The organism is Micromonospora trifolii, assembly GCF_022229005.1.
Lineage (GTDB): Bacteria > Actinomycetota > Actinomycetes > Mycobacteriales > Micromonosporaceae > Micromonospora > Micromonospora trifolii.
In genome coordinates this window covers 1-52,873 of the sequence record NZ_JAKKFD010000012.1, presented here as the reverse complement: position 1 = coordinate 52,873, position 52,873 = coordinate 1, and the positions used below count along the sequence as shown (strand labels likewise).

Here is a 52,873-nt window from a genome sequence, read left to right as displayed (position 1 = left end):
ACGGTGCGTCTCGCCGGGACGATGCGTGTCCCCGGCGCGATGTGTCTCTGCCGGCCGGGAACCCTCGGAAGCGCGACCGGGCTCGCCTTCGGCGGCGGGCCCGGCCGGGCCCGGGGTGCGACCCGAGGTCGCCGCGTGCTCGGATGCGAGCGGGTCGCGCCAGTCGCGGGGCGCCGTCGGATTCTCGTCGGCGGCCAGCCGCTCGCCGGTCGGCGCGTGGAAGCCGGGCGGCACCTCGAAACCCGATGCCGCGGTGCCGACGGGCGGCACCTGGACGGCCGGCGGGGCGGAAGTCGGTAACCCGGGTTCGGCCCAGCGGGCACGGTGCGCGGCGGCCGGATCGACGGTGGAGAGTGGGGCGGGGCCCGGGTCGGGCTCCACGGCACCCTGCTCCGCCGGCGGTGCGGGACGTTGGGCGGGCACCACGAGCCGGTCGCTGGCCGCCCCGGGACGACCCTCCACGGGCAGCCCCGGCGGTGCGCTCACCGGCGTGGGGCGCCCCGCGGGCGGTTCGAGGCCGGAGTGGTGGACGCCGTTGACGTCGTCCGGGTGGTGCGCGCCGTTGACGTGATGACCGTTGGTGCGGGCCGGCGACTCCGGGTCGCTCGACTGCCCCACCAGCGGCGATGGCAGGTCGCCGTGCCGGGTCGAGGAGGTCCGCCAGCCCGACGCGGGGTCGGGCTGCCAGCGCGGCGCCTCGTCCCGGGCGTCGTCGCGGTCGGCGGCTCGGGGCCACCCACCCGCCGGAGGCGCCCACCCACTGACGGAACGGCTCGGGTCGTCGTGCTGACCCGCTCCGTCACCGTGCTCTCCCGGGGTGGCGGCTCCGGGTTGCCCTGTTTCACTCACCGCGCGCTCCTTGGTCGCCCCCGCTGAGGCTACCGTGTGCCGAGAGTGGCGATAAGTTACAGCGGCGGGCCATTTCCACGACCGAGGTCACGGGCCTCGCCCGGTCTGGGGGGAAAATGCCGGCTCGTACGGAGAACTCGGAGGATCCCATGACCGCTGCGGGGAACGGTGCACAGACCGCCGGCCGGCCCACCCGCCTGCCCCGCTCCGCGCGCCGTAAGCAGCTTCTCGCTGCGGCGCAGGAGGTGTTCGTCGCACAGGGCTACCACGCCGCCGCGATGGACGACATCGCCGAGCGGGCCGGGGTCTCGAAGCCGGTGCTCTACCAACACTTTCCCGGAAAGATGGATCTCTACCTGGCGCTGCTCGACACGCACTGTGACGCCATCGTCGCTCAGGTGCAGGATGCGATGCGCGGCACCAGCGACAACAAGGAGCGGGTCAGCGCGTCGGTACGGGCGTACTTCGACTTCGTCGACCACGAGAGCGAGGCGTTCCGGCTCGTCTTCGAGTCGGATCTGCGCAACGACCCGGCGGTGCGGCAGCGCGTGGAGCGCGTCGAGCAGGGCTGCATCGCGGCGATCACCGACACCATCATCTCCGACACCGGGGTGAGCCGGGCGCACGCTGAGCTGCTCGCCTCCGGGCTGGTCGGCGCGGCGGAGACGGCCGCGCAGTTCTGGCTGGCCGGCGGCCGGCAGGTGCCCAAGGCCGAGGCCGAGGCGTTGGTGGCCGCGCTGTCGTGGCGGGGCATCGCGAGCTTCCCGCTGCAAGGTGAGTCAGCCTGACCGCCGACCCCGTGATCGGATAGCCTTCGCAGGGCGGTTCTTTCGCCCCAGTTGAGGAGGCACAGTGGAGGTCAAGATCGGCGTGCAGTACGCGCCGCGCGAGCTGGTAGTGGACAGCGCGCAGTCGCCGGCCGAGATCGAGCAGATCGTGACCGACGCCTTCGCCGGTAACGGCGGCACGCTCTCCCTGACCGACGAGAAGGGCCGGCGGGTCATCGTTCCGGTCGAGAAGGTCGCCTACGTCGAGATCGCTGAGGCGTCGTCCCGGGCGGTCGGGTTCACCGTCCGCTGACCGGTCCGGCCATCGCGGCAGGTCGGCGCTCGGCCCGCCTGCCGCAGGCCGGCACCGGCCGGGTGCTCAGTTGTTCAGCCCGGCGGCGGCCATCCGCGCGGTGTGCGCGGTGGTGAGCCTGCCGAACAGCCCCGGCACGTCGACCCGGCCGTCGCGTGCGATCAGCGCGGTGAGGGTGGCCCGCTCGGCGGCGACGCGGCCGGCCTGGGACAACGCCTCGCCGACCAGCCGGCGGGCCCACATCGAGAGTCGGCCAGCCACCCTGGGGTCGTCGGCGACGGCGACCCGGATCTCCGCCGCGGCGAAGTCCGCGTACCGGGAGTCGTGCAGGACGTCCAGCACCAGCGCCCGGTCCGGTTCCTCCAGCGCATCGGCGATCTCGCGAACGAAGTCGTCGGTGATCGCGTCGCCCACGTACGCCTTGGTGACCACTTCCGCCCAGTCCCGTGGCTCGGTCGAGTCGTGGTACGCCTGCAACGGCTCGACATAGGGCGCCATCGCATCCTCCGGCGGTACGCCCAGCGCGGTGAGCCGGTCGGCGAGACGCCGGTAGTTGGCGATCTCGGCCGCGGCCATCTCGTTCAGTGCGGCCCGGCGGCGCAGGTCAGGAGCGAGCCGGGCGTCGCCCGCCATCCGCTCGAAGGCGAGCAGCTCGCCGAAGGCGACGAGACCCAACAGGTCGGCGACGGCGAAAGCAGACACGAGCGGCAGGCTACCGCGCGGCGACCATCGCGCGCGTCCCGCGCACTTCGCACCCGGTACGACACGGCGGACGCGCAATGAATGTGGCGTGAGTCACATTTGCTTGCCCCGCGTGGCGAGTGGCCGGATGGGAATCGGGACGGGGGCATGCCTGTTCAGGTAACATGGAGCAGTTGCCGTGGGCGCCGATCTGATCGAAGCTCAGCCCGCGGCGCGCGTGCGGCCCGGTCCGGCTCGGCAATCTGCCGCCGACCGTGTGGCCCGCGTCATACCGAACGCGCCCTGAGGACATGACGGGCGCACCCACGAGAGGGCACCCCCACATCCACATGAGCGACCTGACTCAAGATTTGCTGGACGGCCAGGAACTGGCCCCCACCGCCCCGGTTCGACCGGAGGCCCCCACGTTCGCCGCACTCGGCGCCCGCGCCGAGACCGTCGAGGCCCTGGCCTCGGCCGGCATCACCCGCGCATTCGCCATCCAGGAGTACGCGATCCCGATCGCGCTGCGCGGCGTCGACCTGATCGGTCAGGCGCCGACCGGCACCGGCAAGACCCTCGGCTTCGGCGTACCGCTGCTCGACCGGGTCTTCGCCCCGGGCGAGGGCAGCGACGGTGTCCCCCAGGCGCTGGTCGTCGTCCCCACCCGTGAGCTGGGCATCCAGGTCGCCAAGGACCTGGCCGCCGCCGGCCGGACGCGTGGCGTCCGGGTGCTGCCGATCTACGGTGGCGTGGCGTACGAGCCGCAGATCGACGCGCTGCGCAAGGGCGTCGAGATCCTGGTCGGCACGCCCGGCCGACTGATGGACCTGCAGAAGCAGAAGCACCTCCGTCTGGACCGGGTGCACGCCCTCGTCCTCGACGAGGCCGACCGGATGCTCGACCTGGGCTTCCTCGACGACGTCGAGAAGATCCTTGCGATGCTTCCGGAAGACCGGCAGACGATGCTCTTCTCGGCCACCATGCCGGACCCGATCGTCACCCTGTCGCGGCGCTTCCTGCGCCAGCCGATGACGATCCACGCCGGGCACACCGCCGAGACCGGCCCGTCGCCGCAGACCCAGCAGCTGGTCTACCGCACCCACTCGATGAACAAGGTCGAGGTGGTGGCGCGCATCCTCCAGGCGGAGGGGCGTGGGCTGACCATGATCTTCACGCGTACCAAGCGGGCCGCCGACCGGGTCGCCGAGGATCTCGACTTCCGCGGGTTCGCGGTCGCCGCGGTGCATGGTGACCTCGGCCAGGGTGCCCGTGAGCGGGCGCTGCGGGCCTTCCGGGCCGGCAAGATCGACATCCTGGTCGCCACCGACGTGGCGGCCCGTGGGCTGGACGTCACCGGCGTCACCCACGTCATCAACTACGACTGCCCGGAAGACCAGGACACCTACACCCACCGGATCGGTCGTACCGGCCGGGCCGGCGCGACGGGTGTCGCGGTGACCTTCGTCGACTGGGACGACATGCCGCGCTGGCGGATCATCGACAAGACCCTCGGTCTGGAGATGCCGGAGCCGCCGGAGACGTACCACACGTCGCCGCACCTCTACACCGACCTGCACATCTCCACCGAGGTCAGCGGCACGCTGCCCACGGCCGAGCGCACCCGGGCCGGGCTGTCCGCCGAGATCGAAGAGGATCTGGGTGGGACGACCCGCTCCCGTCGGGGCGACAGCGGAGGTCGGGGCCCCCGACGCGGCGAGAGCCGTGGTGAGGGTCGCGGCGAGGGTCGCGGCGAGCGCCGTGGTCGGGGCGATGGCCGCCGTGACCGCTCCGACGCCGGCACGCCGGCCGTCGCCGAGGCACCTGCGGCCGACGCCGCCGACGCCGCCGACGACGGCGCCCGTACCCCCCGCCGCCGGCGTCGCCGCCGCGCCGGCGAGGTGGTCGCGGGAGAGGCGACCGCAGTGATCTCCGCCGACGCCGGCCCCGCCGAGCCGGCCACCGCATCCGCCGACGGCGAGGCGTCCAAGCCACGCCGCCGACGCCGCCGCCGTGGTGGCGGTTCCGGTGCGGGTACGCCGGCCGAGGCGACAGCAGACTGACCACCAGCCACACCTGACATCCCCCGCACCGCCTCGCGCGGTGCGGGGGATGTTCCCTTCTCCCACCCCACCTGCCGAAGATGGAACGATGCCGCAACCACTGGACGCCGCCCTGACCGAGGTTCGGGCGCTGCTGCTCGACCCCGCGCTGACCCGGGCGGTCGCCGCCGGACGTCGACGCGGCCGCCGCCCCACCGTTGAACGGGCCGAACTGCGGCCGGTGCGGCTCAAGGCCGGGCCCCGGATGCAGATCACCACGTCCGACGGCGCTCGCCCGTACACCCGCAACCTCGCCTCCGGCCCCGAGGCCGCCGCGGCGATCGACGAACTGCTCGCCGAGCCGTTCGGCAACTGGCACGTCGAGACGGCCGACGCGACCCTCCAACTGCGGGTGACCAAGTCCGGCGAGGCACAGGTGCACCGGGCCGCGACGTCCCGTCCGGCGGCGACGCCCACCGGGAACGACCGGACGAAGGAATACCTGCTCGACCCCGGTGACCCGATCTTCGCGGAGATCGGCGGCTCGGCGGCCAAGCGCCGCCAGGTGGACGCGTTCCTGCGGGCCCTGGCCGCGACCCTGCCCGACGACCTGACCGGCGCGCTACGGGTGGTCGATCTGGGCTGCGGCAACGCCTACCTGACGTTCGCCGCGTACCGCTATCTGACGAGTCGTGGGCTCGACGTCCAGCTGGTCGGCGTGGACGTCCGGGAGGACCAGCGGCGGCGCAACACCGAGTTGGCGCAGCGGCTGGGCTGGGCCGACCAGGTCAGCTTCGTGGCCGGGACGATCGCCGACGCTGTCGTCGACCCCGCTCCCGACCTGGTGCTGGCGCTGCACGCCTGCGACACCGCCACCGACGAGGCGCTGGCCCGCGCGGTGCGCTGGGAGGCCAAGTGGGTGCTGGCCGCGCCGTGCTGCCACCACGATCTGGCGAAGCAGCTCCGCGCCCACCCCGCCCCGGCCCCGTACGAGCTGCTGACCCGGCAGGGCATTCTGCGCGAGCGCTTCGCCGACGTGCTCACCGACGCGCTGCGCGCCGGGCTGCTGCGGGTGCACGGGTACCGGACCGAGGTGGTGGAGTTCGTGGACTCGCAGCACACCCCGCGTAACCTGCTGATCCGCGCCCGTCGTACCGGTGTCGAGGCGACCGAGCCGCAGCGCGCGGAATACCGCGAGCTGGTGAACCAGTGGCAGGTCACCCCCCGGTTGGAGACCCTGCTGGCCACCGGAGAGACGCCCCAGCTCCTGGGCGGCTAGCGTCGGCGGTCCCGGCCACCGTTGCGCTCGCTGACACCACGGTCGAGGACCGACACCCGGTCGGCGGCGGGCCGCTGGGCTGCCCACTCACCGTCGCCCGGGGCGGTCGGGAATGGCACGACCTTGCCCTCGGTCCCGGCGTTGCCGGCTGCCGCGAAGGCGTTCCAGGAGATGTCGACCAGCAGCTTCTTCACCTCGGCGTGCCGGATGGCGGCGTTGTGTTGCAACGCCATCCGGGCACCGAGCAGCACCGCGACGAGCGTGGTGGTGATGGTGCCGGTGGCGGCCAGCACCTGGAGACCGGTCGCGGAGTCGGTGCGGAGCACCAGGACCAGCAACCAGATCCAGAACGCGGCGGCGAAGACGCCGGCCTTGGCGACGAAGAAGAGGCTCACCGCACCGGGCTGGTACGGCTGGGGGCGGCTCGATTCGGCCATGGTGCTCCTCGGCGGTGGTCCGGTCGGCGGCGGTAGGCGACAGACGCGATGTCGGGACGGGCACCGAGCTTAATGGAAGAACGATGAAGATCGCTCTATGCAATTTTCGTTCTGCACACACGCTTCCAGAGAAAAGTCTCGTCCACGGGACAGTTTGTGCGGTCAGTCAATTGTTTCCGGCTCCCGGCGTACTACCCTCGGAAGGCGCATCGTCCCGGTGCTCCGGCAGGAGGGGAAGACACACAGGGATGGGATCAGCCGACGTATCACCGCAGATGGCCTTCGCCCGCTTCGTCCGGCGCGCCATCGATGACGCTCGTGACGAACGTGGCTGGACCGTGACTGATCTTGCCTCGCACACGGGCGTGGGTCGTTCCACAGTGTTCCGTTGGCTGGCCGGTGACTGGCAGGACTATCCCGAGTTGGCCAAGGTGCGCGGCTTCTGCGCAGCACTGGATCTGCCGGTCGCCGCCGCGTTCCGCGCGCTCGGGCTGCCCGACGCCGGCCCCACTCCCCGCCGACGCCACGACGACGGCCCGGTCGAGGCCGACGTCCGGGCCATCCTGGACCGGCTGGCCGACCCCACGGTTCCCGCGGAGGAGAAGCACCACATCCGCGACCTGCTCCGCTACCTGGCCCGCCGCCCCATCCGCCGAGCCAGCTAACCCCGCCCCGGAGCGCGTTGATCATGGAGTTGGCGTCACGACACGCCGTGGCGGGAGGCGACAACCTCATGATCGACCGAAGACAGCGGAGGGGCCGGGCCTAGGGGACGGTGAGGGTGAACTCGGCGGTTCGGACTTCGGCGTTCACCTGGAAGTCGAGGTAGAGGCGGTAGCGGCCCGGGCCGGGAGTGGTCAACCAGAACTTGATCTGACCGTCCACCAGCTCGGTCTCCGGGTGCACGTGCAGATAGCCGAGGTCGCCCTCGCGCAACGCCACCAGGTGCCCGTACGCCCCGAGGTACCGCTCCAGCGGGGCTGCACCACCAGCACCGTCGACCCGGAAGGTCAGCGGCACTGTCACCCCCGCCTGCGGAGTGCCCTGGTAGCCGACGGTGAAGCCGTCCACGGTCGTCGAGGTGGCCGGCCCCGGCAGTGGACGAGGCCGGTAGTCGCCGGGCGCCACCAGATCCGTGCCGAGGGTCACAGCGGTCTGCGCGCCGTTGTCGGCGACCACCGTGAAGTCGGCGTACGCGCGCCAGAGGCCGGGCTGCGCGAGGGTCAACGGCACCGACCAGGTGCCGTCCGCCGCCATGGTCGGGTGCAGGTGCTGATAACCGGTCAGGTCCCGCCGAACGACGATGAGGTGCAGCGGCTTGTCGTGCACGATGGCGAACCGGGTCACCGGCCGGCGCTGCGCGTCCCGCACCTGGAAGCGGAGCTGACCGGGGCGACCCGCCGCGAACTCGGTGGCCAGGGGGGTCAGTGTGTAACCGGCCGAGCTGACCGCCAGACCGCCCGGCTCGGTGGCCGCGCCCTGATCGGTGGCCGTGGCGCTGCCATGGTTGTGCGGCGCGACGCCCGGTGGGTCGGTGTGCTCGGCGGCCAACGAGGGGCTGCCGGTGGCGGCACCGTTGGCGTTCAGCCGCCCGAGGCCGAAGCCGAGCAGCACCGCCAGCACCAGCCCGCCGACCACCAGCGCCAGCCGGAGAGTGCTCCGGTCCGGCCCGGCGGGACCATGGTCAGCCACGACGGCAGGGCCCTGATCAGCCACGGCCGACGCCCCGCGCCCGGCCGGCCTCGCCGCCAGCGGTCCCGCCCGCAACGGTGCGCGCACGGGTGACGGGCTGCTGGTCGGTCATGCCGCCCACGGTACCGCCGCGTCCGGCCGCGCCAGGCCGACGCCCGCACAGCGTGGCGACCGTCGCACTCGACGCCGGCCGGGAACCTTTTCCACAGGCCCGGCGCAGACCACGCCACAGCGCCGGGCAACGCCCCGACAGGGGCACGGCCGGCGCCGCAGACCCGAGCAGCGCCGAGGATCGGCGTGACGGCAGCGGGTCAACCGGCCACGGCGAGGGCGAGCGGGAGCACGTCGGTCGCGCCGGCCCGGCGCAGGGCCCGGGTCACCAGCGTCATCGTCCAGCCCGAGTCGATCAGGTCGTCGACGAGCAGCACCGGGCCGTCCAGCCCGGCCAGGGCGTCGGCCAGATCGGTCGGCACTGTGAAGGCGTCGTGCAGCGCGCGTACCCGTTGGGCGCTGTTGCCGCGCGGCCCGGCCGGGCCGTCGGGGCCGGCCGCGGTGACCTCGCCGAGCAGCGGCAGCCGGCCCACTGTGGCGATCCGCTCGGCGAGCGAGCCCAGCAGCCGGGGCCGCCGCCGGGAACCGACAGCCACCACCGCCACCGGTCGGCGGGGCCACGGGTTGTCGCCGTGCGCCCACGCCTTCAGCACCTCCACGACCGCGCCGGCGACGTCGTCGGGCACCGGCGCGTCCGGCGCTTCCGGGCCGACGAGAGCACGCAGCCGCCCACCCCAACCAAGGTCGGAGAGGCGCCCGACGGCCCGGCCTGGCAGCGCCTGCTCCGCGGGGGCGATCCGGCCCTTGAGGGGTACGCCCACCGCGTCGAGCCCGGTCGGCCAGAGCTTCTTGGGCGCGATCTCCACGCCGGGGCGACCCAGGAAGGTCTGCGCGGCGGCGAGCGCGGCCGTCGACACGTCCGCGGCGAAGAGTGGGTCGGCGCACCTGTCACATCGGCCGCAGTCAGCCGCCTCGGTGTCGTCCAGGCGTTCCCGTAGATACCGCATCCGGCAGTCGGACGTGGTCGCGTACTCCCGCATGGCCTGTTGCTCGACGGTGCGCGCCTCGGCGACGCGGCGCAACCGGGCCTCGTCGTAGACCCACGGCTCGCCGGTGGCGAGCCACCCACCGCGCACCCGGCGGACCGCGCCGTCCACGTCGAGCACCTTGAGCATCAGCTCCAACCGGGCCCGGCGCAGGTCGACGAGGGGTTCGAGCGCCTGGGTGGAGAGCGGGCGGTCGGTGTGCAGGGCGGCCAGCACGGCGCGGACCTGCTGCTCCGGTGGGAACGCCAGCGAGGCGAAGTAACGCCAGATCGCGGCGTCCTCGACGCCGGGCAGCAGCAGCACCTCGGCGTGCTCGACGGCGCGGCCGGCGCGGCCGACCTGCTGGTAGTACGCGATCGGTGAGGGTGGCGCGCCGAGGTGGACGACGAAGCCCAGGTCGGGTTTGTCGAAGCCCATGCCGAGGGCGCTGGTGGCGACCAACGCCTTGATCTTGTTGTCGAGCAGGTCCTGTTCGGCGGCCCGCCGGTCGGCGTCGTCGGACTGCCCGCTGTACGAGGCGACCGGGTAGCCCCGGGAGCGCAGGAACTCGGCAGTCTCCCCCGCTGCCGCCACTGTCAGCGTGTAGACGATGCCCGAGCCGGGCAGCTGGTCGAGGTGGTCGGCGAGCCAGGCCAGCCGGTGCGCCGGGCTGGGCAGGTCGAGCACCCCGAGGCGCAGCGACTCGCGGTCCAGGGTCCCGCGCAGGATGAGGGCGTCACCCAGTTGCTCGGCGACGTCCTGGGTGACCCGGGCGTTGGCGGTGGCGGTGGTCGCCAGCACCGGGGTGCGCTCGGGCAGCTCGGCGAGGAACGTCCGCAGCCGCCGGTAGTCCGGCCGGAAGTCGTGCCCCCAGTCGGAGACGCAGTGCGCCTCGTCGACCACCAGCAGGCCGGTCGTCGCGGCCAACTTCGGCAGGACGCCGTCGCGGAAGTCCGGGTTGTTGAGCCGTTCCGGGCTGATCAGCAGCACATCCACCGCGCCGGTCTGGATCTCGGCGGTGATCTCGTCCCACTCGTCGAGGTTCGCCGAGTTGATCGTGCGGGCCCGGATGCCGGCCCGAGCGGCCGCCTCGACCTGGTTGCGCATCAACGCCAGCAGCGGCGAGACGATGACTGTCGGCCCGGCCTGGTGGCCCTGCTCGCGGTCCCGGAGCAGGGCGGTGGCCACGAAGTAGACAGCCGACTTGCCCCAACCGGTGCGCTGGACGCACAGCACCCGCCGCCGGTCGACGACCAGCGCCTCGATGGCGCGCCACTGATCCTCGCGCAGCCGGGCATGGTCACCGGCCAGCCGGCGCAGCACCGCCTCGGCCCGCTCCCGTACCGCTGCCCGCTCTGCTGTCTCCACCCGGCATTTCTACCAGCGCCGTCCGTCATCCCCCTGTTGATCAAGAGGTTTGCGTCACCATTCGTACGGATTCTGACGCAAACCTCTTGATCAACGGGGTTATCGGCGGGGGCGGAGGGACCGGGTCAGGTGAGACAGGCGGGGGGCCAGGCTGGTCAGGCCTCCTGGGAAGAAGTAGACCGCCAGGATGAAGACCGTGCCCAGGACGAACAGCGGCTGGCTCAGCGGACGGCTCAGGACGGCCGGCAGGTTGTCCACCGCGTCGCTCGTGCCGAAGGCGGTGAGCCGGTGGTCCAGGTACATGTAGAGGACACCGCCGAGCACCGGACCCCACCGGGTGCCCGGCCCGCCGAGCACCACCATGACCAGCAGCGACAGGGTCAGCTCGGAGGACGTGATGTGCGGCGACGCGCCGCCGACGATCAGGACGTAGACCACCCCGCCCGCCGACGCCAAGCCACCGGCCAGGGTGAACGCCACCAGCTTGTAGCGGTACGGGTCCAACCCGAGCACACCGATCCGCCGCTCGTCGTCGCGCAGCCCGGCGAGCACCCGACCGGTCGGCGACCCGCTGACCCGGTGCACCACGAAGACCACCAGCGTCAGGTACGCCAGCGCCAACCAGTACAGGTTGACAGTGTTGGTGACCCCCACCAGCCCGGCGGGCAGCCCCGACACGTCCAGCGGCAGACCCTCCTCGCCGCCGGTGAGCCCGCCGAAGTCCCGGGCCACCAGGATCGCCCCGACCTGGGCGAAGGCCAACGTGACCATGGCGAACGCGATGCCCACCGTCCGCAGCGCCACCGCGCCGAGCAGCGCGGCGAGGATGGTGCCGCCGGTGATGGTCAGCAGCGCCGCCTGCCACAGCGGCAGACCGGCACGGGTGACCAGGATGTCGGTGCCGTAGACACCGGCGGCGAAGTACAGCGCGTGCCCGAAGGAGAGCATCCCGGTCCGGCCGAAGAGCAGGTCGTACCCGGCCGCCAACCCGCCGAAGATCAGGCAGATGGCGAGCAGTTGCAGGGTGCCGGGTGAGTTGACCGGCCCCTCGAAGATCCCCGGCAGGGGGATCGTCGAGTACGGCAGGATCGCCAGCACGACCAACGCGACCAGCGGGAGGAACGGGCGGAGCCGGTGCCACCGCCCCCGCTGCGGACTCAGTTCGTCGGGCACCTGCGCGCGAGGCGCGTCGATCACCGTCATGCCGTTGCCACCTTTCCGGCGATGCCCTGCGGGCGCAGCAGCAGCACCACTGCCAGCAGCCCGACCACGCAGATGTCGCCCAGCCCGGACGTGCCGTAGTAGTTGACGAACTGCTGCACCAGGCCGACCACCACCGCCGCGTACGCGGAGCCGACCACCGAGCCCATCCCGCCGATCACCACCACGATGAACGCGAAGATCAGCAGCGAGCCGCCCTGCCCAGGCGAGACGGTGCCGAAGTAGACCCCGCCGAGCGCTCCGGCGAGCGCGGCGGCCGCCCCACCGATCGCGAAGACCAGCGTGAACGCCTTGCGGACGTCGATGCCCAGCGCGGTCACCATCTCCCGGTTCTCCACCCCGGCCCGGATCACCAGGCCGTACCGGGTCCAGCGCAGGAACGCCAGGATCGCGCCGAGCACCAGCACCGCCGCGATGATCAGCAGCAGGCCACCGTTGGGCACCTGCGCGCCGAGGATCCCGGTCACCTGCCGGGTCCAGTCCGGACGCGGGAACGGCCGGGCGTCCGCACCCCAGGTGGCCTGGAGCAACGCCACACCGGCCAGGGAAAGGCCGACGGTGACCAGCACCTGCTCGATGGTGCGGGAGTACAGCGGGCGGATCAGCACCAGCTCGACCAGGATCGCGACCAGCGTGCCGGCGGCCACCCCGAAGGCGACAGCGAACACGAAGCCGAACCCGTCCGGGCCGGCACCCGGCAGGTTGCCCGCCGCCCACCAGGTGCCGTACGCGCCGACGCCGAGGAACAGCCCGTGCGCGAAGTTGAGCACGTCGGCCAGACCGAAGACCAGGGACAGACCGGAGGCGACCAGGAAGTACAGCGCCGCCAGACCGAGCCCGGTCAGCGCCAACAGGATCACGGTGCCCATCAGTGCTTCACCTCCGCGGAGCCGACACCAAGCAGCGACTTCGTCAACGCGGTCTCCAACAGCAACTCGTGGGCGTCGCCGGTCCAGGCCACCTTGCCGGCGGCCAACACGACAGCGTCGCGGGCCAGTCGGCGTACGACGGCGAGGTTCTGCTCGACCAGCAGCACCGGCACCGACTCCGCGACCCGTTCCAACACCTCGGCCACCTCGGTCACCACCTTCGGCGCCAACCCCTTGGTCGGCTCGTCGACGAGCAGCAGCCGGTTGTCGTTGAGCAGCACCCGACCGATGGCGAGCATCTGCTGCTGCCCGCCGGAGAGCGACCCGGCCCGTTGCCGTCCGCGCCGGTCCAGCTCCGGAAAGAGCGCGAAGACCTTGTCGTACGCCGGGGTGGCGCCGCGCCGCTCGGCGAGCCGCAGGTTCTCCGCGACGGTGAGCCCGGCGAACACGCAACGGTCCTCGGGCACGTAGCCGAGCCCGCCGCGGACCAGCCGGTGCGTCGGCCGGGCCAGCAGGCTCTGCGCGCCCATCCGGATGGTGCCCCGGACCTCCCCGGCGGGCGGGGTGAGGCCGACGATGGCGCGCAGCGTGGTGGTCTTGCCAACGCCGTTGCGACCGAGCAGGACTGTCACGCCGGTCGGGGCGACAGTGAAGGACACCCCCTGGAGGATGTGCAGCCCGGAGATCCGGACCGACAGGTCCTCCACACTGAGGATCGGTTCCATTAGAGCGACTCCCCCAGGTAGGCCTCTTGCACAGTGGGGTTGGCCATCACCGTCTCCGGGGTGTCGCAGGCCAGCAGCGCGCCGTGGTGCATGACGGCGATGCGGTCGGCCAGTTCCAGGATGACGTCCATGTGGTGTTCGACCATCAGGACCGCCCGGCCGCTGTCGCCGGTCAACGACTTGATGACGGCGACCAGCTCCGGCACGTCCTCGGCGCTGACCCCGGCCATCGGCTCGTCCAGCAGCATCACCCGCGGTTCACCGGCGAGCAGCAGGGCGATCTCCAGCTTGCGCTTCTCGCCGTGGGCCAGGGTGCCGGCGAGGGCCGTACCCCGGTGGGCGAGGCCGACCCGGTCGAGCGCCGCGTCGGCGGCGGCGGCGACCTCCCGGTCGGCCGCCGCCCGCCGCCACAGTGCCATCGAGCCCCCGCGGTGCGCCTGAACGGCGAGCCGGACGTTCTCCCGCACGCTCAGCGAGCCGAAGACCGAGGACGCCTGGAAGGTACGGCCCAGACCGAGGCGGGCCCGCCGGTGCGGCGGGAGCGCCCCGATGTCCTGTCCGTCCAGGACGACCCGGCCCTCGGTGGCCCGGCGCAGGCCGGTGATCAGGTTGAACAGTGAGGTCTTACCGGCGCCGTTCGGCCCGATGACGCCCAGGAACTCCCCGGGCGCGAGGTCGAGATAGACGCTGTCGACGATGGCGACCTCACCGATCCGCCAGGTCAGACCGCGGGTGGCGAGCATGGTCAGCCCTTCATGGCCACGGCCGGTGGCGCGGTCTCGTCACCGGTGAGGCTCTTCTGCGCGGTCGCGGTGAACGTGGTGCCGCTGCCGGTCAGCTTGGCCTGGAACATCGGCTGGAGCAGCGCGTGGTCGGCGGCCCGGATGGTCATCTTGCCCTTGACCCCGTCGAAGCTCCAGTCCTCCAGGGCGGTGACCATCTTGTCGACGTCGTCCCCACCCTCCTGCGCGGCACGGACCACCATCTGCGCGGCGGCGAAGCCGTCCGGGTGGAACAGGTCGATGGTGTTGACCTTGGCCTTCAGCGCCTTGCTGGCCTCGGTGTCGCTGGCACCGTCGAAGTAGTGCGACAGGAAGGAGATCTTCGCCCCGGCAGCGCCGAAGGTCGGCCACGAGGCGCGGATGTCCAGGCCGGTGACGACAGTGGTGGACGAGAGGACGCCCTGCTGGTCGAGGGTCTGCCACATGGCCGGGGCGGTCGTGCCCGCCCACGCCACGAAGAGCAGGTCCGGCTTGGCGGCCTTGATCTGGCTGGCGAACGGGGTGAACTCGGTGGCACTGGCCGGAGCCCGGACACTGCTCACCGTCGCGCCCGCGGTGCCGATGACGGCCTTGACGGCCGCCTCGTTGGCGTCGCCGAACGCGCCGTCCTGGGCGAAGACCACTACCTTCTTGCCGCTCGGGTCGCCGATGAACGACTTGGCGGTCACCACATCCTGGTAGGACTGCCGACCGGAGCGGAAGGTGTACTTGTTCGCTCCGGTCACCGCGTCCGTGGCGGCCGGGCCGGAGATGAACAGCACCTTGTTCTGCGCCGCGATCGGCGCCACCTGGAGCGCCACACCGGAGGCGGTGGAGCCGGCGATGATCTTCGTACCCTTACCGATCAGGTCCTTCGCAGCCGAGACCGCCTTGGCCGGGTCGCCCGCGTCGTCGACCTCGGTGAGCTCGATCTTCCGGTCACCGACCTTGCCGGTGCCGTTGGTGGCGAAGTCCAGCCCCGCCTTGAACCCCTCGATGTACTGCTTTCCGTAGCTGGCCAGGGCTCCCGACTGGGAGTACACCAGGCCGACCTTGACCGGCGCGGCACTGTCGCCGCCGCCGGTGGCGGTGTCCTGCGGGCTGCCACAGGCCGTGGCGGCCAGCGCCGCGGCCATCATCGTGGCGGCGGAGAGGAACGCCCGCCGCGTCGTCCGGACCGTCATTGCGACTCCACATGAGGACTCAGAGGGAGAGAACTTCTTCGTGACGGCTCACGCTAGAAGTGACGTCACCCACGAGCTATGTGGCGGAAACACACAAGTAGCAGGAATGAGGTGGCCGGAGGTTACAACGGGCCGCACTACCAGCCGGAAGCCCACGCCCTCGATGGCCCGAACCCCCACGGACCACCCGAACGGTGTGTCGCCCCGCGCCATTCGCCCGGTTCGGTCACCCGCAGGGTCCGTCGTGGGTCGCCGCGCGCGGGCAGCGCCGACGACCATCGAGCACCCGCCCGCCCGACCGCACCTGCCACCCACCGGGCGAAGATCACCGAAACATCCCTGATAGTGCTGCCTCGCGTCGGGTCGAGGCAGCAACATCGGCGAAGTTGCAGCCTCAAGATCCCCGGCGGCGCGGGCGAGCGACTCACCCCTGAAGATCATGCTCGATCCTGTATGTAGTGGCCTCGGGCGGCCACGACAGCACTACATCCTGGATTTAGCACGATCTTGGCTCCGGGACGCCACTACTTCATTGATCGAGCGCGATCTTGCGCAGCTCTGTCTGCTCAGGGGCGGGTTCACCCGGTGCTGGCCCCGCTCGACGGGCGATCTTGCGACCGAGCCGCCCCGGCGTGCCGCTGGCCCGCCGTCCGGGTGACGGACGACGGGCCAGCGTGTGGGCCGGGCGTGGTCGGCCCGGTGGTCGACTCGGAGCGGATCAGCTCCGGGCCGAGGTTGGGATCAGCGGCCGGCGAGGGCGGCGACGGCAGTGTCCGGGTGGTCGCTGAAGACACCGTCGAGGCCCAGGCCGAGGAAGAGTTCGTACTCGGCGGTGATGTCGCCGCGCGCGTTCGGGTCGGCGCCGATCCGGAAGTCCGCCGGAAGGAACTGGTTCTCGGCGCGGAACGTCCAGGAGTGCACCAGCAGGTGCTCCCGGTGCGCGTCGCGTACCACGTTGGTCGGGGCGAGCAGGGCGCCGGCGGCGTTCCGGGGGACGATCAGGTTCTTGTTCGCGCCGATGCCGTCGGCGTACCCGGCGATCCACTTCAGACCGGCCGGCGTGACCAGATCCTGGTAGGTGCGGGTGTCACCGGCGGCGGTGAAGTCGTACGGGCGGCCGGTCGCGTCGAGCAGTTGGACCAGCTTCACGTCGGTCAACCGGCTCAGGCGGCGCAGGTTGGCAGTCTCGAACGACTGGATGAAGACCGGTGAGTTCTTCCGGTCCAGCTTGTTCTGCCGCAGCGCCCGCAGCAGCGGCTCCTCCAACGGCAGTTTGATCGACGCGAAGTAGCTCGGGTGCTTGGTCTCCGGGTAGATGCCGATGGTGCGGCCCCGTGTCCGCCCCTCGGTCCGGGCCAGGTCGATGACCTCCTGGAGGGTGGGCACCTCGAAGCGGCCGTCGAACGCGGTGTTCGCCACGCGCACCTGCGGCAGCCGCTCCTTGGCCCGCAGCGTCTTCAGCTCGGCGAGGGTGAAGTCCTCGGTGAACCACCCCGTCACCGCGACACCGTCGATGGTCTTCGTCGCCTTGCGGGCCGCGAACTCCGGATGGGTCGACACGTCGGTGGTGCCGGAGATCTCGTTCTCGTGCCGGGCGACCAGCACGCCGTCGGAGGTGGAGACCAGGTCCGGCTCGATGTAGTCGGCACCCATCCGGATCGCCAACCGGTACGCCTCGAGGGTGTGCTCCGGCCGGTAACCGCTGGCGCCACGGTGACCGATCACGATCGGTCGGTCGTTGGCCCGGGAGCGGTCCGCGTTGGCCGTTGGTTCGGCAGCGGCCATGGTCGGCAGGGCCACGGCGGCGGCGAGCAGAGCGCTGGCCACGCCGAGGGTCGAGAGGGTACGTCGCAACGCCGTCTCCTGTCATCGATGGTCCGGGTAAGCAGACCGTTCGTGATTTGCCAGGAGTTGGTCGATGGCTGGACGGCAGATGAATCTCCGGAATGCCCGTTCCCACTCCAGGGTCGCGGGCGGACAGGAAGATTGTCTGGTGCGCCGGTTCTTCCGCAATCCCGTGCGGCTGGTGCCGTTCGCGTTCCTGGTGCCGATCCTGCTCGGCACCCTGTTGCTCATGGCGCGCTGGGCGACAGCCGAACACGTACGCCCACCCGTGGTCACCGCGCTCTTCACCGCCACCTCGGCCGTGTCGGTCACCGGCATGGCCATCACCGACACGCCGAACTACTGGTCCGGCTGGGGACTGCTGGTGATCACCCTGCTCACCCAGCTCGGTGGCCTCGGCATCCTCACCGTCGCGGCGTTGGTCATCCTGGTGGTCTCCAGCCAGCTCGGGCTGCGCAACAGGTTGCTGGTGCAGGCCGAGACGGCGGAGTTCGGCATCGGTGACGTGGGCCGGTTGCTCCGCCGGATCGCGCTGACCGTCTTCGCCTGCGAGGCGGTGATGACAGTGCTGGTCGCCGGTCGGCTCTGGCTGTCCTACGACTACCCCTTCGGGCAGGCCCTCTGGTCGGGCGTCTTCCACGCCGTACAGGCGTTCAACAACGGTGGCTTCGCGCTCTACACCGACGGTCTGCTGGCCTTCAGCCGTGACCCGTGGGTGTCGCTGCCCCTGGCGATCGGCGCGATCGTCGGCGGTCTCGGGTTTCCCGCGCTCTTCGAGGCGGTCCGCGAGTGGCGGCAGCCCGCCCGCTGGGCGGTGGCGACGAAGTTGACCATCTGGGGCAGCGCGGTGCTGCTGCTGGTCGGCTTCGCTGGCCTGCTCGCCGCCGAGTGGACCAACGCGAGCACTATCGGCCAGTACGACGTACCCGGGAAGGTCCTCGCGTCGTTCACCCAGATCGCGCTGAGCCGCACCGGGGGCTTCAGCGTCCTGAACATCGCCGCTCTTCAGGAGGAGAGCTATCCCCTGCTGATCGTGCTGATGTTCATCGGCGGCGGCAGTGCCAGCACGGCCGGTGGCATCAAGGTCTCCACGTTCTTCCTGCTGGCGTTCACCATCTGGGCGGAGTTGCGGGGTGAGCCCGACGTGACGATCGGGCACCGCCGGGTGGCCACCGCGAGCCAGCGACAGGCCCTCACCGTGGCGCTGCTCAGCGTCGCGTTGGTGACGGCCGGAACCATGCTGTTGCTGCTGCTCACCGAGGGCGTCCGCTTCGTCGCGGCCCTGTTCGAGGTCACCAGCGCCTTCAGCACCACCGGTCTGACCATCGGTCTGGTCGCCGACCTGCCGGCCGGCGGCCAACTGGTGCTGACCGTGCTGATGTTCATCGGCCGGGTCGGGACGCTCACCCTGGGGTCGGCGATCGCCCTGAACACCCGGCGCCGGCTCTACCGCTATCCCCAGGAGCAACCCATTGTCGGCTAGGAGCAGGGAGGGCCGAGGTGTCGGCTAGACGGGCGGACAGCGGCGGCATCGTGGTGATCGGGCTGGGTCGATTCGGTTGCCACCTGGCCGGGTCGCTGACCCGGATGAACCGTGAGGTGTTGGCCATCGACCGCAGCCCGGAGAAGGTGCAGCGCTGGTCGGCGCAGCTCGACCGGGTGGTGCAGGCCGACGCGACCGAGGAGGGGGCGCTGCGGCAGCTTGGCATCACCGGTTTCGGGCGGGCGGTGGTGGCCATCGGGGCCTCGGTGGAGGCGAGTGTGCTCACCGTGTTGGCGCTGGTCGAGCTGGGTGTGCCTCAGATCTGGGCGCGGGCCACCTCGCAGAAGCACGCCAAGATCCTGGCGTCGGTGGGCGCGCACCACGTGATCTTCCCGGAGGCGGAGACCGGGGATCGGGTCGCGCACCTGATCGTCAGCCGCCTGCTCGACTTCATCGAGTTCGACGACGACTTCGCCATCGCCACCGTCCGGGTGCCGGAATCCCTGGTCGGGCGCACAGTGCTCGACCTGAAACCGGAGGAGCGCTTCGGGGTACGCGTGGTCGGTGCCAAGCTGCCGGGCGAACGCTTCCGGTACACGTCCGACGACACCACGCTTTCCCAGGGCGGGGTGCTCATCGTCGAGGGTGGGATCGACCAGGTGCAGCGATTCGCGGGGATGCGCTGACCTGCTGCGCGTCGGCGACACTGTGTGGCTTGCTTACTTCTTCCGGTGACCACCCGGCCCCTTGCCCTTGGTCACCTTCCCGCTTTTCCCGGACCACCACCCGCGGCCTTGGCCTTCTCGGGGCCCTTCGGCGCCTTCGGCGGCTTGGCCTTCGAGGCACCGCCGCCCGCACCGGAGCCGCTCCGCACCTTCGCGGGCTTGGGCGGGGCCTTCGTCGTGGCGGCCTTGCTCGGCGGGGCCGTGGACGGCGCACTGCCGGCGACCCCGGACACTCGAACGCCGCAGGTCGCCTCGCCGAGCCGGAACTCCACAGGCAGCGGGTTCGCCCCGCTGTACCTACCCGTGAGGGTCATCTTCTCGGCCGCACCGGGGGCCAGCGTGGCACGCTGGGCCGCTGGCCGGATCAGCACAGTGCTCCCCTGCTGGTGCACCGGCGCGGGCTCCGCCTTCGTCACCGTCTGCTGCCCGGGGAAGGTGAAACTCATCGTCCAGTCCCGCAGCTCACGGCCGCCGGTGTTGGTCAGGGTCAGCTCCGCGGCGAACTCGGTGCCCGAGTCGGTGCGCAACGCGTACGCCACCTCGCAGGGCGCCGCCGCCGGCAGACCCATCCGAGCCTCGGTCGTCGGCCGGTCTCCGCCGCTGGCCGGGCTGCGCGAGGTGAACCCCCACATCGCCCCGGTGACGGCGATCAGCCCGACGGCGGCCACTCCGGCCTCCACCCGCCGACGCCGGGTCACCCGCTGCCGCGTCCGCTGGTCCCGGTTGCGGGTCCGCGACAGCGGCAACGCGTCGGTCGCCGCCGACCAGGGAAGGATCGTGGTACGCGCACTGCCGAGCATTGCCGCGTCCAGCGGCCCGCCGGCCGGCGAGACCGGCACCGCCGCGAGCATGCCGGCCGCCTCGGCGAGCGTCCGGGTCAGCTCGGCGGTGGCCGGCCGGTCGGCGGGTCGCTTGGCCAGGCAGCGTCCGACCAGGTCGGCCACCCCGTCGGGCAGCCCCAGGACGGTGGGCATCGGCTCCGGGTCGCTGTACATGTGGGCGCGCAGCATCTGGGTGGTCGTGCTGGCCTGCCACGGCAGTCGGCCGGTGAGCATCCGGTAGAGCAGCAGCCCCACGGCGTACACGTCGGTGGCCGGGGAGACCTGGCCGTTGTCCAGCCGCTCCGGGGCGAGGTACGCGGGAGTGCCCAACAGCGCGCCGTCCGGGCCCTTCTCGCTCTCCCCGACGAGCGCGGAGATGCCGAAGTCGACAACCTTGACCCCGGTCGAGGTGAGCATGACGTTGCCCGGGGTGACGTCGCGGTGCACCACGCCACGGGCGTGCGCGGTGGCCAGCGCGGAGCTGACCTCGGCGCCGATGGTCACCGCCTCCCGCCACGGCAGTTGGCTCTCCCGACCCAACCGGCTGGCCAGCGAAGCGCCGTCGACCAGCTCCATCACCACGTACGGCACTGTCAGACCGACCTGCTGGGACTCGCCGTAGTCGTACACGTTGGTGATGTTGGGGTGGCAGAGCCGCGCGGCGGCCTGCGCCTCGATCCGGATGCGGTGGCGGAAGGCCCGGTCGCTGGCCAGCCGGGAGGCCAACACCTTCACCGCGACCTGGCGGCCGAGCACCTCGTCGTAGCCACGCCAGACCACCGACATGCCGCCCGCGCCGAGCTGCTCGATCAGCCGGTACCGCTCATCGAGCAGTTGCGCGCCGTTCCGGTCCCCACCACCCATGGTGAGCGATGTTGCCCAGTTACGGCCCGCCTACACCTGGAGTATCGGAATCGGTCAGGATTATCACCCGATCAGGCGGTGGCCAGCAGTTGGTCCACCGGGGCGTAGTCGTCGGTCAATACCATCGCCCCGTCGACGAAGTCCGTCAGCGCCGCACCGGACAGCAGGCTGACCTTCGGGTCCACAGCGGCCAGCCGGGCCTGAACGGCTTCCAACGGCAACGGCGCATCGGAGCCGACGATGAGGAAGTTGGAGCCCTGCTCCTGGGCGAGCGCCTCCGGCGGCGCGATCAACGCGACGTGCCGGAACTCGGCGGCCACCGTGGCCAACTCGGCGCGGATGAACCGTAGCGGCGGGTAGTCGATGACGTTCTGCACGTACACCCCGCCGGGGCGGGTCACCCGCCGGACGTCGGCGGCCATCTCCCGGGTGGCCAGGTGCCAGGGCACCACCAGATGCCCGAACGCGTCGCCGACCACCAGGTCACGACTGTCGGTCGGCTCGCCGGCGACCAGCATCCGCGCGTCGCCCACCACCGCCCGCAGCTCCGGCCCCGGCCGTACGCCCAGCTCCTGCTCGCCCAGCTCGACCAGCCCGCCGTCGATCTCGAACACCAGGTTGTCGGTGCCGGGACGGGTGGCGGTCAGGTAGCGCGGCACCGTGAACCCGCCGCCGCCCAGGTGCAGCGCGTCCACCCGCTGACCGGCCGGCGCGGCGACGTCGGCGACCGCACCGATCCACTTCGTGTACGCGTACTCCAGGTGTTTCGGGTCGGCGAGGTCCACGTACGAGTGCTGGGCCGAGTTGAGCAGCAGCGTCCGCCCGCTGGGCCGGGAGAGGTCCGCGGTGACCCGGGCGCAGTGGTACGCCGTCTCGATGTCGCACGGGTTGGGCGCCACTGTGGTCAGCCCCGCCCCGGCCAGGCCGAGCACTGCCAGCGCGGCTCGGGCCCGGGCCGGACCGGGCAGCTCGGTGGGCTCCTGCCGGCGCAGGTACCAGCCGAGACCGATACCGACCAGCCCGAGCGCGAGCGCCAGAGCCAGCAGGATGACGGTGCTGCGCAGCGCGGCGACCAGCACGAACCCGGTGAGCAGGGTCGCGGTGATGCCGCCCAGGGTGCCGATCCCGGAGAGTCGACCGACCACCTGGCCGGTGCGGCGCAGGTCGGCGAGCTGGAGTTTCACTACCAGCGGGGTGACAGCGGCCAGCAGCGCGGCCGGCACGAACACCGCCAGCGCGACGAGCAGCAGGATGCCGCTTGCCGCACCACCGCGCAGCACCTCACCGGCGTAGCGGACGACGGGCAGGGTGACAGCTGTGGCGATGCCGGCCAGCACCAACGCCGGCGCCAGCAGGCCCCGCGGGTTGCGCCGGTCGGCCAGCCAACCGCCGGACCACGCCCCGTACGCGATCGCGGCCAGCGCGATGCCGATCACCGAGCTGGTCACCTGGAGGGTCACCCCGACGTACGGGCCGACCAGGCGCAGCGCGACGGTCTCCAGCACCAGCACGGCACCGCTGGAGAAGAAGACCAGGAAGGCGGCCAGGCCGTTGGGCAACGCCCGGCCGGTGACCGGCACGGACGGGGCCGGAGGTGCCGGCAGGGCCGTTACGTCGGACGGTGGGGAGCTCATCGTCGCGATGGTACGCAGCGAAGCTGGTGCAACGGGTCAGTACATCGAGAGATGAACATGGTTCGTGTGGGACGCCGCCGGTGAGCCGCTTCCACTGTACGACCGCCAACCGGTGCCGGGGTGCCAGATCTGCCGGTACCAGATCACGTAGAGCACGCCCAGTCGGTCGGCGTTGCGCACGTGCCAGGCGGCCAGGCTGTCACCGTACGCCTTGTCGCCGCCGGTCGCGTTCTTGTCCTCGAAGCCGTTAGTGGCGGCCGCGAAGTCGCAGGCCCGGCCCTTCGGATGCTCGCCGCCACCACCACTGCGCTTGCAGGAGACGTGCCGCTTGTAGCCGGCCGCCTGGGTCTGCTTGAGCGCGTTGAGGGTGCGCGGGGTGATGCACCCGGAGGTGGTCGGGTCCTTCACCGAGCAGGACTCCGACGGCCAGGACCCGTCGGAGTTACGCGGCGCCGGCTTCGCCGAGGTGGAGCTGCCACCGCTGAAACCGTTGCTGCCGCCGGAGCTGACCTCGGCGAGCGCCTCCTCGGCTTCCTTCTTCTTCTTCGCCATCACGGCGAGCTGCTTCTGCTGCTCGCGGACCTCGGCGTCGATGGCGACCTTGGCCTGCTGCGCCTGCTGCCGGGCTTCGGTGAGGTCACGCAGCCGCTTGCTGTCCCGCTGGGCCATCAGATCGAGGTCGCCGGCGCGTTGCAGGAACGCCTCCGGCGTGGCGGTGTTGAGCAGCATCGAGACAGCGCTCAGCCGACCCACCCGGTACGACTGGGCGGCCACCTCGCCCACCTGGCTGGTGAGCCCGACCAGCCGACCCTCCAGCGTCGTCAGCTCGCCGGTCAGCGCCGTCTGGCGACGCTTGGAGTTGTCCAGCTTGGCCTTGGCCTCGATGTGGCCCTTGGCGGTCAGCTCCAGCGCGTCCTGCAACTTCTTGCTGCCGCCCTCGCCAGGCTCCGCGTACGCGGGCACTGCGGCACCGCCGAGCACCAGCGCGACGGCGGCGAGCACGGCGAACAGAGCGCGGCGACCGAGCCGCGGGCTGAGCCTGGTCCTGGGCACGAAAGCGTCCTTCCGTCGACCGCCGGCCCCCGCTGAACACTGCACTGCGGCGCCGGTCGGCGGCCTGCTGGCGGAGACCGCCGGTCACGATACCGGATCGTGGGCCGGTGACCAGCCCGCTGACCCTCGGGCTGTCTCGATGTCGACGGAGCGTCCTGACGCGGTCGCGCAGCGCGCGGATCAGGTGCTGAGGAGCGCGTCGCGCACCTCGGCCCAGACCTGCTCGTTGGCCGCGACGAGCAGACCGCGGCCGTCGTCGGCCGGGTGGTAGTCGACCCCGTCGAACCGGCGGGCGACACCCCCGGCGGCACGGACCAGCACGGTGCCCGGGGCATGGTCCCAGGGCAGGGTGCGCCAGAAGAGGGTGAACTGCTGCTCGCCGGTGAGGATGTCCAGGTACTCCCGACCGGCGCAGTGCAGGCCGGGCAGCAGCTCACCGAGCCGCCGTCCGCCGGCGCGGACCCGGTCGCGGGTCTCCGGCGGCAGGAACTTGGTCATCGCCGCGCCGCGCAGCTCGCCGAGCGGCGGCACCGAGCCGGAGCCGTCCACCGGCCGACCGTTGAGCAGGGTGCCGTCGTCCACCGAGCCTGCGGCGAGAGTGTCGGCCAGTGGGTCGAGGATCCAGCCGGCGGTCGGCCGCCCGTCGGTCAGCAGCGACACCATCAGGGCGAACGGCCGGCGACCGGCGGCGAAGTTGGCGGTCCCGTCGACCGGGTCGACCAGCCAGACGTCCCCGCTGTCGCGCAGGTGCCGCAGCAACCCCGGATCGTCGGCGACACCCTCCTCGCCGACCACCATCGAGCCCGGCCGCAGCCGGCGCAACCCCGCCGAGAGCAGCTCCTCGGCCCGGCGGTCGGCGACGGTGACCACCTCGCCGGGCGCCTTCTCCGACACGTCATCGTCGTCGAGTTTGCGGAACAGTGGCAGCACGACCTGGTCGGCGGCCTCCCAGAGCAGGCCGCTGACGTCGTCCAGCAGGGTGTCAGCCACGCGGCGGCAGCTTGACCACGCTGACGAAGAACTCGTCGATCTGACGGACCACCGAGATGAAGCGCTCGAAGTCCACCGGCTTGGTCACGTAGGCGTTGGCGTGCAGCTGGTAGCTGCGCAGAATGTCCTCGTCAGCCTGCGAGGTGGTGAGCACCACCACCGGGATCCGGCGCAGGTCCTGGTCCTTCTTGATCTCTTCCAGCACCTCCCGGCCGTCGCGCCGGGGCAGGTTGAGGTCGAGCAGGATGAGGTCGGGCGCCACCGCGTCGGCGTACTGGCCCTCCCGTCGCAGGTAGGCGAGCGCCTCGGCCCCGTCGGAGACGACGGTCAGCCGGTTGCGCAGCTTGTGTTCCTCGAACGCCTCCTGGGTCATCAGCACGTCACCCGGGTCGTCCTCGACGAGCAGGACCTCGATCGGGCTCTTGCCATCCGCTGGCGCGGTCATCCCACCGTCTCCCTCATGTCACCCGTTCTACCGCTTTCCAGCGTCTCGTCGGCCCGGTCCGGCTGGTCCGGCCCGTCGGCCTGCTCCGTCAGCGCTGCCGGAGCCTCGGTCGAAGGCGTCGTGTCGCCCACCGTCGGAGCGTTCGGCTCCTGCGCGGAATCGGCAGCGGCAGCCGCCGCGACGTCCTCGGGAAGTGCCGGCAGGGTGAACCGGATCGCGGTGCCCTCCGGCACGTCGGTGTCCACCCAGACGCGACCGCCGTGGTACTCGACGATCTTCTTGACGATCGCCAACCCGATGCCGGTGCCCGGGTACGCGTCCTTCGAGTGCAGCCGCTGGAAGATCACGAAGATCTTGTCGGCGAACTCCGGCTCGATCCCGATGCCGTTGTCCTGACAGGTGATCTCCCACTCGGCGCCCACCAACCGGGCCGACACGTGCACCTTCGACGGCACGTCCGGGCGGCGGAACTTGATCGAGTTGCTGACCAGATTGGCGAGCAGGTTGGTGAGCAGCGGTTCCTCACCCGAGATCACCGGCAGCTCGGTCCAGGTCAACTCGGCGTCCGCGTACTGCCGGGCGGCCTCGGTCTGGCCGGCCACGTCGCCCATCACCTTGTTGAGGTCGACCTCGACGAAGCCGGTGGTGAGCCGCCCGATCCGGGAGAACGCGAGCAGGTCGTTGATCAGGCGCTGCATCCGTTGCGCGCCGTCCACAGCGAAGGCGATGTACTGGTCGGCCCGCTCGTCGAGCTGCCCGGCGTAACGGCGCTGGAGCAGCTGGCAGAAGCTGGCGACCTTACGCAGCGGTTCCTGGAGGTCGTGCGATGCCACGTACGCGAACTGCTCCAGGTCACGGTTGGACCGGGTCAGCTCCTCGGCCTGCTTCTGGAGCTGGCTGTTGACCCACTCGATGCGCTCGCGGGCGGCCCGGACCTCGGCCAGGTCGGCGGCGATCTTCTGCCGCATCGCGTCCACGTCCTCGCCGAGCCGGATGAACTCCGGCGGGCCGACGGTGGCGATGCGGTGCTGATAGTCGCCCTGGGCGACCTCACGGACCTGGGTCGCCAGGCCGGTCAGTGGCCGGACCACCATCCGGTCCAGCGAGAGCAGCAGCACCGCACCGGCCACGACCACCACCAGGGCGGCGACGATCAGGAGGACGACCAGGATGTTGCTGCTGGTGCGCACGTTGGTGGCCGTCTGCTCCCGGGCGGCCAGGACCTCCTCCTGGAGGTCGTTCACCGCCGAGCGCACCTCGTCGAACTGTTGCCGGGCCGCTTCGGTGACCAACGCCTGGCCGGCGCTGGTGCCGCTCTGCTCGGTGGTGGCGATCACCGGCTCGGCGACCGACTGCCGCCACTGGGTGACACGCTCCTCGACGGTCCGCAGCTCCTGGCTGATCTCCGGATAGTCGTCGAGCAACGTCCGCATCGAGGCGGTGACGCTCTGCTCCTGGGCGAGCCCCTCGCGGTAGGGGTTCAGGTCGTCCTGGTCGCCGCTGACCGCGTACCCGCGGATCGCCGTCTCCTGGTCGAGCAGCGCGTTGAGAAGTTCCTGGGACTGCACCCGCAACGGGCCGGTCTCGTTCAGGACCGCGTCGATCTGGGTGCGGTTGCGGGCGGCCATCGCCGCTTCCGCGCTGGCCAACCCGATCAACAGAAAGCCCACGACGGTGAGCAGGGTGATCACCCGGCGGCGCAGACTCCAGCCGCCGACCACCGGCCTCACCGGCCACCGCCCCGGCTGACCAGCAGCATGGCCACGTCGTCGGCGAGCGCCCCACCGTTGAGCCGCTCGGCCCGCCCGACCAGCCAGGCCGGCAGCTCGGGCAGCGACACCGAACGGTTGGCCGGCTCGTCCAGCAAGCCACTGAGGCCCGGCACGTCGAGCCGTTCGTTGCCGGCGCCGACCCGCCCCTCGATCAGGCCGTCGGTGTACATCAGCAGGGACCAGTCATCGGTGTCGAACTCCAGGTCGTAGGCGATCGGCCGGCGGGGTCGTACGCCCAGCAGTCGGCCGCCGGGCGCGGGCACCGGGGCGACCCGGCCGCCGGAGAGCAGCAGCGGTGGCGGGTGCCCGGCCAGTCGGACGGTGGCCCGGTTGGCGTCCAGGTCCAGTCTGACAGTGGCCACCGTCGCGAAGATCTCCTGGAGGCGGCGCTCACTCATCAGCACCTGCTCCAGGGCGGGCAGCACCTCGTCGTCGGGCACCCGGGCGAGCACCAGGGCCCGCCAGGCCACCCGCAACTCGACCCCGAGCGCTGCCTCGTCCACACCGTGCCCGCAGACGTCGCCGACGATCAGGTCGAGGCGGTCCGGGTGGGTCTGCACCACGTCGAAGAAGTCTCCGCCGATCAGCGCGGCGTGCCGGCCCGGCCGGTAGAAGGTGTGCACCGCGACCTTGTCGGTCGTCATCAGCGGTTGGGGCAGCAGGCCGCGTTCGAGTCGGGCCGACTCGGCCTGGCGCAGCTCGACCTCGCGCAACCGGCGGGCGTTCTCGTCGGCGCGCTTGCGCTCCACCGCGTAGCGCAGCGCCCTGGTCAGCAGCACCCCGTCGACCTGGCCCTTGACCAGGTAGTCCTGGGCGCCCTCGGCGACCGCCACGACGCCCAGGTGCTCGTCCGTGCGGCCGGTCAGCACGCAGACCGCGGCGCCGCTGGACATGTCCAACACCTGGCGCAGCCCGTCCAGCCCCTGCGCGTCGGGCAGGCCCAGGTCGAGCAGGACGCAGTCGACGTCGTTGATCCGCTGCCGCGCCTCCCGGAGGCTGGTGGCGACCAGCAGGTCGATCATTGAGTTCGTCTCGGCGAGCAGCTCACCGACCAGGAAGGCGTCGCCCTCGTCGTCCTCCACCAGCAGGACCCGCAACCGTTCACCCGGCGGCAGGTTGGCGTGCCGCGCCAGGCCACCGTGCGGGTACGGCACAACTGGGGAACCGGCCAGGCCGGCCCCCCGGTGCGGCCGGGTCACCGCCGCGAGACGCGGGAGTTCGCTGGTGATGTCGGGCTCCTTCCGAGTGCCCTGCTGATCCTGTATTAGACAACGGTCGCACACAACACGATGCCTGCGGCGCGGGCGGGGATGGGGCGCATCACTGCTCGGCCACGGACAAACCGGGCGGCTGATGGGCGCCTGACGTACCGGCCATCCCATCCGCAGCACCCGACGGGCAGGATGATCCCACCCCAGGCCCCACCACCCCCCGAGGAGTTCCCGTGGGCGCACCCACCACCCCGGCCACGACGGGCACGCCGCCCCGTCCGATTCCGGGCGTACCCCCTGCCAGCCGCGCGCTGACCCGGCCGCGTCGGCGGCTCGTGGCCGCCGCGGCGGCCCTGGTCGCGCTGACCGCGGTCGGCGCCGGCAGTTTGCTCGACCTGCGCACCCCGGCCCCGAAGTCGGCCGAGGCGCCAGCGGGCGCGTTCAGCGCCGCCCGGGCGTACGCGGACGTCCAGGTGATCGCCGCCCGGTCGCACGTCGCCGGCAGCCCGGCCAACGAGCAGGTCCGCGCGCACCTGGAGCAGCAGTTGCGGGGGCTGGGCCTGGAGACCGAGGTGCAGGACACCGTGGCGCCGGAGGCCGGTCAGCTCAGCGGGGCGGCGGGCGGGGCGACACTGGCCCGGGTCCGCAACGTGGTGGCCCGGCTGCCCGGCACCGACTCGACGGGTCGGGTCTTCCTGGTCGCCCACTACGACTCGGTACAGACCGGGCCGGGCGGCAACGACGACGCGGCCGGCACGTCGACCATCCTGGAGGTGGCCCGCGCGCTGACGACCGGCCCCCGGCCGCGCAACGACATCGTCTTCGTGCTGACCGACGCCGAGGAGGCCTGCCTCTGCGGGGCGGCCGCGTTCGCCGCCAGCCACCCACTGGCCGCCGACGGCGGTGTGGTGCTCAACCTGGAGGCGCGGGGCTCCACCGGGCCGGTGATCATGTTCGAGACGTCCCGGAACAACGCGAAGCTGGTGGACATCTTCGGCCGGGCCGCCCCACACCCGGTCGGCACCTCGTTCGCTGTGGAGATCTACCGTGCGCTGCCCAACGACACCGACTTCACCGCCTTCCTCGATCAGAAGTTCGTCGGACTGAACTCGGCGTACATCGACGGAGGCGCGATCTACCACACGCCGTTGGACACTCCGGCCGCCATGGACCGGGGCAGCCTCCAGCAGCACGGGGACAACGCGTTGGGCCTGGCCCGGGAGTTCGGTCGCACCGACCTGACCGACCTGCGCTCCGGGCACGACGCCACCTACTTCCCGGTCCCCGGCGGTCTGGTCCGCTACCCGGGCACGCTCACCCTGCCGCTCGCCCTGCTGGCGGTGGCCGCGGTGGCCGCGCTCGGCTGGCTGACCCGTCGACAGGGCCGGGCCAGCACCGGCCGGCTGGCCGCCGGCTTCGGGCTGGCCCTGGTGCCGATCGTGGTCGCGCCGGTCGCGGCCCAACTGCTCTGGCTGGCGATCACCGCCATCCGACCTGGGTACGCGGAACTGCTCGACCCGTACCGGCCGATCTGGTACCGCCTGGCCGTCGTGGCGCTCGCCACCGCCATCCTGTTCGCCTGGTACGCGCTGACCCGCCGCCGGATCGGCCCGGCCGCGCTGGCCGTCGGCGGGCTGGCCTGGCTGGCGCTGCTCGGGGTGCTGCTCGCCGTGGCGGTGCCGGGTGGGGCGTACCTCACGACTCTGCCGGCGCTGGCCGGCGCCCTCGGCGGGCTGGTCGCGCTGCGTACCCGGCAGACCGGACCGTGGCCGGTGGTGGCGGTGACGGCCGCCGCGGCAGTCGGTGTGGTCATCCTGCTGCCCACAGTGGTGCTGCTCTTCCCCGCGCTGGGGATGGGCATGGGCGGGGTGGCCGCGCTGGTCGCGGTGCTGCTCGGCCTGACCGCCCTGCCGGTGGTCGACCTGCTGCACCCACAGGCCGGCGGCCACCGTGGTCTGCTCGCGCTGCGGGCCCGGCGGCTCGCGGTGCTGCCGGCCGGCGCCGCCGCGGTGGCGGCGGTGGTGCTCGCCGGGGTCGGCCTGGCCGTCGACCGCTTCGACGCCGACCACCCCGCGCCCACCCACCTGATGTACGCCATGGACGCCGGCACCGGCCAGGCCCGTTGGCTCAGCCACGAGAGCGACCCGCAGCCGTGGACGGACGGCTACGTGGACGGGGTCACCGACGTCGGCGACGACTTCCCGGGGCTCGGCGACGGTGAGCTGCGGGCCGGGCCGGCGCAGGCAGCGAACCTGCCGGCGCCGAAGCTGGAGGTGGTGGCCGACGCCACCGCGGGCGGCGAGCGCACGCTGCGGCTGCGGCTCACTCCGCAGCGGGCGGCCCGGCTCGCCACCCTGCACGTCGACACGTCGACCGCCACGGTGTTGCGCGCCGAGGTGGCGGGGCGGTCGGTGCCGGTGGAGCCCCGCGCGGGGAAGTGGGGCTTCGGGCTGGTGTTCCACGCACCGCCGACGGAGGGCATCGAGGTCGTGTTGGTCCTACGGCCGACCGGCGGGCAGGTGGCGCTGCGGGCGATGGACGCCAGTGACGGATTGGACGCGCTGCCCGGCTTCCGCACCCGGCCGCCGGCCGTCGGCGTCGTCGGGTCGCACAGCTCGGAGATGCTGGCGGTCGCCCGCACCTATCCCCTGTGAGATGAAAAGGGTGGTCCGGCGGGCGCTTTCTTCCGCCGGACCACCCTTTTGGGTCAGCCCACCGGTTCGGGTTGGCCGGCACCGATCCGGTGCCAGCGATTACCGTCGTGGTCGGTGAAGGTGAGGTCCACCAGGACGGTGTCGGCCGGGCGGAGCCGATGCTCCGCCGCGACGGTGACGAAGAGGTCGTGCACGTCGTGGCCGGGGATCCGACGGACCTGTTTCGCCGCGGCCAGCCCGACCGGCGGGGCGTCCGGATCGTCGGGCGGAACGAGTCGAGCCAGCACCACCACGTCCAGCACCGGTGCGTCACTCTCGTTGGCCACGCCGACCCGCAGCACCGAGGTGCCGCGAATCTCGGCCACCGCCGAGACCAGCCGGGCCTGGGTGGCTCGAATCCGCAGATCGTCGTTTCGGCGCGCGCGAATTTCCCGCCGCAATCCGAGGTAGACGAAGAGCACGCTGGCGATGGAGCCGACCGCGCCGAACCAGTCCGGCACGGTTCCCCAGTCGATGACGTCCTGGATTGACGACCAGTTCATAAGTCCATCGTGGATGCACCTGTCGAGCGCCGGGCCCGGCGGATCGGCCGGAATCAGTCGCGAATTGGGAATTCCGGCACCGATTCCGGTCAGCCGGGCGGCCTAAACGGAGAGTGTGCAACCCAGTACGGGGATGGATACGCTTGCGGTCGACATGGTGCGGGTGGCAATCCCTCCGACTGTCCACTGGATGGACAGGATCTTTCGCCGCCGGGCCATTGTGAATTCGCCACCGAAGGGGGACCGCATTGACTGCGGACGTTCCACCCGAGGATGCCGGCGTGCCTCGGCCTGCGTACGACCGGCCGAGTCGGGTCTCCGTCGACCCACCGCTCGGGCGACTGGACAGCCCGCTGCACGGGCGCGACGACCTGATCGACGAGATCGTCCAGCCGGGGGAGATCGCCGGGGGCCGGCCCTCCGTGCACATCCTGTGCGGCATGGGCGGCTCCGGCAAGAGCCACGTCGCGCTGGAGATCGCCCGCCGGGCCCGCGCCGACGGCCGGACGGTCTGGTGGGTGCAGGCCGGGCGGCTCAACTCCGGGATGCGGGAGGTGGTCAGCCAACTCGGCGCGTCGGAGACCCAGGTCGACCAGGCCTGGGCCGGGATGATCAGCGCGACCGATTTGGTGTGGCGCTACCTCAACCAGGCCGCGCAGCCCTGGTTGTTGATCTTCGATAGTGCGGACGAACCCGCCAGCCTGGGCCCCACCGACGGAGTGCTCGCCGACGGCACCGGCTGGCTGCGCAGCCCGGAGGCCGACGACGGCATGGTCATCGTGACCAGCCGGGACGGCAACCGGGCCACCTGGGGCACCTGGTCTGTGCTGCACCAGGTGCGCCCTCTCGACGCCGACGCCGGCGCGCACGTGCTGATCGACCGGGCCGGCGCCCAGGCCGGCGGTCCAGCCGACGCCCGGGAACTCGCCCGGGAGTTGGGCGGGCTGCCCCTCGCCCTACGCGCCGCCGGCAACTACCTGCGGTCGGTCAACGCCAGCCCGGTCTGGCGCGGCTCGTCCACCATCACCACCTTCGCCGACTACCGGACGGCAGTGCAACGTCGGTTCCGCTCACCGCGCGACGCCGCCGACGTCGACCTCGACGAGTCCCTCGGCCTGGAGATCGTCCGCGAGGTCGACGACATCTCACTGGACCTGCTGGCCCGCCGCCAGCTCCAACAGAGCCGACCACTGCTCAACGTGCTGGCCTGCTTGAGCATCTCCCCCGTGCCCTACGAGGTGGTGCTCAAGCCGGCCATCCTGGCCGGGTCGCCGCTCTTCAAGGGGCTCACCGGCCGGCAGCGGGTGAAGGTGCTGGAGGGCATCGGCAACCTGGCCCTTGTCGACTTCGACGTGCAGGAGGAGGTCACCGACCCGGCGTTCGCGCACGTGCTCTCGCTGCACCCACTGGTGCACGCCATGTTCCGCGACCGCGACGAGGTGCGTGAGCAGATCGCCGAATACCACGGGCTGGTCATGAAGCTGCTGCTCGCCGCCACCGAAGGGCAGAGCCCGGACGACTCGGCGGCCTGGACCAACTGGGACGTGCTGGTGCCGCACCTGGTCGAGGCCGTGCGCGAATACCTCGTGCCGCAGAAACACAAACACGACCCCGAGACGGTACGCCGCGCGCTGGAGCTGACCCGACTCACCGCCCGTTACCTCATCGCGGTCGGCCTACCCGGCTCGGCCTTCGACATCCTCGACCCGATCGTGCGCGGTTGCGCCGCGTACGACCACGACCTGGACCGGCCGCAGGTGCTGGCGCTGCGCCACGAGTTGGGCCGCACCTGGCTGGAGCGCAACCAGCCGGAGATGGCCGACCGGGTGCTCCGCGAGGTGATCGCGGACCGCACCACGGTGCTGGGCAGCGACGACGCCGACACCCTCGCCAGCCGGCACAAGCTCACCAAGGCGATCATGGCGCAGCGCCAGTGGCCGGAGGCCGAGCTGGAGCTGCGGCAGATCGTCGCCGCCGAGGACCAGGTACGCGGCCCGGAACACTGGGACACGATGATCGTGCGGCACAGCCTGGCGCTGGCGGTGCTGGCCCAGCAACGGGCGCCCGAGGCCGAGGAGATGCTGCACGCCATCCTGGAGGTCCGCTACCGGTTGTGGCCGCTCAACCAACCCGAGACCTGGCAGGCCCGGCACACGCTGGCCCGCTGCATGCAGGCGCAGGGCCGGCTCGCCGAGGCGGAGGCCGAACTGCGGGCCACCCTGGCCACTGTGGAACCCCGGCACGCCGACCGCAGCGAGGTGCTCGCCATCCGATCCACCCTGGCCCTGGTGCTGCTGCTGGAGGAGCAGGTCGACGCGGCGATCGAGGTGTACGAGCAGTTGCTGGCCGACCGTCGGCGACTCCTCGGCGACACCCACCTGGACACCCTCCAGGTGGAGCACGCGCTGCGCCGGCTGCGCAACGGCGACTGACAGGTCAGTGCGGCGCTGCGGGGCCCAGGTCACTCGGGTCGGTGTTGCCACCACAGATGATCACTGCCACCCGCTCCCCCGGCTGCGGCACGTACGCACCGCCGACCAGCGCGGCCAGCGCGGCGGCACCACCCAACTCGGCGGCGACCCGCAGCTCCGACCAGAGCAACCGGCGCGCCCGCACCAGGTCCTCGTCGCGGACCAGCACGGACACCACCTCGGTCCGGCGGGCGGTGTCGAAGGCGATCTCGCCGATCCGCCGGGCACCCAGCGAATCGGTGGCGATGCCACCCACCTCGATGTCGACCGGCCGACCCGCCTTCAGGGCCGAGTGCAGGGTGGGGATCTGCTCCGGCTCGACCGCCACGACACGTACCGAGCCACCGAACCAACTGGCGATACCGGACACCAGCCCGCCGCCGCCGACCGCCACCAGCACTGTGTCGATCCCGTCCACCTGCCGCTCCAGCTCCCGGCCGACAGTGCCCTGACCGGCCACCACCTCCGGCTGGTCGTACGCGTGCACGACCAGCGCGCCAGTCTCCCCGGCCCGCTGGGTGCTCGCCGCCAACGCCTCGGCGTAGTGCTGGCCCACCTGGCGCACCTGTGCGCCCAACCCGGCCAACCGCTGCACCTTCACCGGCGAGGCGGTGACCGGCACGAAGACCTCCGCCGGCACGCCCAACGACCGGGCCGCGTACGCGACGGCGAGGCCATGGTTGCCACCCGAAGCGGCAATCACTCCGGCCGACGGCAGCGACCCCTGGAGCATCCGGTTGAACGCGCCGCGCGGCTTGAACGAGCCGGTGTGCTGGTGCAGCTCCAACTTGAGGCTGAGCTGCCCGGGCACACCCAGATCGGCACCTTCGACGGCGATGACCGGGGTTTCCCGGACCCGCCCCTCGACAAGGGCCGCGGCCGCCTCGACGTCGCTTCTGTCCACCATGGGAAACGCCCTTCACTACGACCAGAGGGCCAGTCGACCGTCGTCGGTGAGCCCGACGAAACATCCTATGGAGATCCGTCGGCCATCCGACGCCTGACGCACCGTGTGATAGTGCCGCGGATCAAACAGGAAGCCCTCGCCGAGCGTGGGGCGCAGCGTCAACGACTGCGTGTCGGCGGCCACCGCCTCCTGGAAGCCGTACCCGCCGGGGATCCGTAGCGGCTCGTCGTCGGGCTGCCAGCGCCGCCGCCACAGCACTGTCTCACCACCGGCCGGTGGCACCCGGATGTAGATGTTGAACGCCAACTGGGCCACCACCTCGCTGTCGAGCAGCCGGCCCGCGTACTCCCGTACCGCGTCGTCGAAGTGCACCTGGAGCCCCGCGTTGATCTCGCGGACAATGCCGACGTGCATCTCCCGACCCTGCCGCCGCCCGGGTGCCACGTCCGGCCAGGCACCGCGGAACGCGGCCAGGCACAGGCCCCGCGGCGAGTCCGACAGGCCCAGCGTCGACCAGCTCTTCTCGGCCGCGCGGGCCGCGTCCCAGTAGTCCTCGCGGAGTGCCCCGGCGGACCGGTGGTCGTTGATGGCCGGACCGAACTTGGCGACAACGGGAAAGACGCGGCTCTCGTCGTAGCGGTCCATCGGCGCGTTGGCGAGCGCGGCGGTGATCGCCTGACAGCGGGCCGCGGAGAGCAACCCCGGCACCCGAACGGCGGCCAGCCGCCCCGCGATGAGCCCGGCGACATCCGCTCGGGTGATCGATTCTGATTCGACGGCGACGAACAAGGGGTCGGTAGTGCTCGAATGCTGCACGGCGGTCCTCCCGTAACGAAGATCCCTCACCGGACTTGTCGCGCCCCCCGACCCGCGCACCGTGCAATGTACAAACCGCAGGCAAGACGCGGTAACCGCAGTTCCGGGCCGCGTGGCGCACCCACCGCTACCATCGGCGCAACCGGGGAAATCGACACCGAGCCGTACGGCGGAAGCTTTCCACCGATCGGGGAATGGTGACGGTTCTCGGCGTGACGCATGATGCGACTAGTTCGAACGCTGACAAGGAGTTCGAGATGGCAGGCGCCGGCCCGACGGATCTTGACATGCACGTCGACCGCCTGGAAATGGCGCGTCGAATAGCCCGGGAAATGATCGAGTCCGACCATCAGGCTCTGGAGCTCGCCGTCCGGCAGCGCCCACAGTGCTGGTCCCGACGCCCAGCCCGCGCCGACGCCCTCACGGGCTGACGCTTCTTAGCGCAACAGGAGATACTCCGGCGATGACCCTTGCGCCGCCCCGCACCGACCTCGCCGACGGGCGCTCCTCGTTGCTGGTGCTGGCCGGCTGGTACGTGGCCGTCGTCGCGGTATTCGGCCTCTTCCTCGGCACGCTCTCGGGGTCGGTCCCGGCGGACTGCGGCGAGGTGTGCGACTCCGAACGGTCGAGGACGCTGCTCTTCGGGCTCTATGTGGCCCTGCCGGCGATGTTCCTCGCGCTGCTGGTCAGCCTGTCGACGCTCGCGATGCTCATCTCCCGCACCCGGATCCGCTCGTCGGCCGTAGTGGGCACCCTCGCCGCGGTGCTCCCGCTGCTCGCCTGCGGCCTCCTCGTCACGATCCTCTGACCGCGCTCTGGCTGATCTGAGCAGTCCGTCGCGTCCAGCCCCGCCGATCTTGCAGTTTCTGTCGCCGAAAAGCGTGTGATGCCCTTTTCGCCGGGACAGTAAGTGCAAGATCGCGGCATGGGGGGCGTACCGCATGCCAGTCTGCCTCCACGTCCGGTCCGCTACGCTCTGCCTACAGGCCAAGCGGGACGGGTTGGGTTGGTACTCCGTCAGCGATCAGTGCGGTCAACGGCGTGGCGAGGTCACGTGGCGAGAACAGTTCCGGACCGTGGTGTTGCCTGATCTCTGACAGCGACCACCAACGCCAGCCGATGACGTGCTCGGCGGCGAGTTCCTCATCGCTCATCGCACCGCGCGGCGCGAACGCTGCGGCCCGAACGAGGAAGTAGTCGTTCACGACGCCATCGTGGCCGGGTGCGAACCCGGCGGCGACTATCTCCTGGCGCCAGACCTGAGGCGGGTCGACATCGAGTGCAAGACCGACCTCTTCGCGTAACTCTCGCCGCAGCGCGGCCAGTGGCGTCTCGCCGTCTTCGACGCCACCCCCGGGAGTGATCCAAACGGCGATCGTGCCAGCCGGATCGGGAATGGCGAGTCGTAGCAGCAGAACCCGGTCGTCTTCATCGACGACGACCGCCCGTGCCGATCGCCGCAGGTTCACCGTCGACATCAGGACACCCTACGGGCCGACGATCACCGTCGACACCCAGTTCGACGCTGCGCCCTGATGTGGAAACCTGGAGGGGCCGGGGTGTGGGCCGGGTGCTTCTGCGCGCTGTTCTGGACACCGCACGAGAACGTGGCATCCGCACGGTGTCGCTGAGCGTGGAGCGGGCGAACTTCGCTGCGAGACTGTACGTCGCTGAAGGATTTTGCACTGTTGAGTCGTTCGAGGACGCGGACACGATGGTCGCTGAGATCGGGGCCTGACGCGTGTGGCGTCCCAGTTAGCGCGCTAGAGGCTGACCGGCGGGGGCTACGACCAGTTCGGTGTCCGGGTCGTGGTCAATCTCCGAAGGGCCCGCGACGATCAGCGTGGCTCGGGACCACGGTCGTTCTCGCAGCATGAAGGGCAGTTCCTCCCGCAGCCAGTTCGTCACGTGCTCCTGCTGTTCGGCAGAGTCACCGTCGCGAGCGACCAGCAAGCGCTCTTGTTCATCACGATCGCCCTGTATGTACACCGAGGCGTCCAACCACGGGTCAAGTTCGCTCCGAATGATGCCGGTGCCCTCGACCCAGACGAAGTCAGCGCCGGCAGGGATGGTGATCGATCCGGCTCGGGCGTGGCTGATCCACGCATCGGGACGGAAGTTCACCGACGCCCCTCGGTGCAGGGGTTGCAAAATGTTCTCGGCGAGTAGGGCGCCCCAGTCGAAATAGGCGTGGTTCCAGGCGACGTCGTCGGTGTGCACGATGGCGGAGTTGGACTCCACCTTGCTCAGCCTCTCAGCCAAGGTCGTCTTACCCGCACCACCTCGGCCATCGATCGCGATCACCCGCGGGCGTCCGGTGACATCCGGTGATGCATCGCGTAACTGCCGGACCGCTTCGGACAGGGTCACCAGCCGCCAGCCGACTGCTTCGGTCTCACCGGGATGTAGACGCATCGACAAGGCGCTGCTATTTCCAGCGGAAGTGGACGAATAGGCGGCCGAAGTTCTTCGAGTCCTTTTCCACCCGGTGGTAGAGCTGCTTGACGTCCTTCTGGTCGAGGAACCGCAGCACCCGCTTCTTGAGCTGACCGGACCCCTTGCCGGGGATGATCTCGACGAGGGTGGCCTTCTTCGCCACCGCCTCGTCCATGATCCCGCGCAACGCCCGGTCGATGTCCTGGCCCTTGTTGAAGATCTCGTGCAGGTCCAGCTTGAGCTTCATGCCGCAGCCCCCGGCCGGTCAGGTCCCATGTCCGTCATCCTAGGCACGCCCACCGGCCCGCCAACCGGGCGACGGAAGGGGCGGCCCCGAAGGACCGCCCCCGTCATGGAACTGCGTACGGTCAGCGCCTGCCGCCCAGTCGGGTCTCCACCCGCTCCAGCGCCGTCCGGTAGTCGTCGTTGGCCGCGTACATCGCGGCGGCGATCCGCAGGTGCCGCAGCGCGTCGGTGTGTCGGTTCAGCCGCTCCAGCGTCCGACCGAGCACGTGGTGCGCGTAGTGGTCGCTCGGGTCCCGCTCGACCAGCTCGCGCAGATGCTCCTCGGCCCGGTTGAGCTGGGCCGACTGGAAGTACGCCCGGGCCAGTAGTTGCCGGACCGCCGCGTTGCCGGGTTCGGCGTCGATGATCGGCTCCAGCAGTCGGGCTGCCCCGCTGGGGTCACCGGTTTCGAAGAACATGGTCGCCCGCCGGTAGTCCGCCAGAAGATCCATCTGCCACCTCCTCGGGTCGCACCGTCACCTGTTCCGACGCTGGCACAACACCAGACGTTTGGCGACTGTTCCCGGGGTCGAGATCAGGTCAGTTCGGGCCCCCGATGGCCGCCGAAGGGTCAGGTGCGGGCGTCCCGGCGTCCGGCGGAAAGTTCCCAGGCGCGGACACCGCCGACGATTCCGGCGGTGTTCGGCACCACCACCACGTCGTCGCCCATCCGGGCCAGTTGCTCGGGCCGGATCAGCCGGGAGTTGCCCCCGCCCAGGTAGAGCCGGTCCCAGCGGAACACCGGGCGGAGCCCGTCCACCACCTGGCGGATCCGACGAGACCAGAAGGCGTCGCCAAGCCGCCGCCGTTCCGGCTCGCCGACGTACGTGTCGTAGGTGGTGCCCCAGCGCACCGGCGCGTGCGACAGCTCCAGGTGCGGTGCGAGCACCCCGCCGTCGAAGAGCGCGCTGCCCAACCCCGTCCCCAGGGTCAGCACCAGCTCGCAGCCGGTGCCGGCGACCACCCCGGCGCCGTGCACCTCGGCGTCGTTGAGCACGAGCGCCGGCACCCCGAACGCGTCGGCCAACGCGCCGCGCGCGTCCCAGCCGGACCATTCGGCGACCAGGTCCGGGTCGACCCGGCTGCGGGGGCCGTTGCGGGTCACGTAGTGCGGCGTGCTCACGACCACTCCGTGCCGGATCATCCCGGGTACGCCGACAGTGAGCCGGTCCGCCGTCGGTAGGCGCCCGCCGAGATCCCGAAGGGTCCGGACGAACAACGCGGGCGGCAACGGGTACGGGGTGGGCACCCGCAACGGCCGGGCCCGCATCGTTCCCGCCTCGTCGAGCACGGACGCCTTGATGCCCCCGCCGCCACAGTCGATCGCCAGTGTGGTTACCACGTCGTTGAGTCTGCCCGCTGGGAGCCGGTCGTATGCGGGCGGCCGGATAGGCTGCCGTCCTGATGAGCGCCACGATGATCGTCAAGGACCTGGCCGCCGGGCACGGCGACCGCCCGCTCTTCGCCGGATTGGACCTGGTGGTCGCCCCCGGCGACGTGGTCGGGCTGGTCGGGCCGAACGGGGCCGGCAAGTCGACGCTGCTGCGTACCCTCGCCGGGTTGTTGCCGGTCGAGGCCGGCAGCGTGCGGCTCAGCCCGCCCACCGCGAGCGTCGGACACCTGCCGCAGGAGCCGGAACGGCGGCCGGGCGAGACGGTACGGGACTTCCTGGCCCGCCGGACCGGGGTGACCGCCGCGCAGGCGGCGTTGGACGCGGCGACCGAGGCGCTGACCGCCGGGGCGGCGGGTGCTGATGACGCGTACGGCGACGCGCTGGAGCGTTGGCTCGCCCTGGGCGGCGCCGACCTGGACGAGCGCGCCGAGCAGGTGAGCGCCGACCTGGGGCTCGCTGTCGACCTGGACCATCCGACGACTGGGCTCTCCGGCGGTCAGGCGGCCCGGGCCGGGCTCGCGTCGCTGCTGCTCAGCCGGTACGACGTGTTCCTGCTCGACGAGCCGACAAATGACCTGGACCTGGCCGGGTTGGAGCGGCTGGAGGAGTTCGTCACCGGTCTGCGGGCCGGCACGGTGCTGGTCAGCCACGACCGGGAGTTCCTCACCCGCACCGTGACCCGGGTCGTGGAGCTGGATCTGGCGCAGCAGCAGGTGAACCACTACGGCGGCGGCTACGCGGCCTACCTGGAGGAGCGCGAGGTGGCCCGCCGGCACGCCCGCGCGGACTTCGAGGAGTACGCCGACACCAAGGCCGGGTTGGAGGCTCGGGCCCGCACGCAGCGTGGCTGGATGGAGAAGGGCGTGCGGAACGCCCGCCGCAAGGCCACCGACAACGACAAGATCGGCCGCAAGTTCCGCAGCGAGTCCAGCGAGAAGCAGGCAGCCAAGGCCAAGCAGACCGAACGGCTGATCGAGCGGCTCGACGTGGTCGAGGAGCCCCGCAAGGAGTGGGAGCTGCGGATGGAGATCGCCGCCGCGCCCCGCGCCGGCGCCGTCGGGGCCACGCTGCGCGGAGCCGTGGTACGCCGTGGTGGCTTCACCCTCGGCCCGATCGACCTCCAGATCGACTGGGCGGACCGGGTCGCGGTGACCGGGGCGAACGGTTCGGGCAAGTCCACACTGTTGGCCGCGCTGCTGGGCCGGCTGCCGCTGGACGCCGGCACCGCCTCGCTCGGACCGGGCGTGGTGGTCGGGGAGGTGGACCAGGCCCGCGGGCTGTTCCTCGGCGACGTACCGCTGATCGACGCGTTCGAGGCGGCAGTGCCCCACCTGTCGCCGGCGGACGCGCGGACCCTGCTGGCCAAGTTCGGCCTGCGGGCGGCGCACGTGCCCCGACCGGCGGCCACCCTCTCCCCCGGTGAGCGGACCCGGGCCGCGCTGGCCCTGCTCCAGGGCCGTGGGGTCAACCTGCTGGTGCTGGACGAGCCCACCAACCACCTGGACCTGCCCGCCATCGAGCAGCTCGAATCGGCGCTGGCCAGCTACCCCGGAACGCTGCTGCTGGTCACCCACGACCGGCGGATGCTGGCCGCCATCGAGACCAACAGGCGACTGCGGGTCGACGCCGGGCGGATCGCCGAGGATTGATCCGTGCCCGCGGGCCGGCGCGGGGTGAGAATGACGCCATGCTCAAGTGGGAGTACGCCCTGCTGGTCCGCCGCCGCCAGGCTGCGACAAACGACCTCGGCTGGGAGGTCGTCTTCGTCTGGTACGGCCCGGACGGCTCGATGGTCGACGTGACGCCGTACGGCGACACCTCGCTGGCCCACCTGAACCGGGCCGGTGACCAGGGCTGGGAGTTGGTCGCGATGAGCGAGGACCCGTCCCTGCCCGGCAACCACGAACTGCACCGCTACCACCTCAAGCGGCCGAAGCCCGCCGACCCGCCGCCCCGCCAGCGGATGCGCGGGGGCCGCCGCACCCTCTCGGGCTGACCTGCCCGTTCGGGGCTCGGCCGTGGGGAGCGGTGTCTCTTCGAGCGTGATGCGGGTGAGTCATCGTGATGCCTGTGTGGCATCAGGACGATTGCGGTCCTGCCCCGCATCCTGCGACACGCCCGCGGCCCGCCGCGCCCGAGCAGAGCGATGGACCTGGACGAGCGGGGCATACCGGGCGCGATTGCGGGTATCGCGCGGCGGGAGGTGGCCCGAATGGTCGCTTTGGCACAGACTCCGCCCTCGGCCGACCGGCTGCGGGCGATAGACGATTTCCTCGCGCAGGCATGGGCGGACCAGGTCCGCCACGATGATCGACTGCGGGACCTGGCGGTCGAGGTGCGGTTCGACCGCGGGGTGGCCCATCTGAGCGGCGACGTGGCCGAGCCCGCCCAGCTGCGGCTGGTGCGGGACCTGGTGGGGCAACTGGCCGGTGTCTACGGCGTCTGGTGCCGCGTCGGCATCGGCGGGCGGGCGCCAGTGGTGGTGGACCTCGGTTGTGGGCCGACCAAGCAGTGGTCGAGCAACCTGGGGCTGGACATCTACCCGGCGCCCGGCGTGAATGCCGTGGCGGACCTGTCCGGCTCGCTGCCGCTCGCCGACAACTCGGTGGACGTCCTCTTCGCGGTGCACATCCTGGAGCACCTGATCGACTTCCTGCCGCTGGTCGACGAGTGTCATCGGGTGCTCCGCCCCGGTGGGGTGCTGCACGTGATGAGCCCCTGGTGGGGGCATGTGAACGCGGTGGCCGACCCAACCCACGTCCGGCTGATGGACGTGCAGACGTTCAAGGGGATCTGCCAGCTCCGACCACCGGGCACCCCGCGCTGGTACCCGCTGCACGCGGGCTGCGACGGCGCCTCGATCTTCGCCGACCTGACCCCCCTCCCCCCGGACGCCGACCCGGCGCCCCAGACCCACCTGGCCCGTTTCTTCGACTAGCGGGGCTGGGTGGACTCGCGGAGTTCCAGACGGTAGGAGGCGCGGAGTTCCCGGGCTGGGGCGGCGCGATCGCCGTCCAGACGGTTGGCCAGCAGTTCGACGGCCAGGCGGGCGATCTGCTCCTTGTCCGGGGCGACGGTGGTCAGGGTCGGAATCGAGAAGCGGCCGTCCTCGATGTCGTCGAAGCCGACCACCGCCACATCCTCCGGCACCCGCAGGCCGGCCTCGTGCAGAGCGCGCAGGGCACCCAGGGCAAGCGTGTCGTTGAAGCAGAAGACGGCGTCGAGGCGTACGCCGGAGGTGAGCAGGCCGCGCATCGCGGCCGCGCCGTCGGCGCGGTGCCAGGCCGGCGCGGGCGCCACCAGGGTCTCGTCGTAGCCGAGCCCGGCGGCGAGCAGCGCGTCGCGGTAACCGGCCAGGCGCAGCCGGGCGCTGGCGCCCTCGTCGGTGCGCTGCGAGCCGATGGCCGCGATCCGGCGATGGCCGAGTTGGATCAGTTGACTGGTGATCTCCCGGGCCGCTGTCACGTTGTCGATCACCACTCGATCCGCCGGGCCATGATCGACCCGCTCGCCGAGCAGCACCATGGGAGTGCCGTCCAGGCCGGCCAGGTCCTCAGCGGTGAGCGCCAACGGGCTGAAGATGAGCCCGTCGATCAGGTGATCGGTGATGCCGGAGGCGACCACCCGTTCCTGCTCACGCCGACCGCCAGTCTGGTCGATCAGGACCGTCCAGCCGTAGGCGGCGGCGGCGGTGACCACGTAGCGGGCCAGTTCGGCGAAGTACGGGATGTCCAGTTCCGGGACGGCCAACGCGATCACGCCGGTGCGGCCCTTGCGGAGGTGGCGGGCGGAGAGGTTGGGCCGGTAGTTGAGCTCGGCGATCGCCTCTTCGACCCGGGCGCGGGTGTCCGGACGAACGTGCACGTAACCGTTGACGACGTTGGAGACGGTCTTCACCGACACCCCGGCCCGTTCGGCCACATCTTTGAGCCTTTGCCGCACTCCGAAACCTCCCCGGTGTAACACTCCGCACCCTACCGCCTCAGCAGCCCTTTACAACGTTGCCTACAACGTTGTAAAACGATGGACAGCGGGTGAACGGTGACCGCGCTCACCCGAGCATCGGCACGAAGAAAGGTGGCACCCCCTTGCGGACCGCGCAGCTGACGATCGACCCGGCCTTCTCCATCGGCCCGGCCGACCGACGCCTCTTCGGCTCCTTCGTCGAGCACATGGGGCGGTGCGTCTACGGCGGCATCTACGAGCCCGGCCACCCCACCGCCGACTCCCGCGGCCTGCGCCGCGACGTGTTGAACCTGACCCGTGAGCTGGGCGTCTCGGTCGTCCGCTACCCGGGCGGCAACTTCGTCTCCGGCTACCGATGGGAGGACGGGACCGGCCCGGTCGGCAACCGGCCCCGCCGGCTCGACCTGGCCTGGAAGACGATCGAGACCAACGCGTTCGGGCTGGATGAGTTCATGACATGGGCCGCCGAGGCCGATGTCGAGCCGATGATGGCGGTCAACCTCGGCACGCGGGGTGTCCAGGAGGCGCTGGACCTGCTGGAGTACGCCAACCACCCGGGCGGCACCGAGCTCTCCGACCTGCGGCGCAAGCACGGTGCCGAGGACCCGTACGGGGTGCGACTGTGGTGCCTGGGCAACGAGATGGACGGCCCGTGGCAGGTCGGCCACAAGACCGCCGACGAGTACGGCCGGGTCGCCGCCGAGGCCGCCCGCGCGATGAAGATGATCGACCCATCGATCAGCCTGATCGCCTGCGGCAGCTCCAACCGGCGGATGCCCACCTTCGCCTCCTGGGAGGCGACGGTGCTGGAGCACACCTACGAGCACGTCGACTACATCTCGGCGCACACCTACTACGACCCGTCCGACGGCGACCAGGCCAGCATCCTGGCCTCGGCCGTCGACATGGACAACTTCATCACCGAGGTCGTCGCGACCGCCGACCACGTGGCCGCCAAGCAGCGGCACAAGCGCAAGCTGAAGATCTCCTTCGACGAGTGGAACGTCTGGTACGAGTCCCGCCTCCAGGCCGACCTGGACCGGCGCGGCTGGGTCGAGGCTCCGGCGCTGATCGAGGACGACTTCACCGCCGTCGACGCGGTGGTCGTCGGCGACCTGCTGATCACCCTGCTGCGCCACGCGGACCGGGTCGGCGTGGCCGCCCAGGCGCAACTGGCAAACGTGATCGCGCCGATCCGCACCCGCAACGGCGGCCCCGCCTGGCGGCAGAGCATCTTCCACCCGTTCGCGCTGACCGCCCGGTACGCCCGGGGCACCGTGCTGCGCACCGACCCGGTGTCGCCGCGCTACGACACGAAGAAGTACGGGGACGTGCCGGTGCTCGACACCGTCGCCGTACACAACGAGGAGACCGGCGAGCTGACCGTCTTCGCGGTCAACCGGGACTCCACCGATCTCTCGCTGGAGATCGATCTGCGCGGCCTGCCGGGCATGTCCGGCCTGTCCTTCCAGAGCATCGCTGCGGGGTCCGACCCGACGGCGACGAACACCGAGGCCGACCCCGACCGGGTGACGCCGCGGGACCTGCCCACCCCCACCCCCGACGGCGGCAGGTGCGCAGTGCGCCTGCCCGCCGTGTCCTGGAGCGTGCTCCGCTTCGGCCCGGCCAACGCATAGGTGTCACACCGGTTCTGAGCAGGCACAATTCATTCCGTTCCCCCTCAAGGAGAGATAAAGCATGATCCAGAACGACATGAGCCGGCGACGCCTGCTCGGCCTCGGTCTCGGACTCGGCGCCGCAGCCTCGCTGACCCTCGCGGGCTGCGGTGGCGGCGATGACAGCGCCTCCGGCCCCGCCGCGGGCAACGGGGGCAAGGAGTACACCGGCCCCAAGGTGGACCTGAAGCTGTGGAACGGCTTCACCGGCGGTGACGGCGAGATCTTCAAGGCTCTGGTGAACCAGTTCAACACCGAGCACAAGAACATCGCCGTGTCGGTGGCCACGTACCAGTGGGAGGACTACTACAACAAGCTCCCCGGCGCGGCCTCCAGCGGCAACGGCCCGGACATCGCCGTCATGCACATGGACCAGCTCGCCACCTTCGCCGCCCGCGGCGTGATCACCGAGCTGGACGACGTGGCCAAGAACCTGGAGCTCGCCGAGGGCGACTTCGCCCCCACTGTGTGGAAGGGCGGGCTCTACAACAACAAGCGGTACGGCATTCCGCTGGACATGCACCCGTTGGGCTTCTACTACAACAAGACCGTCATGCAGAAGGCCGGCCTGGACCCGAACAAGCCGCCGACGACCAAGGACGACTACGTCGCCGCGCTGACCGAGCTGAAGAAGGCCGGCGTCCAGGGCTTCTGGGTCAGCCCGTTCCAGTTCACCGGCGGCATGACCTTCTACTCGCTGCTCAACCAGTGGGGCGCCACCCTGTTCGACGCGGACGTGGCCAAGGCCACCTTCAACTCGGACCCGGCGGTCGAGGCGTGCACGTGGCTGGTCGACATGATCAAGCAGGGCTTCTCGCCGGCCAACGTCGGTCAGGACGCCGACTACCTGTCGTTCAAGAGCGGCAAGAACGCCTTCACCTGGAACGGCATCTGGCAGATCAACGATCTGAAGAAGAGCCCCGAGGTGCAGTGGGGCGTCGCTCCGCTCCCGCAGATCGGCAGCAAGCCGGCCGCGTGGGCCAACTCGCACAACTTCACCATCGTCAAGCAGCGGGCCAACGACGCCAACAAGGTCTCCGGCGCCAAGGTCTTCATCAACTGGCTCAGCGAGCACTCACTGGACTGGGCGAAGGGCGGCCAGGTGCCGGCCCGTAAGGCCGTCCGCGAGGGCGCCGAGTTCAAGGCGCTGCCGGAGATCTCGTCGCTCGCCCCCGAGCTGGAGTACGCGGCGTTCCCGCCTGCGGCCCCGGGTCTGGGCGAGGTCATGACCACCTTCTACAACTCCTTCAACGAGGCCGCGCTGGGCAAGAAGTCGCCCAAGCAGGCGCTGGACGACGGTGTGGCCAAGGCCAACAAGCAGCTCGAGGACAACCGCAAGAAGTACGGGAGCTGATACCCCGTGGCGGACGTGATCGAGGTCGGGGCGGCGCGCGGTGACGCGCCGCCCCCGGCGGCCAACGCAGCCCGCCGGGCCGCCTCGGCGGGTCGGACCAGACGGGCGACGCCGTATCTGTTCCTCGCCCCCTACCTGGTCCTGTTCGGGGTGTTCGGCCTGCTGCCGATCATCCTCGGCCTCTGGCTGAGCGTGCACCAGTGGGACTTCCAGCTGCCCAACCGTCCGTTCGTCGGGTTCGACAACTACAAGCAGCTCTTCTCCAGCGACTCCGCCGTCTACGGCGACTGGTGGCAGAGCATCCGGGCCACCGCGATCTTCACGGTGCTGTCGGTGCCGCTGCTGGTGGTCGTACCGCTGGGGTTGGCACTGCTACTCAACCGCTCCTTCCCGGGCCGGACGTTCTTCCGGGCGATCTACTTCGCGCCGTACGTGCTGGGTGTCGCGGTGATCGGCCTGCTCTGGCGATTCCTGCTCGACGCCAACCTGGGCCTGGTCAACCGGCTCCTCGGCGCGGTCGGGTTGCCGTCGGACACCCCCTGGGTGACGAACATGCCGTGGGCGTGGATCTCGCTGGTCGGGGTGACCGTCTGGTGGACCTCCGGCTTCAACGCGGTGATCTACCTGGCCGGCCTCCAGGACATCTCGCCGGAGCTGTACGAGGCGGCCCGCATGGACGGCGCGAACGCGTGGCAGCGGTTCCGGAACGTCACGCTGCCCGGGCTGCGCCCGGTGCTGCTCTTCGTGATCACGACGACCGTGCTCGCCTCGGCGAACATGTTCGGCCAGTCGTTCCTGATCACCCAGGGCACACCCGGCACGGAGACCCGCACTGTGGTGTGGTTCATCGTCGAGGAGGGCCTGCGGAACAACAACGCCGGTCGTGCCGCCGCGATGAGCATCGTGTTCGCCCTGCTGCTGGCGGTCGTGAGCATCGCCAACTTCCGCCTCTTCCGCTACAAGGAAGACTGAGGGGACCGCCATGACGACGCCCACGCCGACCACCGACGGCTCCGCACCGGGGCTGCGCCGGGTCGGGCTCTACGCCACTCTGGTCGCCCTGGCCCTGATCTTCCTGGTCCCGCTGGTGTGGATGGTCATCACCTCGCTGAAGACCTACACCGCCGCCCAGCAGATCCCACCGAGCTGGCTGCCGAACCCGCTGGCCGGTTACGGCTACGAACAGATCCTCAACAACTCGGCCAACCCGGTGCTGCGCTGGTTCCTCAACAGCATGCTGGCCGCCACGCTGCACTCGGCGTTGGTGCTGGTGACCGCCTCGATGGCCGCGTACTCCCTGGCCCGGTTGAAGTTCCGGGGGCGCGGGGTGACCTTCGCACTGATCGTCGGGACGCTGTTCATCCCGCCGACCTCGCTGATCATTCCGAACTTCCTGATCGTCGACCAGCTCAACTGGATCGACACCCTCACCGTGGTCGTGGTGCCCGGCGCGGCCAGCGCGTTCGGCGTGTTCTTCCTGCGGCAATTCTTCCTCTCGCTCCCGAACGAGCTGGAAGAGGCCGCCACGCTCGACGGCGCCAACCAGTGGCAGATCTTCTACAAGGTGGTGCTGCCGTTGTCCAGGCCGGCGCTGGCCACCCTGGCCGTGCTGTCGTTCCTCACCAACTGGAACGACTTCCTCTGGCCGATCTTCGTGCTGTTCAGCCCGGAGCAGCTCACCCTGCCGCCGGGCCTGGGCCTGCTCCAGGGCTCGTACGTCACCGACTACCCGGTGATCATGGCGGGCGCGGTGCTGGCCAGTCTGCCGGTGCTGATCCTCTTCGTGCTGGCCCAGCGGCACATCATCCAGGGTGTCTCCCGCAGCGGTCTGAAGGGATGACGCGTACGACCGCCCGGCGACGTGACGCGGCGGCGATCGTTCTCGCCGCCGCGTTGCTCGTTGCGGGCTGCTCCGACGACACCGCACCCACCCCCACAACGAGCAGCGGGAGCGACTCCAGCGTGTTCACCAACCCTGTCGTGAAGACCGATGCCCCAGACCCCCAGGCGATCCAGGTGGGCGACACCTGGTACCTGTTCCACACCAACTCCGGCGGCCGCAACGTCCCGGTGCTCACCTCGACCGACCTGGTCGACTGGGCCGAGGTCGGGGACGCCCTGCCGACGCTGCCGGACTGGGCGGACGCCGGCAAGACCTGGGCGCCCGAGGCGATCCAGCTCGCCCCGGACAGGTTCCTGCTCTACTACACGGTCGCCGGCCGGAAGTCCGGGCGGCAGTGCGTCGGGCGGGCGGTGGCCAGCGCGCCGCAGGGGCCGTACTCCGACGATGCGGCCGGCCCGCTGATCTGCCAGGCCGACCTGGGCGGGGCGATCGACGCCAGCCCGTACCGGGACACCGACGGCAGCCTGTGGTTGCTGTGGAAGAACGACGGCAACGCAATCGGGGTGGACACCTGGCTCTGGTCGCAGCGCCTCGCCGACGACGGCCTGACCCTCATCGGCGAGCCGACGAAGCTGCTGAAGCAGACCGAGCCGTGGGAGGGCACCCTGATCGAGGGGCCGTTCTTCCACAGTCAGGACGGTCGGCTGCTGCTCTTCTTCGCCGCCAACGCGTACGACCGGGCGGAGTACGCCGAGGGCTACGCGGTCTGCGAGAGCCCGACCGGCCCGTGTGTGAAGGCAGGCGAGAACCCGATCCTGAAGGGCAACGAGGCCGCCTCGGGCCCCGGCCACGCGTCGATGGTGGTCAAGGACGGACGGACCTGGCTGCTGTACCACGCCTGGCCGCCCGGCCAGGAGGGCAGCACCGACCCGGGTCGGCAGGTGTGGCTCGACGAGGTGACCTGGGTCGACGGCAAGCCGGTCCTCAAGGGCCCGACGGCCGCACCGCAACCGCGGCCCTGAACTGGTAGTGCGGAAGGGCCCCGAGGTTGGGCCCTTCCGCACGTGTCGGTCAGGCGGTCGGCTCGCGCGGGGCCGGGGCAACCGCCGGCTCGTGCTGGGCCAGCCGGTTGCGGCGGTGGCCGTAGCCGAAGTAGATGACCGCGCCGAGCAGCATCCAGGCCAGAAACCGCAGCCAGGTCTCCACCGACAGGTTGAGCATCAGGTAGAAGCAGGCCAGCGCCGAGACGATCGGCAGCACCGGTGAGAACGGCACCCGGAACGGCCGCTCCAGGTCGGGCCGCTTGCGACGCAGGATCGGCACCGCCACCGACACCAGGACGAACGCGCAGAGCGCACCGATGCTGACCAGGTCGGCCAGCGCGGACAGCGGCAGGAAGCCGGCCAGCAGCGCGACCGCCACCGTCATGATCGCCGAGATCCGGTACGGGGTACCCCAGCGCGGGTGCACCTTCGCGATCGAGGGCGGGATAAGCCCGTCCCGGGCGATGGCGAAGCCGATCCGGCCCATCGCCACCAGGTCGACCAGGATGACGCTGGTCAGGCCCGCGACCGCGGCGATGGAGACCAGCACGGCCGCCCAGCCCGCGCCGACCGACTCGAAGGCCGACGCGATCGGGGCGCCCCGGTCGATCTCGGTGTACGGCACCATCCCGACCACCACCAGCGAGACACCGATGTAGAGCACCGTGGAGATCAGCAGCGTGCCGAGCAGACCCAGGGTGAGGTCCCGCTTGGGCTTCTTCGTCTCCTCACCCAGGTTGGCCACGGCCTCGAAGCCGGTGTACGCGAAGAAGACCACGGCGGCGGCGCTGAGCACCCCCACGAAGCCGAATACCGAAGGCTCCAGCCCGAAGAGCGCCTGCGTGACCGGCTGCTTGATGCCGTCGTCGCCGCTCCCGGCGGGCTCGGCCGGCGGGATGAACGGGGTGAGGTTGGCGGCCTTGACGAAGAACAGCCCGGCGACCACCACGAAGACGCAGATGGCCACCTTGACCAGCACCAGCAGGTTGGTGATCCGGGCGGATTCCCGGATACCGACGATCGCCACGACACCGAGGATCAGCACGATGGCGATGGCGCCCACGTTGACAGTGCTGCCCTCCTCGCCGAACCAGCGGGTCGGCAGGTCGAGCAGTTCGGCGAGGTAGCCGGACCAGCCTCGGGCCACCACGGCGGCGCCGAGCGCGAACTCCAGCAGCAGGTCCCAGCCGATGATCCAGGCGACGATCTCGCCCATCGTGGCGTACGCGTAGGTGTAGGCGCTGCCGGCGGTCGGCACGCTGGAGGCCAGCTCGGCGTAGCAGAGGGCGGCCAGCAGGGCGACCACGCCGGCGATGGCGAAGGAAATCACCACGCCGGGCCCGGCGCTGTCCCGGGCCTCGATCCCGGTGAGGGTGAAGATGCCGGTGCCGATCACGATGCCGATGCCGAAGCCGGTGAGGTCGACAGCGCCGAGCCGCCTCTTCAGCCCCAGCTGGCCGTCGCTGCCGTCCGCCTCACCTTGGGCTATCACGTCCTTGATTGGTTTTGTGCGCAGCACGGACACCCGGTCACCCCTCCCACCGTGCGACCACCTCCGTGGCGGCCGGTGACCGGCGTTGCTACCCAGCGGCGCGATTGGTCAACCACGAACTCTTGCGGCGACGGCCAGATTGTGAAAATTTCCTACCAGCAACGCGGACATCGACGGCGAATCTTGCCGCCCACCGCGCGAACCATCCGGGAGCCCCAACGAAGGGACACACCGCATGAAAGCCACCCGACTCGGAGTCGCCGGGCTGGTCGCAGCCCTGCTCGGCGCGTTCGTCAGCGCAACCCCCGCGAGCGCCGCACCCAGCGCGGCCGACACCACCACCACTGCCACCTGTGGCACGGACCCGGCCACCCCGAAGCGGCAGTTCCGGGCCATGTGGATCTCGTCCGTGGTCAACATCGACTGGCCCAGCAAGGCGTCCCAGACCAACCCGGACCGGATCGCGGCCCAGCAGGCCGAGTACCGCGAACTGCTCGACCTGGCCGAGCGACTGCACCACAACGCCGTCGTGGTGCAGGTCCGGCCCACCGCCGACGCGCTCTGGCCCTCACCGTACGAGCCCTGGTCGGAGTACCTGACCGGGGTACGCGGCCAGGACCCGGGCTGGGACCCACTGGCCTTCCTGGTCGACGAGTCGCACAAGCGGAACCTGGAGTTCCACGCCTGGTTCAACCCGTACCGCGTCTCCATGCCCGCCCCCGGCGGCGCCGGCGCGGACCTGACCCAGCTCGCCCCCGGCCACCCGGCCCAGCAGCACCCCGACTGGACCTTCGCCTACCCGCCGGCCGGCGTGGCCGGCAGCCGGCTCTACTACAACCCCGGCATTCCCGAGGTCCGCGAGTTCGTCCAGACCGCCATGATGGACGCCGTCCAGCGGTACGACATCGACGGCGTCCACTTCGACGACTACTTCTACCCCTACCCCAGCGGTACGTACCAGGTGCCGGACGACGCGACCTTCGCGGCGCACAACCGGGGCTTCACCGACCGGGCCGACTGGCGGCGGGACAACATCAACCTGCTGATCCAGGAGATGAACGGCAAGATCAAGGCGGCGAAGCCGTGGGTGAAGTTCGGCGTCAGCCCGTTCGGCATCTGGCGCAACAAGACCGTCGACCCGCTCGGCTCGGACACCACAGGCAGCCAGTCGTACGACATCATCTCCGCCGACACCCGCAAGTGGATCAAGCAGGAGTGGATCGACTACGTGGTGCCCCAGCTCTACTGGTACATCGGCCAGTACCCGGCCGCCGACTACGCGCGCCTCGTGCCGTGGTGGGCCGAGACGGTGCGCGGCACCCGCGTGCAGCTCTACATCGGCCAGGCCGACTACAAGAGCGGCGACCCGGCGTACGGGCCGTACTGGCAGAACCCGCGTGAGCTGTCCGACCACCTGACGCTCAACCGGTCGTACCCGGAGGTGCAGGGCAACGTGCACTTCTCCGCGGTGCAGGTGCGGGCCAACCGCCTCGGTGCCACCGACATCTACGCGGGCGAGCACTACTCACGCCCGGCGCTGGTGCCGGCCATGCCTCACCTGCCGGCCCGGCCGCTGCTCTTCCCGGTGGTCAGCAAGGCGACCCGGCAAGCCGACGGGGTCCGGCTCACCTGGCGGCAGCCCGCCGACGGCGTCGGTCCGCTCGGCACCGCCACCTCGTACGCGATCTACCGGTTCGACGGCACCACGCTGCCCGGCCGGTGCGCCACGGCCGACGCCGCGCATCTGGTCGACACCGTCCGGGCCACGCCCGGCAACGTCCAGTCCTGGGTGGACGCCTCGGCCGAGCCGGGCCGGCGCTACACCTACCAGCTGACCGCCCTGGACCGGTCGGCCAACGAGAGCCCTTCGAGCCCGCCGGCATTCGTC

48 protein-coding genes and 1 pseudogene are annotated in these 52,873 nt (G+C 71.0%); 21 read left to right on the top strand and 28 right to left on the bottom strand.

Annotated features, from left to right (window positions below; translation table 11 throughout):
* Window positions 1-849, bottom strand: a pseudogene (locus tag NIE79_RS09010) (hypothetical protein); the annotation flags it as partial.
* A gap of 149 nt (window positions 850-998) precedes the next feature.
* On the opposite strand from NIE79_RS09010, the gene NIE79_RS09005 reads away from it, so the two are divergent.
* Together NIE79_RS09005 and NIE79_RS09000 are read left to right on the top strand one after the other, a co-directional pair.
* A complete protein-coding gene (locus NIE79_RS09005) occupies window positions 999-1,637 on the top strand; it encodes a TetR/AcrR family transcriptional regulator (RefSeq protein WP_030489514.1) in 639 nt (212 codons plus the stop codon).
* A gap of 64 nt (window positions 1,638-1,701) precedes the next feature.
* Entirely contained in the window at window positions 1,702-1,929 is a 228-nt protein-coding gene (locus NIE79_RS09000) for a DUF3107 domain-containing protein (RefSeq protein WP_088950288.1), read from the top strand.
* A gap of 66 nt (window positions 1,930-1,995) precedes the next feature.
* Here NIE79_RS09000 and NIE79_RS08995 read toward each other — a convergent pair whose 3' ends face one another.
* On the bottom strand, window positions 1,996-2,631 hold the full coding sequence (locus NIE79_RS08995) for a ferritin-like fold-containing protein (protein ID WP_238678110.1): 636 nt from the start codon (window positions 2,629-2,631) through the stop codon (window positions 1,996-1,998).
* Between the two features lie 329 nt (window positions 2,632-2,960).
* Here NIE79_RS08995 and NIE79_RS08990 point away from each other — a divergent pair, with 329 nt between their 5' ends.
* Both NIE79_RS08990 and NIE79_RS08985 read left to right on the top strand, forming a co-directional pair.
* Window positions 2,961-4,673, top strand: a complete 1,713-nt coding sequence (locus tag NIE79_RS08990; protein ID WP_238678109.1) for a DEAD/DEAH box helicase — start codon at window positions 2,961-2,963, stop codon at window positions 4,671-4,673.
* A gap of 88 nt (window positions 4,674-4,761) precedes the next feature.
* The gene (locus tag NIE79_RS08985) at window positions 4,762-5,931 is read left to right on the top strand and encodes a class I SAM-dependent methyltransferase (protein ID WP_238678108.1); all 1,170 of its coding nucleotides are present in this window, start codon (window positions 4,762-4,764) and stop codon (window positions 5,929-5,931) included.
* On the opposite strand, the gene NIE79_RS08980 is transcribed toward NIE79_RS08985, so the two are convergent.
* Entirely contained in the window at window positions 5,928-6,368 is a 441-nt protein-coding gene (locus tag NIE79_RS08980) for a hypothetical protein (RefSeq protein WP_238678107.1), read from the bottom strand. The genes NIE79_RS08985 and NIE79_RS08980 overlap by 4 nt on opposite strands.
* A gap of 248 nt (window positions 6,369-6,616) precedes the next feature.
* Between NIE79_RS08980 and NIE79_RS08975 the strand changes: the two genes are divergently transcribed.
* Window positions 6,617-7,033: a helix-turn-helix domain-containing protein gene (locus tag NIE79_RS08975; protein WP_238678106.1), complete on the top strand. Its 417-nt coding sequence runs from the start codon at window positions 6,617-6,619 to the stop codon at window positions 7,031-7,033.
* Window positions 7,034-7,133: 100 nt separating this feature from the next.
* Here NIE79_RS08975 and NIE79_RS08970 read toward each other — a convergent pair whose 3' ends face one another.
* The 8 genes from NIE79_RS08970 to NIE79_RS08935 all read right to left on the bottom strand — a co-directional run bounded on the left by NIE79_RS08970 (window position 7,134) and on the right by NIE79_RS08935 (window position 17,118).
* Entirely contained in the window at window positions 7,134-8,060 is a 927-nt protein-coding gene (locus NIE79_RS08970) for a DUF8832 domain-containing protein (RefSeq protein WP_238678105.1), read from the bottom strand.
* 311 nt (window positions 8,061-8,371) lie between these two features.
* Window positions 8,372-10,504: a RecQ family ATP-dependent DNA helicase gene (locus tag NIE79_RS08965; protein WP_238678104.1), complete on the bottom strand. Its 2,133-nt coding sequence runs from the start codon at window positions 10,502-10,504 to the stop codon at window positions 8,372-8,374.
* A 99-nt stretch (window positions 10,505-10,603) separates the two neighbouring features.
* A complete protein-coding gene (locus tag NIE79_RS08960; protein ID WP_238678103.1) occupies window positions 10,604-11,707 on the bottom strand; it encodes a branched-chain amino acid ABC transporter permease in 1,104 nt (367 codons plus the stop codon).
* On the bottom strand, window positions 11,704-12,594 hold the full coding sequence (locus tag NIE79_RS08955) for a branched-chain amino acid ABC transporter permease (protein WP_124815814.1): 891 nt from the start codon (window positions 12,592-12,594) through the stop codon (window positions 11,704-11,706). Before NIE79_RS08955 ends, NIE79_RS08960 begins: the two co-directional genes overlap by 4 nt.
* Window positions 12,594-13,319, bottom strand: a complete 726-nt coding sequence (locus NIE79_RS08950) for an ABC transporter ATP-binding protein (protein ID WP_238678102.1) — start codon at window positions 13,317-13,319, stop codon at window positions 12,594-12,596. Before NIE79_RS08950 ends, NIE79_RS08955 begins: the two co-directional genes overlap by 1 nt.
* Window positions 13,319-14,062, bottom strand: a complete 744-nt coding sequence (locus NIE79_RS08945) for an ABC transporter ATP-binding protein (RefSeq protein ID WP_238678101.1) — start codon at window positions 14,060-14,062, stop codon at window positions 13,319-13,321. Before NIE79_RS08945 ends, NIE79_RS08950 begins: the two co-directional genes overlap by 1 nt.
* A 2-nt stretch (window positions 14,063-14,064) precedes the next feature.
* Window positions 14,065-15,264, bottom strand: a complete 1,200-nt coding sequence (locus NIE79_RS08940; RefSeq protein WP_238678100.1) for a substrate-binding domain-containing protein — start codon at window positions 15,262-15,264, stop codon at window positions 14,065-14,067.
* 741 nt (window positions 15,265-16,005) lie between these two features.
* The gene (locus tag NIE79_RS08935; protein ID WP_238678099.1) at window positions 16,006-17,118 is read right to left on the bottom strand and encodes a glycerophosphodiester phosphodiesterase; all 1,113 of its coding nucleotides are present in this window, start codon (window positions 17,116-17,118) and stop codon (window positions 16,006-16,008) included.
* A 139-nt stretch (window positions 17,119-17,257) separates the two neighbouring features.
* On the opposite strand from NIE79_RS08935, the gene NIE79_RS08930 reads away from it, so the two are divergent.
* Entirely contained in the window at window positions 17,258-18,592 is a 1,335-nt protein-coding gene (locus NIE79_RS08930) for a TrkH family potassium uptake protein (protein ID WP_238678098.1), read from the top strand.
* Window positions 18,593-18,609: 17 nt separating this feature from the next.
* Window positions 18,610-19,278: a potassium channel family protein gene (locus NIE79_RS08925; RefSeq protein WP_238678097.1), complete on the top strand. Its 669-nt coding sequence runs from the start codon at window positions 18,610-18,612 to the stop codon at window positions 19,276-19,278.
* Window positions 19,279-19,349: 71 nt separating this feature from the next.
* Here the strand turns inward: NIE79_RS08925 and NIE79_RS08920 are convergent, their stop codons facing one another.
* The 7 genes from NIE79_RS08920 to NIE79_RS08890 all read right to left on the bottom strand — a co-directional run bounded on the left by NIE79_RS08920 (window position 19,350) and on the right by NIE79_RS08890 (window position 28,095).
* Window positions 19,350-21,002: a serine/threonine-protein kinase gene (locus NIE79_RS08920; protein WP_238678096.1), complete on the bottom strand. Its 1,653-nt coding sequence runs from the start codon at window positions 21,000-21,002 to the stop codon at window positions 19,350-19,352.
* A 71-nt stretch (window positions 21,003-21,073) separates the two neighbouring features.
* Window positions 21,074-22,636, bottom strand: a complete 1,563-nt coding sequence (locus tag NIE79_RS08915; protein ID WP_238678095.1) for a fused MFS/spermidine synthase — start codon at window positions 22,634-22,636, stop codon at window positions 21,074-21,076.
* A gap of 36 nt (window positions 22,637-22,672) precedes the next feature.
* Window positions 22,673-23,689, bottom strand: a complete 1,017-nt coding sequence (locus tag NIE79_RS08910; RefSeq protein WP_238678094.1) for a coiled-coil domain-containing protein — start codon at window positions 23,687-23,689, stop codon at window positions 22,673-22,675.
* 180 nt (window positions 23,690-23,869) lie between these two features.
* The gene (locus NIE79_RS08905; protein ID WP_238678093.1) at window positions 23,870-24,679 is read right to left on the bottom strand and encodes an inositol monophosphatase family protein; all 810 of its coding nucleotides are present in this window, start codon (window positions 24,677-24,679) and stop codon (window positions 23,870-23,872) included.
* Window positions 24,672-25,124: a response regulator gene (locus tag NIE79_RS08900; RefSeq protein ID WP_030491688.1), complete on the bottom strand. Its 453-nt coding sequence runs from the start codon at window positions 25,122-25,124 to the stop codon at window positions 24,672-24,674. Before NIE79_RS08900 ends, NIE79_RS08905 begins: the two co-directional genes overlap by 8 nt.
* The gene (locus tag NIE79_RS08895) at window positions 25,121-26,854 is read right to left on the bottom strand and encodes a sensor histidine kinase (RefSeq protein ID WP_238678092.1); all 1,734 of its coding nucleotides are present in this window, start codon (window positions 26,852-26,854) and stop codon (window positions 25,121-25,123) included. Before NIE79_RS08895 ends, NIE79_RS08900 begins: the two co-directional genes overlap by 4 nt.
* Window positions 26,851-28,095, bottom strand: coding sequence for a PP2C family protein-serine/threonine phosphatase (locus NIE79_RS08890; RefSeq protein WP_238678091.1), 1,245 nt, complete (start codon window positions 28,093-28,095; stop codon window positions 26,851-26,853). Before NIE79_RS08890 ends, NIE79_RS08895 begins: the two co-directional genes overlap by 4 nt.
* 245 nt (window positions 28,096-28,340) lie before the next feature.
* On the opposite strand from NIE79_RS08890, the gene NIE79_RS08885 reads away from it, so the two are divergent.
* The gene (locus NIE79_RS08885; protein ID WP_372471429.1) at window positions 28,341-30,761 is read left to right on the top strand and encodes a M28 family peptidase; all 2,421 of its coding nucleotides are present in this window, start codon (window positions 28,341-28,343) and stop codon (window positions 30,759-30,761) included.
* A gap of 53 nt (window positions 30,762-30,814) precedes the next feature.
* Here the strand turns inward: NIE79_RS08885 and NIE79_RS08880 are convergent, their stop codons facing one another.
* The gene (locus NIE79_RS08880; RefSeq protein WP_238678090.1) at window positions 30,815-31,303 is read right to left on the bottom strand and encodes a hypothetical protein; all 489 of its coding nucleotides are present in this window, start codon (window positions 31,301-31,303) and stop codon (window positions 30,815-30,817) included.
* Window positions 31,304-31,584: 281 nt separating this feature from the next.
* Here NIE79_RS08880 and NIE79_RS33985 point away from each other — a divergent pair, with 281 nt between their 5' ends.
* The gene (locus tag NIE79_RS33985; protein ID WP_238678089.1) at window positions 31,585-33,735 is read left to right on the top strand and encodes a tetratricopeptide repeat protein; all 2,151 of its coding nucleotides are present in this window, start codon (window positions 31,585-31,587) and stop codon (window positions 33,733-33,735) included.
* A gap of 4 nt (window positions 33,736-33,739) precedes the next feature.
* On the opposite strand, the gene NIE79_RS08870 is transcribed toward NIE79_RS33985, so the two are convergent.
* Window positions 33,740-34,681, bottom strand: coding sequence for a threonine/serine dehydratase (locus NIE79_RS08870; RefSeq protein WP_238678088.1), 942 nt, complete (start codon window positions 34,679-34,681; stop codon window positions 33,740-33,742).
* 15 nt (window positions 34,682-34,696) lie between these two features.
* Window positions 34,697-35,497 (bottom strand): 2OG-Fe(II)-dependent halogenase WelO5 family protein, encoded by an 801-nt coding sequence (locus tag NIE79_RS08865; RefSeq protein ID WP_238678087.1) that lies wholly within the window; start codon window positions 35,495-35,497, stop codon window positions 34,697-34,699.
* Window positions 35,498-35,691: 194 nt separating this feature from the next.
* Here NIE79_RS08865 and NIE79_RS08860 point away from each other — a divergent pair, with 194 nt between their 5' ends.
* Together NIE79_RS08860 and NIE79_RS08855 are read left to right on the top strand one after the other, a co-directional pair.
* The gene (locus tag NIE79_RS08860; RefSeq protein WP_238678086.1) at window positions 35,692-35,928 is read left to right on the top strand and encodes a hypothetical protein; all 237 of its coding nucleotides are present in this window, start codon (window positions 35,692-35,694) and stop codon (window positions 35,926-35,928) included.
* Window positions 35,929-35,960: 32 nt separating this feature from the next.
* Entirely contained in the window at window positions 35,961-36,305 is a 345-nt protein-coding gene (locus NIE79_RS08855) for a hypothetical protein (RefSeq protein ID WP_238678085.1), read from the top strand.
* Window positions 36,306-36,477: 172 nt separating this feature from the next.
* Here NIE79_RS08855 and NIE79_RS08850 read toward each other — a convergent pair whose 3' ends face one another.
* A complete protein-coding gene (locus tag NIE79_RS08850; RefSeq protein WP_238678084.1) occupies window positions 36,478-36,975 on the bottom strand; it encodes an NUDIX hydrolase in 498 nt (165 codons plus the stop codon).
* Here NIE79_RS08850 and NIE79_RS08845 point away from each other — a divergent pair.
* Window positions 36,945-37,235: a GNAT family N-acetyltransferase gene (locus NIE79_RS08845; protein ID WP_308193158.1), complete on the top strand. Its 291-nt coding sequence runs from the start codon at window positions 36,945-36,947 to the stop codon at window positions 37,233-37,235. The two genes, NIE79_RS08850 and NIE79_RS08845, sit on opposite strands and share 31 nt — an antisense overlap.
* Window positions 37,236-37,252: 17 nt before the next feature.
* On the opposite strand, the gene NIE79_RS08840 is transcribed toward NIE79_RS08845, so the two are convergent.
* The 4 genes from NIE79_RS08840 to NIE79_RS08825 all read right to left on the bottom strand — a co-directional run bounded on the left by NIE79_RS08840 (window position 37,253) and on the right by NIE79_RS08825 (window position 39,560).
* Window positions 37,253-37,867, bottom strand: coding sequence for a nucleoside/nucleotide kinase family protein (locus NIE79_RS08840; protein ID WP_238678083.1), 615 nt, complete (start codon window positions 37,865-37,867; stop codon window positions 37,253-37,255).
* Window positions 37,868-37,925: 58 nt separating this feature from the next.
* A complete protein-coding gene (locus tag NIE79_RS08835) occupies window positions 37,926-38,180 on the bottom strand; it encodes a Smr/MutS family protein (RefSeq protein ID WP_007465523.1) in 255 nt (84 codons plus the stop codon).
* Between the two features lie 121 nt (window positions 38,181-38,301).
* Entirely contained in the window at window positions 38,302-38,670 is a 369-nt protein-coding gene (locus NIE79_RS08830) for a tetratricopeptide repeat protein (protein WP_112584722.1), read from the bottom strand.
* A 119-nt stretch (window positions 38,671-38,789) separates the two neighbouring features.
* Complete coding sequence (locus NIE79_RS08825; protein WP_238678082.1) at window positions 38,790-39,560, bottom strand: ROK family protein; 771 nt, start codon at window positions 39,558-39,560, stop codon at window positions 38,790-38,792.
* A gap of 62 nt (window positions 39,561-39,622) precedes the next feature.
* Between NIE79_RS08825 and NIE79_RS08820 the strand changes: the two genes are divergently transcribed.
* From NIE79_RS08820 to NIE79_RS08810, 3 genes are all read left to right on the top strand, one after another.
* Entirely contained in the window at window positions 39,623-41,260 is a 1,638-nt protein-coding gene (locus NIE79_RS08820) for an ABC-F family ATP-binding cassette domain-containing protein (protein WP_238678081.1), read from the top strand.
* A gap of 38 nt (window positions 41,261-41,298) precedes the next feature.
* Window positions 41,299-41,607, top strand: a complete 309-nt coding sequence (locus tag NIE79_RS08815) for a hypothetical protein (protein ID WP_124822832.1) — start codon at window positions 41,299-41,301, stop codon at window positions 41,605-41,607.
* A gap of 216 nt (window positions 41,608-41,823) precedes the next feature.
* Window positions 41,824-42,549, top strand: a complete 726-nt coding sequence (locus tag NIE79_RS08810; RefSeq protein ID WP_238678080.1) for a methyltransferase domain-containing protein — start codon at window positions 41,824-41,826, stop codon at window positions 42,547-42,549.
* Here the strand turns inward: NIE79_RS08810 and NIE79_RS08805 are convergent.
* Window positions 42,546-43,553 (bottom strand): LacI family DNA-binding transcriptional regulator, encoded by a 1,008-nt coding sequence (locus tag NIE79_RS08805; RefSeq protein WP_238678079.1) that lies wholly within the window; start codon window positions 43,551-43,553, stop codon window positions 42,546-42,548. The genes NIE79_RS08810 and NIE79_RS08805 overlap by 4 nt on opposite strands.
* 146 nt (window positions 43,554-43,699) lie before the next feature.
* Between NIE79_RS08805 and arfA the strand changes: the two genes are divergently transcribed.
* From arfA to NIE79_RS08780, 5 genes are all read left to right on the top strand, one after another.
* Window positions 43,700-45,214, top strand: a complete 1,515-nt coding sequence (arfA, locus tag NIE79_RS08800; RefSeq protein ID WP_238678078.1) for an arabinosylfuranosidase ArfA — start codon at window positions 43,700-43,702, stop codon at window positions 45,212-45,214.
* A gap of 61 nt (window positions 45,215-45,275) precedes the next feature.
* Complete coding sequence (locus NIE79_RS08795) at window positions 45,276-46,607, top strand: ABC transporter substrate-binding protein (protein WP_238678077.1); 1,332 nt, start codon at window positions 45,276-45,278, stop codon at window positions 46,605-46,607.
* A gap of 6 nt (window positions 46,608-46,613) precedes the next feature.
* Window positions 46,614-47,579, top strand: coding sequence for a carbohydrate ABC transporter permease (locus NIE79_RS33980; protein ID WP_238657207.1), 966 nt, complete (start codon window positions 46,614-46,616; stop codon window positions 47,577-47,579).
* A gap of 10 nt (window positions 47,580-47,589) precedes the next feature.
* Window positions 47,590-48,447, top strand: coding sequence for a carbohydrate ABC transporter permease (locus NIE79_RS08785; protein ID WP_238678076.1), 858 nt, complete (start codon window positions 47,590-47,592; stop codon window positions 48,445-48,447).
* Complete coding sequence (locus NIE79_RS08780; RefSeq protein WP_238678075.1) at window positions 48,444-49,472, top strand: glycoside hydrolase family 43 protein; 1,029 nt, start codon at window positions 48,444-48,446, stop codon at window positions 49,470-49,472. The genes NIE79_RS08785 and NIE79_RS08780 overlap by 4 nt, the downstream gene beginning before the upstream one ends.
* 49 nt (window positions 49,473-49,521) lie before the next feature.
* Here the strand turns inward: NIE79_RS08780 and NIE79_RS08775 are convergent, their stop codons facing one another.
* Window positions 49,522-51,018 carry an amino acid permease gene (locus NIE79_RS08775; protein ID WP_238678074.1) on the bottom strand — a complete coding sequence of 499 codons (1,497 nt, stop codon included), beginning with the start codon at window positions 51,016-51,018 and terminating at the stop codon, window positions 49,522-49,524.
* A 202-nt stretch (window positions 51,019-51,220) separates the two neighbouring features.
* Between NIE79_RS08775 and NIE79_RS08770 the strand changes: the two genes are divergently transcribed.
* The coding region (locus tag NIE79_RS08770; protein ID WP_238678073.1) for a glycoside hydrolase family 10-like protein at window positions 51,221-52,873 on the top strand (1,653 nt) is incomplete at its 3' end.

What these genes read in the sequence shown, in the direction of transcription:
- NIE79_RS08860 (WP_238678086.1), top strand. Translation starts at nt 35,692, where the DNA reads ATGGTGACGGTTCTCGGCGTGACGCATGATGCGACTAGTTCGAACGCT.
- NIE79_RS08920 (WP_238678096.1), bottom strand. Translation starts at nt 21,002, where the DNA reads ATGGGTGGTGGGGACCGGAACGGCGCGCAACTGCTCGATGAGCGGTAC.
- NIE79_RS08795 (WP_238678077.1), top strand. Translation starts at nt 45,276, where the DNA reads ATGATCCAGAACGACATGAGCCGGCGACGCCTGCTCGGCCTCGGTCTC.
- NIE79_RS08815 (WP_124822832.1), top strand. Translation starts at nt 41,299, where the DNA reads ATGCTCAAGTGGGAGTACGCCCTGCTGGTCCGCCGCCGCCAGGCTGCG.
- NIE79_RS08785 (WP_238678076.1), top strand. Translation starts at nt 47,590, where the DNA reads ATGACGACGCCCACGCCGACCACCGACGGCTCCGCACCGGGGCTGCGC.
- NIE79_RS08985 (WP_238678108.1), top strand. Translation starts at nt 4,762, where the DNA reads ATGCCGCAACCACTGGACGCCGCCCTGACCGAGGTTCGGGCGCTGCTG.
- NIE79_RS08955 (WP_124815814.1), bottom strand. Translation starts at nt 12,594, where the DNA reads ATGGGCACCGTGATCCTGTTGGCGCTGACCGGGCTCGGTCTGGCGGCG.
- NIE79_RS08850 (WP_238678084.1), bottom strand. Translation starts at nt 36,975, where the DNA reads ATGTCGACGGTGAACCTGCGGCGATCGGCACGGGCGGTCGTCGTCGAT.
- NIE79_RS08870 (WP_238678088.1), bottom strand. Translation starts at nt 34,681, where the DNA reads ATGGTGGACAGAAGCGACGTCGAGGCGGCCGCGGCCCTTGTCGAGGGG.
- NIE79_RS08940 (WP_238678100.1), bottom strand. Translation starts at nt 15,264, where the DNA reads ATGACGGTCCGGACGACGCGGCGGGCGTTCCTCTCCGCCGCCACGATG.
- NIE79_RS08780 (WP_238678075.1), top strand. Translation starts at nt 48,444, where the DNA reads ATGACGCGTACGACCGCCCGGCGACGTGACGCGGCGGCGATCGTTCTC.
- NIE79_RS08830 (WP_112584722.1), bottom strand. Translation starts at nt 38,670, where the DNA reads ATGGATCTTCTGGCGGACTACCGGCGGGCGACCATGTTCTTCGAAACC.
- NIE79_RS08975 (WP_238678106.1), top strand. Translation starts at nt 6,617, where the DNA reads ATGGGATCAGCCGACGTATCACCGCAGATGGCCTTCGCCCGCTTCGTC.
- NIE79_RS08915 (WP_238678095.1), bottom strand. Translation starts at nt 22,636, where the DNA reads ATGAGCTCCCCACCGTCCGACGTAACGGCCCTGCCGGCACCTCCGGCC.
- NIE79_RS08880 (WP_238678090.1), bottom strand. Translation starts at nt 31,303, where the DNA reads ATGAACTGGTCGTCAATCCAGGACGTCATCGACTGGGGAACCGTGCCG.
- NIE79_RS08960 (WP_238678103.1), bottom strand. Translation starts at nt 11,707, where the DNA reads ATGACGGTGATCGACGCGCCTCGCGCGCAGGTGCCCGACGAACTGAGT.
- NIE79_RS08950 (WP_238678102.1), bottom strand. Translation starts at nt 13,319, where the DNA reads ATGGAACCGATCCTCAGTGTGGAGGACCTGTCGGTCCGGATCTCCGGG.
- NIE79_RS08945 (WP_238678101.1), bottom strand. Translation starts at nt 14,062, where the DNA reads ATGCTCGCCACCCGCGGTCTGACCTGGCGGATCGGTGAGGTCGCCATC.
- NIE79_RS08820 (WP_238678081.1), top strand. Translation starts at nt 39,623, where the DNA reads ATGAGCGCCACGATGATCGTCAAGGACCTGGCCGCCGGGCACGGCGAC.
- NIE79_RS08855 (WP_238678085.1), top strand. Translation starts at nt 35,961, where the DNA reads ATGACCCTTGCGCCGCCCCGCACCGACCTCGCCGACGGGCGCTCCTCG.
- NIE79_RS08835 (WP_007465523.1), bottom strand. Translation starts at nt 38,180, where the DNA reads ATGAAGCTCAAGCTGGACCTGCACGAGATCTTCAACAAGGGCCAGGAC.
- NIE79_RS08980 (WP_238678107.1), bottom strand. Translation starts at nt 6,368, where the DNA reads ATGGCCGAATCGAGCCGCCCCCAGCCGTACCAGCCCGGTGCGGTGAGC.
- NIE79_RS08810 (WP_238678080.1), top strand. Translation starts at nt 41,824, where the DNA reads ATGGTCGCTTTGGCACAGACTCCGCCCTCGGCCGACCGGCTGCGGGCG.
- NIE79_RS08990 (WP_238678109.1), top strand. Translation starts at nt 2,961, where the DNA reads ATGAGCGACCTGACTCAAGATTTGCTGGACGGCCAGGAACTGGCCCCC.
- NIE79_RS08900 (WP_030491688.1), bottom strand. Translation starts at nt 25,124, where the DNA reads ATGACCGCGCCAGCGGATGGCAAGAGCCCGATCGAGGTCCTGCTCGTC.
- NIE79_RS09005 (WP_030489514.1), top strand. Translation starts at nt 999, where the DNA reads ATGACCGCTGCGGGGAACGGTGCACAGACCGCCGGCCGGCCCACCCGC.